General features: G+C 34.0%; 46 protein-coding genes and 1 tRNA gene (1 of these 47 running past the window's edge). 28 read left to right on the top strand and 19 right to left on the bottom strand.

The features are described 5' to 3' along the window. Positions 1-139: 139 nt before the first annotated feature. Positions 140-595 (bottom strand): phospholipase D-like domain-containing protein, encoded by a 456-nt coding sequence (locus IR213_RS06180; protein ID WP_194311430.1) that lies wholly within the window; start codon positions 593-595, stop codon positions 140-142. 179 nt (positions 596-774) lie between these two features. Between IR213_RS06180 and topA the strand changes: the two genes are divergently transcribed. The 7 genes from topA to IR213_RS06145 all read left to right on the top strand — a co-directional run bounded on the left by topA (position 775) and on the right by IR213_RS06145 (position 10,552). Next, complete coding sequence (gene topA, locus IR213_RS06175) at positions 775-3,291, top strand: type I DNA topoisomerase (protein ID WP_194311429.1); 2,517 nt, start codon at positions 775-777, stop codon at positions 3,289-3,291. A gap of 3 nt (positions 3,292-3,294) precedes the next feature. Next, on the top strand, positions 3,295-4,443 hold the full coding sequence (locus tag IR213_RS06170) for a formimidoylglutamase (RefSeq protein WP_194311428.1): 1,149 nt from the start codon (positions 3,295-3,297) through the stop codon (positions 4,441-4,443). Positions 4,444-4,691: 248 nt separating this feature from the next. Then, positions 4,692-6,104, top strand: a complete 1,413-nt coding sequence (gene porK / locus IR213_RS06165; protein ID WP_194311427.1) for a T9SS ring complex lipoprotein PorK/GldK — start codon at positions 4,692-4,694, stop codon at positions 6,102-6,104. A gap of 44 nt (positions 6,105-6,148) precedes the next feature. Then, positions 6,149-6,796 carry a type IX secretion system motor protein PorL/GldL gene (gene porL / locus IR213_RS06160; protein WP_194311426.1) on the top strand — a complete coding sequence of 216 codons (648 nt, stop codon included), beginning with the start codon at positions 6,149-6,151 and terminating at the stop codon, positions 6,794-6,796. A 47-nt stretch (positions 6,797-6,843) separates the two neighbouring features. Further along, complete coding sequence (gene porM, locus IR213_RS06155) at positions 6,844-8,394, top strand: type IX secretion system motor protein PorM/GldM (protein ID WP_194311425.1); 1,551 nt, start codon at positions 6,844-6,846, stop codon at positions 8,392-8,394. A 50-nt stretch (positions 8,395-8,444) separates the two neighbouring features. Then, positions 8,445-9,404 carry a type IX secretion system ring subunit PorN/GldN gene (porN, locus tag IR213_RS06150; RefSeq protein WP_194311437.1) on the top strand — a complete coding sequence of 320 codons (960 nt, stop codon included), beginning with the start codon at positions 8,445-8,447 and terminating at the stop codon, positions 9,402-9,404. Positions 9,405-9,505: 101 nt separating this feature from the next. Then, positions 9,506-10,552, top strand: a complete 1,047-nt coding sequence (locus IR213_RS06145; protein WP_194311424.1) for an NAD(P)/FAD-dependent oxidoreductase — start codon at positions 9,506-9,508, stop codon at positions 10,550-10,552. Between the two features lies 1 nt (position 10,553). Here the strand turns inward: IR213_RS06145 and IR213_RS06140 are convergent, their stop codons facing one another. Continuing rightward, positions 10,554-10,934 carry a DUF983 domain-containing protein gene (locus IR213_RS06140; RefSeq protein ID WP_194311423.1) on the bottom strand — a complete coding sequence of 127 codons (381 nt, stop codon included), beginning with the start codon at positions 10,932-10,934 and terminating at the stop codon, positions 10,554-10,556. Between the two features lie 65 nt (positions 10,935-10,999). Between IR213_RS06140 and IR213_RS06135 the strand changes: the two genes are divergently transcribed. Beyond that, positions 11,000-12,910: an ABC-F family ATP-binding cassette domain-containing protein gene (locus IR213_RS06135; RefSeq protein WP_194311422.1), complete on the top strand. Its 1,911-nt coding sequence runs from the start codon at positions 11,000-11,002 to the stop codon at positions 12,908-12,910. Here the strand turns inward: IR213_RS06135 and IR213_RS06130 are convergent. Next, on the bottom strand, positions 12,905-13,873 hold the full coding sequence (locus IR213_RS06130) for an App1 family protein (protein ID WP_194311421.1): 969 nt from the start codon (positions 13,871-13,873) through the stop codon (positions 12,905-12,907). The genes IR213_RS06135 and IR213_RS06130 overlap by 6 nt on opposite strands. Positions 13,874-13,936: 63 nt before the next feature. Here IR213_RS06130 and IR213_RS06125 point away from each other — a divergent pair, with 63 nt between their 5' ends. Then, positions 13,937-14,806 carry a diacylglycerol/lipid kinase family protein gene (locus IR213_RS06125; protein ID WP_194311420.1) on the top strand — a complete coding sequence of 290 codons (870 nt, stop codon included), beginning with the start codon at positions 13,937-13,939 and terminating at the stop codon, positions 14,804-14,806. Between the two features lie 144 nt (positions 14,807-14,950). Here IR213_RS06125 and eutC read toward each other — a convergent pair whose 3' ends face one another. Genes eutC through eat form a run of 3 tightly spaced genes read right to left on the bottom strand, consistent with a single transcriptional unit; the run spans position 14,951 to position 18,423 of the window. Beyond that, a complete protein-coding gene (gene eutC, locus IR213_RS06120; RefSeq protein ID WP_194311419.1) occupies positions 14,951-15,688 on the bottom strand; it encodes an ethanolamine ammonia-lyase subunit EutC in 738 nt (245 codons plus the stop codon). A 15-nt stretch (positions 15,689-15,703) separates the two neighbouring features. Then, positions 15,704-17,080 carry an ethanolamine ammonia-lyase subunit EutB gene (locus tag IR213_RS06115; RefSeq protein ID WP_194311418.1) on the bottom strand — a complete coding sequence of 459 codons (1,377 nt, stop codon included), beginning with the start codon at positions 17,078-17,080 and terminating at the stop codon, positions 15,704-15,706. 41 nt (positions 17,081-17,121) lie between these two features. After that, positions 17,122-18,423 carry an ethanolamine permease gene (gene eat / locus IR213_RS06110; protein ID WP_194311417.1) on the bottom strand — a complete coding sequence of 434 codons (1,302 nt, stop codon included), beginning with the start codon at positions 18,421-18,423 and terminating at the stop codon, positions 17,122-17,124. 510 nt (positions 18,424-18,933) lie between these two features. Between eat and IR213_RS06105 the strand changes: the two genes are divergently transcribed. Further along, entirely contained in the window at positions 18,934-19,134 is a 201-nt protein-coding gene (locus tag IR213_RS06105) for a hypothetical protein (protein ID WP_194311416.1), read from the top strand. 11 nt (positions 19,135-19,145) lie between these two features. On the opposite strand, the gene IR213_RS06100 is transcribed toward IR213_RS06105, so the two are convergent. Both IR213_RS06100 and IR213_RS06095 read right to left on the bottom strand, forming a co-directional pair. After that, positions 19,146-20,294, bottom strand: coding sequence for a peptidogalycan biosysnthesis protein (locus IR213_RS06100; RefSeq protein ID WP_194311436.1), 1,149 nt, complete (start codon positions 20,292-20,294; stop codon positions 19,146-19,148). Positions 20,295-20,349: 55 nt separating this feature from the next. Further along, positions 20,350-20,841, bottom strand: coding sequence for a DUF1761 domain-containing protein (locus IR213_RS06095; protein ID WP_194311415.1), 492 nt, complete (start codon positions 20,839-20,841; stop codon positions 20,350-20,352). Between the two features lie 213 nt (positions 20,842-21,054). Between IR213_RS06095 and IR213_RS06090 the strand changes: the two genes are divergently transcribed. From IR213_RS06090 to era, 3 genes are all read left to right on the top strand, one after another. After that, on the top strand, positions 21,055-21,909 hold the full coding sequence (locus IR213_RS06090) for a leucine-rich repeat domain-containing protein (protein WP_194311414.1): 855 nt from the start codon (positions 21,055-21,057) through the stop codon (positions 21,907-21,909). Between the two features lie 235 nt (positions 21,910-22,144). Then, positions 22,145-22,217, top strand: a tRNA-Met gene (locus IR213_RS06085). A gap of 58 nt (positions 22,218-22,275) precedes the next feature. Beyond that, positions 22,276-23,157 carry a GTPase Era gene (era, locus tag IR213_RS06080; RefSeq protein ID WP_194311413.1) on the top strand — a complete coding sequence of 294 codons (882 nt, stop codon included), beginning with the start codon at positions 22,276-22,278 and terminating at the stop codon, positions 23,155-23,157. Positions 23,158-23,337: 180 nt separating this feature from the next. Here the strand turns inward: era and IR213_RS06075 are convergent, their stop codons facing one another. Next, positions 23,338-23,835 (bottom strand): hypothetical protein, encoded by a 498-nt coding sequence (locus IR213_RS06075; RefSeq protein ID WP_194311412.1) that lies wholly within the window; start codon positions 23,833-23,835, stop codon positions 23,338-23,340. Positions 23,836-23,973: 138 nt separating this feature from the next. Between IR213_RS06075 and der the strand changes: the two genes are divergently transcribed. Next, positions 23,974-25,284, top strand: coding sequence for a ribosome biogenesis GTPase Der (gene der / locus IR213_RS06070; RefSeq protein ID WP_194311411.1), 1,311 nt, complete (start codon positions 23,974-23,976; stop codon positions 25,282-25,284). 166 nt (positions 25,285-25,450) lie between these two features. Next, on the top strand, positions 25,451-26,242 hold the full coding sequence (locus tag IR213_RS06065) for an SDR family oxidoreductase (RefSeq protein ID WP_194311410.1): 792 nt from the start codon (positions 25,451-25,453) through the stop codon (positions 26,240-26,242). Between the two features lie 92 nt (positions 26,243-26,334). Here the strand turns inward: IR213_RS06065 and IR213_RS06060 are convergent, their stop codons facing one another. Genes IR213_RS06060 through IR213_RS06035 form a run of 6 tightly spaced genes read right to left on the bottom strand, consistent with a single transcriptional unit; the run spans position 26,335 to position 30,095 of the window. After that, positions 26,335-26,748 carry an RrF2 family transcriptional regulator gene (locus IR213_RS06060; protein ID WP_194311409.1) on the bottom strand — a complete coding sequence of 138 codons (414 nt, stop codon included), beginning with the start codon at positions 26,746-26,748 and terminating at the stop codon, positions 26,335-26,337. 47 nt (positions 26,749-26,795) lie between these two features. Next, positions 26,796-27,590: a TPM domain-containing protein gene (locus tag IR213_RS06055; RefSeq protein ID WP_194311408.1), complete on the bottom strand. Its 795-nt coding sequence runs from the start codon at positions 27,588-27,590 to the stop codon at positions 26,796-26,798. Next, positions 27,590-28,027, bottom strand: coding sequence for a TPM domain-containing protein (locus tag IR213_RS06050; RefSeq protein ID WP_194311407.1), 438 nt, complete (start codon positions 28,025-28,027; stop codon positions 27,590-27,592). Before IR213_RS06050 ends, IR213_RS06055 begins: the two co-directional genes overlap by 1 nt. A 57-nt stretch (positions 28,028-28,084) precedes the next feature. Beyond that, positions 28,085-28,678: a LemA family protein gene (locus IR213_RS06045; protein WP_194311406.1), complete on the bottom strand. Its 594-nt coding sequence runs from the start codon at positions 28,676-28,678 to the stop codon at positions 28,085-28,087. 59 nt (positions 28,679-28,737) lie between these two features. Further along, positions 28,738-29,070, bottom strand: a complete 333-nt coding sequence (locus tag IR213_RS06040) for a MerR family transcriptional regulator (RefSeq protein ID WP_194311405.1) — start codon at positions 29,068-29,070, stop codon at positions 28,738-28,740. A gap of 47 nt (positions 29,071-29,117) precedes the next feature. Further along, positions 29,118-30,095: a M23 family metallopeptidase gene (locus IR213_RS06035; protein WP_194311404.1), complete on the bottom strand. Its 978-nt coding sequence runs from the start codon at positions 30,093-30,095 to the stop codon at positions 29,118-29,120. Between the two features lie 261 nt (positions 30,096-30,356). Here IR213_RS06035 and alaS point away from each other — a divergent pair, with 261 nt between their 5' ends. The 3 genes from alaS to IR213_RS06020 all read left to right on the top strand — a co-directional run bounded on the left by alaS (position 30,357) and on the right by IR213_RS06020 (position 35,021). Further along, the gene (gene alaS, locus IR213_RS06030) at positions 30,357-33,011 is read left to right on the top strand and encodes an alanine--tRNA ligase (protein ID WP_194311403.1); all 2,655 of its coding nucleotides are present in this window, start codon (positions 30,357-30,359) and stop codon (positions 33,009-33,011) included. 236 nt (positions 33,012-33,247) lie between these two features. Next, positions 33,248-34,042: a hypothetical protein gene (locus tag IR213_RS06025; RefSeq protein ID WP_194311402.1), complete on the top strand. Its 795-nt coding sequence runs from the start codon at positions 33,248-33,250 to the stop codon at positions 34,040-34,042. Between the two features lie 22 nt (positions 34,043-34,064). Further along, positions 34,065-35,021: a GSCFA domain-containing protein gene (locus IR213_RS06020; RefSeq protein ID WP_194311401.1), complete on the top strand. Its 957-nt coding sequence runs from the start codon at positions 34,065-34,067 to the stop codon at positions 35,019-35,021. A 92-nt stretch (positions 35,022-35,113) separates the two neighbouring features. Here the strand turns inward: IR213_RS06020 and IR213_RS06015 are convergent, their stop codons facing one another. From IR213_RS06015 to IR213_RS06005, 3 genes are read right to left on the bottom strand one after another with little or no spacing between them, the layout of a single operon-like run. Next, complete coding sequence (locus tag IR213_RS06015) at positions 35,114-35,659, bottom strand: DUF4136 domain-containing protein (protein ID WP_194311400.1); 546 nt, start codon at positions 35,657-35,659, stop codon at positions 35,114-35,116. 10 nt (positions 35,660-35,669) lie between these two features. Next, positions 35,670-37,652, bottom strand: a complete 1,983-nt coding sequence (locus IR213_RS06010) for a urocanate hydratase (protein ID WP_194311399.1) — start codon at positions 37,650-37,652, stop codon at positions 35,670-35,672. A gap of 27 nt (positions 37,653-37,679) precedes the next feature. Beyond that, positions 37,680-37,856 (bottom strand): DUF5522 domain-containing protein, encoded by a 177-nt coding sequence (locus tag IR213_RS06005; RefSeq protein WP_194311435.1) that lies wholly within the window; start codon positions 37,854-37,856, stop codon positions 37,680-37,682. 220 nt (positions 37,857-38,076) lie between these two features. Between IR213_RS06005 and IR213_RS06000 the strand changes: the two genes are divergently transcribed. Genes IR213_RS06000 through hemL form a run of 3 tightly spaced genes read left to right on the top strand, consistent with a single transcriptional unit; the run spans position 38,077 to position 41,139 of the window. Further along, positions 38,077-38,982, top strand: coding sequence for a 1-aminocyclopropane-1-carboxylate deaminase/D-cysteine desulfhydrase (locus tag IR213_RS06000; RefSeq protein WP_228479102.1), 906 nt, complete (start codon positions 38,077-38,079; stop codon positions 38,980-38,982). Continuing rightward, complete coding sequence (locus IR213_RS05995) at positions 38,975-39,847, top strand: glucosaminidase domain-containing protein (protein WP_194311398.1); 873 nt, start codon at positions 38,975-38,977, stop codon at positions 39,845-39,847. Before IR213_RS06000 ends, IR213_RS05995 begins: the two co-directional genes overlap by 8 nt. A 5-nt stretch (positions 39,848-39,852) precedes the next feature. Next, positions 39,853-41,139 carry a glutamate-1-semialdehyde 2,1-aminomutase gene (gene hemL, locus IR213_RS05990; RefSeq protein ID WP_194311397.1) on the top strand — a complete coding sequence of 429 codons (1,287 nt, stop codon included), beginning with the start codon at positions 39,853-39,855 and terminating at the stop codon, positions 41,137-41,139. A 55-nt stretch (positions 41,140-41,194) separates the two neighbouring features. Here hemL and IR213_RS05985 read toward each other — a convergent pair whose 3' ends face one another. After that, positions 41,195-41,638, bottom strand: coding sequence for a hypothetical protein (locus IR213_RS05985; protein WP_194311396.1), 444 nt, complete (start codon positions 41,636-41,638; stop codon positions 41,195-41,197). 189 nt (positions 41,639-41,827) lie between these two features. Between IR213_RS05985 and IR213_RS05980 the strand changes: the two genes are divergently transcribed. From IR213_RS05980 to IR213_RS05950, 7 genes are all read left to right on the top strand, one after another. After that, complete coding sequence (locus IR213_RS05980; protein ID WP_194311395.1) at positions 41,828-42,298, top strand: c-type cytochrome; 471 nt, start codon at positions 41,828-41,830, stop codon at positions 42,296-42,298. Positions 42,299-42,328: 30 nt separating this feature from the next. After that, entirely contained in the window at positions 42,329-44,305 is a 1,977-nt protein-coding gene (gene nosZ / locus IR213_RS05975) for a Sec-dependent nitrous-oxide reductase (protein ID WP_194311394.1), read from the top strand. Between the two features lie 61 nt (positions 44,306-44,366). Next, positions 44,367-45,383, top strand: a complete 1,017-nt coding sequence (locus tag IR213_RS05970; RefSeq protein ID WP_194311393.1) for a nitrous oxide reductase accessory protein NosL — start codon at positions 44,367-44,369, stop codon at positions 45,381-45,383. A gap of 47 nt (positions 45,384-45,430) precedes the next feature. Further along, positions 45,431-46,669, top strand: coding sequence for a nitrous oxide reductase family maturation protein NosD (locus IR213_RS05965; RefSeq protein ID WP_194311392.1), 1,239 nt, complete (start codon positions 45,431-45,433; stop codon positions 46,667-46,669). After that, on the top strand, positions 46,666-47,388 hold the full coding sequence (locus IR213_RS05960) for an ABC transporter ATP-binding protein (RefSeq protein WP_194311391.1): 723 nt from the start codon (positions 46,666-46,668) through the stop codon (positions 47,386-47,388). Before IR213_RS05965 ends, IR213_RS05960 begins: the two co-directional genes overlap by 4 nt. Next, positions 47,372-48,139, top strand: coding sequence for an ABC transporter permease subunit (locus IR213_RS05955; protein WP_194311390.1), 768 nt, complete (start codon positions 47,372-47,374; stop codon positions 48,137-48,139). The genes IR213_RS05960 and IR213_RS05955 overlap by 17 nt, the downstream gene beginning before the upstream one ends. A 38-nt stretch (positions 48,140-48,177) precedes the next feature. Further along, positions 48,178-48,334, top strand: the 5' portion of a protein-coding gene (locus IR213_RS05950) for a group III truncated hemoglobin (RefSeq protein ID WP_194311389.1). It continues 215 nt past the right edge of the window; only the first 157 of its 372 coding nucleotides appear in the window; its start codon is at positions 48,178-48,180; the stop codon falls past the right edge of the window.

Raw genomic sequence — 48,334 nt, 5'->3', positions numbered from 1 at the left:
GAATGTCAAACTTGTTTTTTGGAATAAAATCTATTAGTTGTTTGAAAATCGGCTGACCGACAAACTTTTTTTCAATATCTTTGGAACTCATAAATTTTGTTTTTTGTCACTCAAAATATATGAAAAAAAGGGCTTACTTTTAAAAGTAGCCCTTTCTGTTTAAAAATATTAATCGGTTAGTAGTGATAAATAAAACAATAAACTGTTCTGCAAGTTTTGAGGAGTTATAATTTATAATAATATTTTCAAATGAATTATTTGATTCCTCATTCCAGTTGTAAGAACCAGTTATTACTGTGTTATCGTCAATGATACATAACTTATTATGCATTAATTCGTTATCTCCATTGCCTATTTTATAGATTTTTCCTTTGTATTTGTTTAATTGCTCAAAATTTATCGATGAATTATTGTTGATGTCATCATTGGAAATAATGATTTGGACGGCACAGCCTTCTTTTGCTTTTTTTAGCAATTGATCAAAGATGTTTTTGTTGGTAAACCAAGCCACCGCAATATAAATGGATTTTTGTGCTTTATTAACTTCCTCTTGTATTCGAGAGGCAATATTTTCGAAAATGGCTTCTGTCTGCATGCAATCAATTTTTTTCTAAAAGTAAGAAATAAAAGAAAGTTATTGTTTTTTATTTCATCAAAATCATGAGATTTCAAATCGTTCAAAACCTAACGGTAATCAATAAAAATCATTTTTAAAATTTCCAAAAGTGCAATATTTAAAAATTTCTTCTACTTTTGTCCCAGAAAAACAAACCAATGGCAAAGAATTTAGTTATCGTTGAGTCACCTGCAAAGGCTAAAACTATCGAAAAATTTCTAGGAAGTGATTACCAAGTTGAGTCAAGTTATGGGCATATTGCCGACTTGCCTTCAAAAGAAATTGGTGTAGATGTCGAGAATGGTTTTAAACCAAAATACGAAGTTTCGTCCGATAAAAAAGCATTGGTAAGCAAATTGAAATCTTTAGCTAAAAACGCTGAAATGGTTTGGTTAGCAAGTGATGAGGATCGCGAGGGGGAAGCTATTTCTTGGCATCTTTCCGAAGAATTAAAGTTGGACAAAAAGAAAACTAAGCGAATTGTTTTTCACGAGATCACCAAAACTGCGATTCTAAAAGCAATTGAAAATCCTCGCGAAATCGACTATAATTTGGTTAATGCGCAACAAGCGCGTCGTGTTTTAGACAGATTAGTGGGTTACGAATTGTCGCCGGTACTTTGGAGAAAAATAAAAGGAGGTCTTTCTGCTGGACGCGTACAATCAGTTTCAGTTCGTTTGATTGTAGAAAGAGAAAGAGAAATTCAGAATTTTAATGCAGTTGCCACTTATTCGATTGTTGCCGAATTTACGAACGAAGCCGGAAAAACATTCAAAGCAAAACTCCCGAAGAATTTCAATACAAAAAAAGAAGCCGAAGATTTCTTGAATAAGAATGTCGGTTCTACTTATAAAGTTTCAGATTTAGAAACAAAACCAACAAAAAAATCACCAACCGGACCTTTTACAACTTCGACTTTGCAACAAGAAGCGGCGAGAAAATTGTACTTGCCTGTTGGAATCACAATGCAATTAGCACAACGTTTATACGAGGCGGGACTCATTACTTATATGAGAACTGACAGTGTAAATTTGTCAAAAGATGCGATGGATGCGGCTCAAGCTGAAATCATCAAGTCTTATGGAAAGGAATTTTCTAATCCAAGAACTTTTGTCAATAAAAGCAAAGGAGCACAAGAAGCCCACGAGGCAATTCGTCCAACAGATATGTCGCGACATACAGTAAATATTGATAGAGACCAAGCTCGTTTGTATGATTTGATTTGGAAAAGAACATTGGCTTCGCAAATGAGTGATGCTGAATTAGAACGCACAAATCTTAAAATTCAAGCCAATAATCATAGTGAATTGTTCACGGCTTCTGGTGAAGTTTTGCTTTTTGAAGGTTTCTTGAAAGTATATTTGGAAGGAAGTGATGACGATGACGATGAACAAGAAGGCATGCTTCCTGCAATGAAAGTCAATGAAAAATTAGAAAATAATTATATCACTGCTACCGAAAGATATTCTCGTCCACCTGCAAGATACACCGAAGCTTCTTTGGTAAAAAAATTAGAGGAATTAGGAATTGGGCGCCCGTCAACTTATGCACCAACAATTTCTACCATTATCAACAGAAATTATGTGGAGAAAGGAAATCTTGACGGCCAGGAACGCAATTATACCCAACTTACTTTGCAATCAGGTAAAGTAGGTGAGAAGTTGCTCAAAGAAAATACAGGTTCGGATAAAGGGAAATTAGTTCCTACAGATATTGGAACAATTGTTACGGATTTCTTGGTTAAAAATTTCGAAAACATTTTGGATTATAATTTCACTGCCAAAGTGGAACAAGATTTTGATGAAATTGCCGAAGGAAACGTCAATTGGACAAAAATGATGCAGGAATTCTACGATAAGTTTCATCCAAATGTGAAGGATGTAGAAGCTAATGCAGATAGAGAAAGTGGTGAAAGAATTCTGGGAACAGATCCTAAAACAGGGAAACAGGTTTCTGTTCGTTTAGGAAAATTTGGTCCAATGGCACAAATTGGTGAAGCTGATGACGAAGAGAAAAAATTTGCCAGTTTGATGAATGACCAAAATATTGGTAACATTACTTTAGAAGAGGTATTGAATTTATTTTTATTGCCAAAAAATCTTGGGACTTATAAAGGAGAAGAAGTTGAGGTAAGCAATGGTCGTTTTGGTCCTTATGTACGTCACGGAGCGGCTTTTGTTTCTTTGCCAAAAGGAGAAAATCCTTTGGATGTCGATTTTGAAAGAGCGAAAGAATTAATTGATGAAAAAGAATTAGCTGATGCGCCGATTGCGGTTTACAAAGGTGAAGGTGTACAGAAAGGTGTTGGTCGTTTTGGACCTTTTATAAAATGGGATGGTTTATTTATTAACGTAAGTAAGAAATATAATTTTGATAATTTGTCTCAATCGGATATTGAAGCTTTGATTGAAGATAAATTGCAAAAAAACATTGATAAGGTTTTGCATAATTGGGAGGACGAAGGGATTTTGGTTGAAAAAGCGCGTTGGGGACGATCAGTAATCACCAAAGGAAAAATCAAAATTGAATTAAGTAAAGATATTGATGCTTCAAAATTGACTTTAGAAGAAGTTCAAGAAATGATTGCCAAGAAAACACCAGCCAAAAAAACTGTTGCAAAAAAGCCTGCTGCAAAGAAAGCTGTTGCTAAAAAACCAGCAGCAAAAAAGAAATAATATATGGAATTTGATTTTCTAAAACCTTTAGATAATGAAATCCTTCAGTTTATTAAGGAGGTTTCTTCCCAGCAATTGGGGAGTAAAGTGATTTTTCATACTGCCGAAGACTTTCCGGATTTGAATAAAATTAAAATTGCGATTATTGGAGTTTTAGAGAATCGTGGCGATGTTAACCAAGAACACGAAGTAGATTTGACACACATTCGAAAAGAATTGTATGCATTGTGTCCGGGAAATTGGAATGTTTCTATTGCTGATTTGGGAAATATTCTTCCCGGAAATTCGAGTGATGACACTTATTTTGCCTTAAGAAAAGTAGTTTCGAGGTTAATTAAAAAGAAAATTATTCCTATTATTATTGGAGGTTCACAAGATTTGACCTATGCACTTTACAGAGCTTTTGATAATCTGGAACAAATGGTTAATCTGGTTTCAATTGATAATAAATTTGATTTTGGGAAAGAAAGTGAAGCTGTTTCATCGTCTTCTTATTTGACCAAAATAATTATTGAAGAACCGAATAATCTTTTTAATTTCAGTAATATTGGCTATCAAACCTATTATAATTCGCAGGAAGAAATTGATTTGATTGATAAATTATTCTTTGAGGGGTATCGATTGGGGGATATTTCCAATAATTTAGCCCTTGCAGAACCGGTTTTTAGGGATGCAGATATTGTGAGTGTTGATATGACTTCCGTTAAGTCATCTGATTCAGGAAATTTCACTTCTTTTGAGCCTAATGGTTTTAATGGTAAAGAGATTTGTGCTTTGGCAAGATATGCCGGAATTAGTGATAAAGTTTCGCTTTTTGGGGTTTTTAATCATAATAGTTCCAAGCAGGAATCCGTTCTGATTTCTCAAATTATTTGGTACTTTATTGAAGGCTATCATTATCGTTCTAATGAATATCCTTTTGGAAGTAAAGAGAATTATATAAAATATATTATACCTTTGGAAGAAGAACTAATATTTTATAAAAGCAATAAAACGGATAGGTGGTGGATAGAAATACCATTTATTTCTTCAAGCAATAATAAGTTAAAGAAAAGTACGTTATTACCTTGCTCTTATGACGAGTATTTGGGGGCTTGCAATCAGGAAATTCCTGAAAGATGGTGGAAAGCCCAACGTAAAAATATAGTGTAAATTTTCGTTAAATCTTTTATTAGCACAAATAACATAATTGTATTTTGTAGGATAAATTTTATTTTATTATATTGTTTTTGGTATTTTATCGATGTTTTTGGTATTTTATCGATAAAATATTTTTTTCTTTGCGTATTTAATTTTAGTTTTGGACTATGGAATAAATAGTACTCTAAATAATTGTTTTATTAAATAATAATAAATAGGTTTACGGACTTAATAATAATGAATATATAACCCTAATTAATATGAAGAAGCTTATTGCGTTTGCTGCAATTTTAACCTTAATAATTGGATGTGGTAAAACAACCGACAAAGGTGAATTAGTAGGTGTAAAAGGTGCAAAATGGCATCCAGAAAAGCCTTACGGGATGACTTTGGTTCCAGGAGGTTCGTTTATTATGGGAAAATCCGATGAAGATGTTGCCAGTGTAGGTGATGCAACTACAAAAACTGTTACAGTTCGGTCTTTCTATATGGATGAAACAGAAATAACCAATAGAGAATACCGTCAATTTGTAGAATGGGTAAAAGATTCCACAATGAGAGTTCGATTAGCTATTCTTGCTGACGTATCCGGAATAAAACCTGGTGATGGAAAAGCAAAAGGAAAAGGTAAAAATTCAGGAAGTATTGGAGATTTTGCTTTTAATGATCAAGATCCTGAAAAAATGACTGCTTATGATAAATATATGTACGATAATTATTATAGTATTGGTACAGATGATGATCCTTATGCTGGCAGAAAACTAAATCACAAAGTAAAACTGATTAAAGACACTAAATTATATCCAGACGAATATTATACTGAAGTTATGGATTCTATGTATTTGCCATTAAATGAATCCTACAACGGTTTAAGAACAATTGACGTCAATAAACTTAAATTCCGTTATTCATGGATGGATATTCAAGCTGCTGCTAAAGCTAAAGTTGGAAAGAGAAAAGATTTCATAAGGACAGAACAAGTAAAAGTATATCCTGACACAACAACTTGGATTAAGGATTTTTCTTATTCCTATAATGAACCGATGCACAATGATTATTTTTGGCATCAAGCTTATGGGGATTATCCTGTAGTAGGAGTAAATTGGAACCAGGCAAAAGCATTCTGTGCTTGGAGAACGCTAAATAAAAACAGTTGGATTAAATCTAGAAAGAAAGGTCACGATCAAACAAATAATTTTAGATTACCTACAGAAGCCGAATGGGAATACTCTGCTAGAGGAGGTCTTGAATCAGCTACTTATCCTTGGGGAGGGCCTTACACTAAAAATGACAGAGGTTGTTTCCTTGCCAATTTCAAACCTATGAGAGGGGATTATGCTGCAGATCAATCTTTATATACTGTAGAAGCAAAATCATATGAGCCAAATGGTTACAATCTTTATAATATGGCAGGAAATGTTGCCGAATGGACTGATTCAGCTTATGATCCAAATGCATATGAATATGTGTCATCCATGAATCCAAGTAATATGGATACTTCAAACAAACGTAAAGTTGTTCGTGGAGGTTCTTGGAAGGATGTTGCTTATTTTCTTCAAGTAGGTACTCGTGATTATGAATATGCAGATTCTGCAAGAAGTTTTATTGGATTTAGAACTGTTCAAGATTATATGGGAACTCAAGCAACTGAAAAAATCAAGAAAAAAAAATAAACTAAGCTAACTAGTAATTAAATTAACCTTAAAACACAAAAATTATGGCATTGATAAGTAAACAAAAGATGAATTTTGCATACGGAATGGGAGCGGCAGTAGTAATTATAGGAGCTTTATTCAAAATAACACACCTTGAATTCGGTTTCATAACAGGAAATTTAATGCTGACTATAGGTCTTGTTGTTGAAGCTGGAATTTTTGCTCTTTCGGCATTCGAGCCGGTAGATAATGAATTGGATTGGACATTGGTTTACCCGGAACTTGCTAACGGTGAAGCTAGAAAAAAATCAGTTAAAACAGAAGTTCCTTCAGATGCAGAAGGGATGTTGTCTAAAAAATTAGACGCAATGCTTAAAGATGCTAAGATTGATGGTGAATTAATGATGAGTTTGGGAAATAGTATTAAAAACTTTGAGGGGGCCGCTAAAAGTATTATGCCTACAGCAGATTCTATTGCTTCTACTAAAAAATACAGTGAAGAGTTAACATTGGCTGCAGCCCAAATGGAATCTTTAAACAGCTTATATAAAATACAAATACAAAGTTCTTCAAGAAATGCTCAAATAAATGAAGAAGTAGTAGAAAATAATATAAAATTAAAAGAGCAAATGCAGTCTTTGACTTCTAACTTGTCTTCATTGAACAATGTTTATGGTGGAATGCTTTCTGCAATGAGTAACAAAGGATAATTAGTTTCAAACTATAGTAAAATAATAAAAACTAATTACTAGAAAATATGGCAGGAGGAAAATTAAGCCCTAGACAGAAGATGATAAACCTAATGTACCTGGTTTTTATCGCGATGTTAGCATTAAATATGTCCAAAGAAGTATTATCGGCTTTTGGAATTTTGAATTCAAAAATTATTGAATCTAATTCAATTACTGATGAGAGAAATGAAAATTCGTTTGGGCAACTTTCTCAAAAGGCTCAGGAACAACCTGGGCAGTATGGAGAAAAAAAACTCATAGTTGAGAAAATCAGAAAAATTTCCAAAGAATATTGTGACTATTTAGAAGGTATTAAAACAATTATTACAAGAAAAACCGAAAAAGATGCTCAAGGTAATTTCATGTACGAGCAAATGGATAAAGGTGATTTAGTGGATAGATTGTTTTTTAAAGGAGATAAAACATCTAAGGAGGGAAAAGAGTTTTTAGAGAAAATTAAAAATTACCCTGCACAAATTAAAGAAATTGCAGGTAGTAAACTTCCCGAAGTTGAAGTTAATAAAATTGAAAAGAGATTTGCGACAACTCCAATAAAATCTAAAGAAGCAGGCGCAACTTTACCTTGGATTGATTATCATTATAAAGGGTTTCCTTTAATTGCAACAGTTACTAAATTAACTCAATTGCAAGCAGATGTGAAAGCAACAGAGAGTGATGTAATGGCGTCAATGTTTCAATCAGATTTGATTGCAGCAGCTTCACTTACAGCTTACCAACCAATAGTGGTTCTTGAGAAATCAGTTTTCTTTCAGGGAGAAGCTGTAAAAGGAAAAATCATATTAGGAAAATTTGATCCAAAATTAATTGCTAAATCAGTAGTTGTTAACGGCTCAAGTGTTCCAGCTTTGGCAGGTCAGGCTAATTTTTCTTTTGGTTCTGGCAATATTGGAGAACATCCAATAGCTGGGTCTTTCAACTTTGACGAAAACGGAAAAGTAATTAGTTTACCAATAAATGATAAATATGTTGTTGTTGCACGACCAAAATCTGCTACAATATCTGCCGATAAAATGAACGTAGTATATCGTGGGGTTGTTAACCCAATGACTATTTCATTTGCAGGAATTTCTGCTGATAAAGTTACAGCATCCGCACCAGGATTATCTTCTGCCGGAGCTCCTGGAGCTTATAGTATGAGACCAGGAACAGGAAGTGAAGTTGTTATAAATGTTATAGGAAAACTTCCTGACAATTCGATAGTTTCAGATAAAAAAACATATAGAATTAAAGGGCTTCCAGCTCCAGCAGGTACAATTAGAGGAGAAATGGGAGTAGTAAAAGGTTCTAAATCAAGCTTGCAAATTTCTACTGTTGGTGCAAAAATGATTGACTTTGATTTTGACGTTAGTTTAGATGTAGTTGGTTTCAATTTCAAAGTTGCTGGTCAGCCCACTATAGTAGTTCCTGGAAATAAATTAAATGCACAATGCATATCAGTTTTGTCAAAATCAACAAGAGGAGATCAGGTTACCATTTCTGAAATTAAAACTAAACTAGTGGGAGCGGGTAGCTATATGTTGCAAAAAACTGCGCCTGTAATTTATGAAATACAATAAATAAGGAAGTTTGACACAAAGCTACTTCAATAACTTATAATGAAATTATGATGAATACAAGAAATTTTTTAATAATTGTTATTTACATTCTTGGGAGTGTGGCTTCTTATGCACAACCTAATTTGCTTAATGCGAAGATTCCTGAAGAAATAGGACTTAAGTCTGCAGCACAACTCATTTCAGACAATGACAAACCATTAGAATATGGTTATGTTGATGATAGGGATGTTTTGATGGGAAAAACTGTTTGGGAAATTATTGATTTAAGTGAAAGAATCAATTTCCCTTTATATTTTCCGGTAGATACTGCAAACATAGGTTCAGACAGACGTTCACTATACGATGTTTTGACTAAAGCTATTCGAAATGGAGAAATTACAGAAGTATATTCAGATAGTTATTTCAATACTAAAAAAACGTTTAAGGATATTCAAATGTCATTAAGTAAAATAACTGCAACTGAATTAGGGAAAGAGCAATTTAACAATGGGAATCCAGCTGCTAAAAACCTTGAAAACTTAGACAATTTAATTAAAGATGACAATAAAGTAGAGATTGATAAATTAATTAAAGAAGGGTATGTTGATAAACAAGACCTTACCGCCCAAGATGTTACCCAGTATAAAATTAAAGGATATTGGTATTTTGACAAACGTCAAAGTGAATTGAAATACAGATTACTTGGTATTTGTCCCGTAACTCCGGATGTTTATACCATGAACAGTGACGAAAAAGATTACATTGAATTGTTCTGGGTATTTTTTCCATCTTCAAGAGACGTGTTGCACGAAGCTAAAGCTTTTAATGATAAAAACTCAGCAATGCCAGTTTCGTTTGATCAAATTTTAAATTCGAGACATTTTAATGCTGTTATTTATCAGGAAGAAAACGTTTATGGTGACAGAACAATTGTAAGCTATATGAAAGATAATGCTCAAAATCAATTATTGGAATCAGAACGAGTAAAAGAAAAAATTCGTAATTTCGAAGAAGATATGTGGAATTATTAAATTTCATTTCAAATCTTCATAATGAACTCTTGCTTAGTGGCGAGAGTTCTTTGTTTTTAGACATTACACAGTTCTTGCACATCTAATTTTACATTTTAAAAATGATAGATTATTTAATAATTGGCTCAGGATTAGCTGGAATTTCATTTTCCGAAATTGCTTTGCAAAACAATAAGTCTATTTTGGTGTTAGACAATAATTCCCAGAATTCTTCAAAAATTGCTGGCGGTCTGTATAATCCAGTGATTTTAAAACGGTTTAGTGAAGTGGGACAAGCTAAGGAACATTTGATGATTATGAATGATTTCTTTTCAATATTGGAAAATAAAATCGGTTGCAAAGTGAATTTTAAATTGCCTATTTTAAGAAAATTTTTTTCAATCGAGGAACAAAACAACTGGTTCACGGCTTCCGATAAAGTAAATCTTGCTCCTTTTTTGTCTACAAATATAATTGCTACAAAGTATTCATCGATTGATTCTCCTTTTGGGTATGGTGAAGTCTTGCAAACAGGCTACGCCGACACCGCATTGTTACTGAATAAATACAGAGAATATCTAAAAAAAAATCAATTATTCCTTGAAGAATCTTTCGATTATTCTCTTTTGCAGGAAGAAAGTGATTGTATCCAATACAAAAATATTCAGGCAAGGCATATCATTTTTGCGGAAGGATTTGGGATGCATTCCAATCCTTATTTTAAAGATTTACCATTAGATGGAACTAAAGGAGAACTTTTTATTATAAAAGCGCCACAGCTCCAGTTAGATGTGATTATTAATACAAGTGTTTTTATTTTGCCCCTAGGCAATGATTTATACAAAATAGGAGCTACCTATAATTGGACTGACAAAACCGACATACCAACTGAAGAAGGAAAAGCGGAATTAATCGAAAAAATCAAAGAAATAATTAATTGCGATTTTGGAATTGTAGAACATTTAGCTGGCGTTCGTCCTACAGTTAAAGACAGAAGGCCATTAGTGGGAACCTATTCTAATCATAATTCGATACATATTCTCAACGGCTTGGGAACACGAGGGGTTATGCTTGGACCGGCAATGGCCAAAGCATTATTCGAAAATATTGAATTCCAAAATCCTCTAGATAAAGCAATTGACATTAGAAGATTTACCAAAAAAAGCTAAATTATTCTTTTAAATCAGGTTTGTATGATACAAACATGTTGATGTATATATTCCTGGACCACCTTAAAACATATGGAAATAAGACAACATTCGATACAATTATAGCAATAAAAGCATTTTTTATACTGGAATTAAAAATAAGATAGGAAACTATAAATGCAAAAACACCTAAAGCAACATTCAATCCGTAGCTTACATACATGGCTCCATAAAAAAAGGAAGGCTCAATTTGATATTTCAAACCACAATGGCTGCATTTTTCATTCATTTTGAGTATTTTGGAAAAATGTAGTGGATTTTTATCCAAATACATACTCTCATTCTGACATCTAGGACAAGTTCCTGTTAAAATACTATTTAGTTTGGATCCTTTTTTTAACATTTGCAAAAAATTTCTGCGAAGATACAATTTTGTACTTTCCTTAATGTAACATTAGTAAAAAAAACATGCTTAATATACACAATTTGTCCGTTTCTTTTGGAGGAACTTATTTATTTGAAGAAGTTACCTTTCGATTGGGTGCCGGAGACCGAGTAGGTCTTGTTGGAAAAAATGGTGCTGGGAAATCAACAATGCTTAAAATCTTGGCCAAAGATTTTGCTCCAGATTCTGGAGTTATTTCTCAAGAAAAAGAAGTTCGAATGGGTTTTTTGCGTCAGGATATTGATTTTGAGCAAGGAAGAACGGTGCTTGAAGAAGCATATGAAGCTTTTACGGATATTAAAATTGTAGAGAAAAAGCTGGAAGAAATTAATCATCTTCTAGTCACCCGAACAGATTACGAAAGTGAAGAATACGGACAAATCATAGAAGATTTATCTGATTACACCCATCGTTTTGAATTGTTGGGAGGATATAATTATATTGGCGATACAGAGAAAATTCTCCTTGGATTGGGTTTTAAAAGAGAAGTTTTCAATAATCAAACCGAAACTTTTTCGGGTGGATGGCGAATGCGTATCGAATTGGCAAAATTATTATTGCAGGCAAATGATGTTTTGCTTTTGGATGAGCCAACGAATCACTTGGATATTGAGAGTATTATTTGGTTAGAAAGTTTCTTGCGCAATTATGCCGGTGTTGTGGTGATTGTTTCGCACGATAAAATGTTTTTGGATAATGTAACCAATAGAACAATCGAAATTTCCCTCGGGAAAGCTTATGATTTCAATAAGCCATATTCCGAATATTTGGAATTGAGACATGAAATTCGTGAAAAACAATTGGCAACCCAGAAAAATCAGGCTAAGAAAATTGAAGAGACTGAAAAATTAATTGAGAAATTTCGTGCCAAAGCCTCCAAAGCTTCGATGGCTCAATCGCTTATTAAAAAACTAGATAAGGTCGAGCGAATCGAAGTCGATGAAGACGACAATTCTGTGATGAATATTTCATTTCCGGTTTCGAAAGTTCCAGGAAGAGTAGTAATTGAAGCTGAAGATGTAACCAAAAAATACGGTGACAAAACTATTTTAAAAAACATTTCACTTTTGGTCGAACGCGGAAGCAAGATTGCCTTTGTTGGACAAAACGGACAAGGAAAATCGACTTTTATTAAAGCCATTGTCAACGAATTCGAATATCAAGGAAGTATCAAATTAGGTCACAATGTTCAAGTAGGCTATTTTGCCCAAAATCAAGCAGAATATCTTGATGGCGAAATCACTTTATTGCAAACTATGGAAGACGCAGCTAGCGACACAAATCGTTCTAAAGTTCGAGATATGTTGGGTTCATTCCTCTTTCGTGGCGATGAAGTAGAGAAAAAGGTAAAAGTCCTTTCAGGAGGCGAAAGAAATCGTTTAGCGCTTTGTAAATTACTTTTGCAACCCATAAATGTTTTGGTAATGGATGAGCCAACAAATCACTTGGATATTAAGTCTAAGAATGTGTTGAAAGCTGCCTTGCAAAAATATGAAGGCACTCTGCTTTTGGTTTCTCACGACAGGGATTTTCTTCAGGGAATGTCTAATATTGTTTATGAATTTAGAGACCAAAAGATTAAAGAATACTTAGGAGATATCAACTACTTTTTGGAACAACGCAACCTTGAAAATATGCGTGAAGTTGAGAAAAAAGATTCTTTAAAGGTAGTTTCAAAGGAAAGTAATAAAGTTTCGTATGAAGATCAAAAAAGAGGAAAATCTTTGCAGAATCGATTGAGTAAGGTCGAAAGTCAAATTAAGCAATTGGAAAAAGATCTTCAACACGATGACAAAATGCTAGCTTCTAATTATAATAAGCATATTGAAGACGCTAAATTTTTCACGGCTTACAACAAGAAAAAAGCGGATTTAGACAAGCTTCTTTTGGATTGGGAAATCATTCAGGAAGAAATTGATGTTGCTGGTTTATAAAATAAGTCCAATCTTTTTTGAATGTAAAATGGCTTCGCTACTATGTGTGAAATAACACACGGAAACTCCTAAACTTTCAAGATTTTTTAAGGCTATTGAAACCTTTTCTTTATCTTGATTATCCGTTTTACGGATATAAACTGCTTTTACGGTGACAGGAAAAATTTTGCAAATAGCTTCATACAAAAATGGATCGTTTTGAGAATCGTCACCCAATAAAACATATTTTAAATTGGGGTAAAATTCTAAGATATGTTTTATTTTTTCGAATTTGTGGTTGTGACTGCCTTTACCTGTCCAAAGAAAATCTGTAAGACTGGACTTAATATCTTTCAGTAATAAGACCGCTTTTGGTAACTTATGGATTTCAGTGAATTTTATAATAAAACGATACAAATTCCATTCACTGCTCGAAACATAAAAAAAAGCATTTACTTCATCTTCATTATTCCTACCAGAAGAACTTAAAGCTTGATAATGAGGAACAACCTCTTCAAAAACTTTTCGGGTATTAACATTTCGAAACAGTATATGATATAGTTTTTTCAATGGATTCTCGGTATATGAAACCAAAAAAGTATCGTCTATATCCGAAATAATGCCTAAATTTTCTCTTTTTGGACGAATGAAGCTTTCTTTAGCCACAATCTTTTTGTCTTCGTGAATGATACTCACCTCATATTCAATCCAGCCATAACCAACATTTTGATCTACCGGAATGCAAAATTTAAAATAACCATCAATCAGAGTTTTGGTATGGATTGTTATGTTGTTATGTTTTAAATAAACATCTGCATTTGCTTGCGTTTTTAGCCTGAACAAACGGATAATTGAAGTCGCATTTTTGAATGTTTTCTTCTCAAAAGCATAATCTTTAGTTTTGGTTGGTTTAAAAACGTGTCCCATCACGATTAATTCTTCATCATTTGCATATCCGCGGTATAATTTTAAAATAGGCTTCATTTATTGTAGTAATTTTGTAATATGTTAAAATTAATTGTTTTTAATCAATAAAGAATTAAAACTTTGAAAAAGAATGTGTTATTGGTTGTGAATCCAGTTTCTGGTGCGGTTGATAAATCAGAGTTTATTGATGAAGCTACATTTTTTGCAATCAAAGAAAATCTAAATCTTATTCTTTATAAAACTACTGGTGGAGACGATATTTCAAAAATAAAGGCACTTTGTAAAAAATACAAACCGGATCGAATTATCATAATTGGTGGAGATGGGACTATAAAAATGGTGGCAGAAGCGACAGAAGGTAAAGACATAATTCTTGGTATTTTACCTGCCGGCTCAGCTAATGGATTAGCGGTTGATTTAGATTTGATGAGAACTCTAGAGGAAAATCTGAACATAGCTTTTCATAATCATTACATAGAATTAGACACTATTGTTATAAATGAACATAGATGTTTTCATCTGAGTGATTTAGGTTTGAATGCAGAACTTGTAAAAAACTATGAAAAAAGTAATATTCGGGGCAAATGGGGTTATTTTTTGCAGGCAATTAATACTCTTTTGGATTTTGGAGATCCATTTACAGCAACAATAGTTACAAATAATCAAACTATCGAATGTGAAGCAAGAATGATTGTTATTGCCAATTCAAAAAAATATGGAACAGGAATTGTTATCAATCCTGATGGCATTATGAATGATGGCAAGTTCGAATTGGTGATTTTGAAAAATTTGGATTTAATAATTTTTGGGGAAATTATATTGGGTAAGATGCCGCTTAATCACGGAGACATTGAAATTATTTCTACTGATAAAGCAACAATCAGCACTAATTTTCCGGTAAGTTTCCAGATTGATGGCGAATATTGTGGTGCTAAAAAACACTTAGAAATTAAAATGTTACCCCAAAAAATTAAAATAGCTGTTCCTTAATATTTTTGAAATGATTTAATATGTTGTGTTTTTTTTGATCTGTTTTAGTAATAAAAGCGTATTATGTGTAAAATCAATTATTTTTTTCGGCAGTTGTTTTTCGGTTAATTTAAAGTCAAAAATAGTCGATAATACTTGATTTTATTATGGTAGATAATAATCAGATAAGTTATCCTTTATTTGTACTCCAGAAATCTTTTTTGTTGTCATTTGATCTACTAAATAGGCTAATTTCATTGCTGCAAATTCGTAGTTTAAACCTTCAATTTGGATATTTGAAACACAATTTCTTTTTTCATCTGTATTTCCTGTTTTTGGATTGTAAGTTACATAAGCACTCATGCTGTTTGGCGAACTCAAACCAGGTCTTTCACCAATTAAAATTAATGCTATGCTAGCATTAAGCATTTCGCCTATTACATCTGAAATAGCGACTCTGCCATACTTCACGATAATTATAGTGTCAATTATTTGTATTTTAAGCTTAGGAATTAATGCTTTAATTAATTTAATAGCATGAATATTCACTGCATCAGCTGAAAGGCCATCGGAAACGATTATGCATAAGTCTCCTTTTTTATCGCTTAGATTATTAAGCAAAATCTTGCTGTCTTCATCTAAAAGTCTGCCTTTGTTGGGATTTTGAAGATATTCGGTATCGTTTTGGATTTTGCTTTTTACTAATGTTGTTCTCATACCAATTTTTTTGGACTCTTCATTGAGGTTCAAAAAATCTAATTCTGCCGTTATTGCATCTTTAGCGAGGGCATGTGCCATACGGAATTTTAAAACTTCATTAGTTGGTAATGAAGTCCCGGCTCGTCCTAATGCTATCCGTGCATTTGTGTAGTTTTTGAGTATTTTCCAATTATCTTTTTCCATGAACTTTAGTGGTAACTATTTTTTTATGAGTTCTAATAGCTTGTTTTGTTTTTGAGAATGTGTAATCTCATTGTTAATATTCATGATTCCAATATTTATTAGCCATTCTTCAAATTCTGGAGCCGGTTTAAGACCTAGAAGTTTTCTAATGTATAAAGCATCGTGGAATGAAGTGCTTTGGTAATTAAGCATAATGTCATCTGCTCCGGGTATTCCCATTATAAAATTACATCCAGCCGTCCCAAATAAGGTTAATAGGGTGTCCATGTCATCCTGATCAGCCTCGGCATGATTTGTGTAGCAAACATCACAGCCCATCGGTAATCCCATTAATTTTCCGCAGAAGTGATCTTCAAGCCCTGCTCTTATGATTTGCTTTCCGTTGAATAAATATTCAGGACCGATAAAGCCTACGACTGAGTTTACCAAAAAAGGGTCATATGCTCTTGCTACAGCATACGCTCGTGATTCTAGTGTTTGTTGATCGATGCCGTAGTTAGAATTGGAAGATAATGAACTTCCTTGACCTGTTTCAAAGTACATTACATTGTTGCCTATTGTGCCTCTTGACAATGATTGTGCTGCTTCATGTCCTTCTTTTAATAGAGATAAATTTACTCCAAAACTAGAATTTGTTTTTTGTGTTCCACCAATCGATTGAAATACCAAATCTACTGGTGCACCTTGTTCTATTGCCAATATAGTGTTAGTAATATGACTTAAAACACACATCTGGGTGGGAATCTTAAATTGAAGGCGAACATCATCTAACATTTTTAACAAATTTACTTGGCTAGTCACATTGTCAAAAGCTGGATTGATACCTATCAATGCATCACCACTGCCGTAATATAGGCCGTCAATTACTGATGCTAAAATCCCCTTAATATCGTCAGTGGGGTGATTAGGCTGGAGTCTGGTCGATAAATGTCCTTTCAAGCCTATTGTGTTTCTAAAACGGGTGATCACCTCGCATTTTGAACTGACCAGAATTAAATCTTGGATATTCATTATCTTAGAGACAGCCGCCGCTATTTCTGGTGTAATAGCTTTTTGTAGTGCGGTAAGTTCTTCTTTTTGTATTTTATTGTCAAGTAGAAAATTTCTGAAATCCCCAACAGTCAGATGTGAAATTGTTTCAAATTTTTCTTTATCATGTGTGTCGAAAATCAATCGGGTTACTTCATCCTCTTCATAGGGAATTAGTGGAACTTTCAAAAATTCACTTATGGGTAGTTCCGATAATGCCATTTGTGCCGCTACTCTTTCTTGATATGAATTAGCGGCAATTCCTGCTAATTGGTCTCCTGATCTTAATGGAGTTGCTTTTGCCATTAATTCAGCGAGTGTGCGGAAAACAAAAACATTTTGGCCAATAGTATGCTTGTACATTTTTATTTTTTTTATCGATTTTTTAAAATGTAATGTAGTTTTTATTTAGATTTATAAAACATTTTGAATGCTAAATATCCCAATGCTATGGTGCCAAAATACCAAAATGCCAAACTCTGGTTGTAATAACTCATTGCAATAATAGAAATTATGCCAATGACTAAAGCAACTATTGGAAGAATAGGATAGAATGGTACTACAAATGGACGTTTAAGATCTGGTTCTGTTTTGCGAAGTTTTATTAAAGACATCATCGAGATCACATATAAAGTAAGTGCCCCGAAAACAGCTACGGTGATTATATCTCCTGTTTTATTTGTAAAAAGGGCGATAATTCCTAATATCATATTTACAATTAGTGCATTTGCTGGAGTAAGGTGTTTTTTGTCGAGTTTTCCAAGAAACTTAGGGGCATAATTTACTTTTCCTAATTCCATAGTTGCTCTACCTCCAGCTAAAATAAGTCCATGGAAGGAGGCAATAAGTCCAAATAGTCCAACTCCAATAAGCAATCTATACATCGTACTGTTTTGCGAAACCACAAGTGACATTGCCATTGGTAATGGAGAGTCAGTCAAACTACCATCTGCTTTATAAACAATTTTTTCCCAGCCACCAACTCCAATAGCTGCTACATATACTAGGGCGCATAAGATTATTAAAGTTAACATTGCACTGCCAAAACCTTTAGTGATATCCTTTTGTGGGTTTATAGATTCTTCAGCGACATTTGCAACTCCTTCAATACCAAGGAAAAACCAAATTGCAAAAGGGATAGCCGCAAATACACCTCCCCAACCATTTATGCTGGGATTATGATTAAAGTTTTCAACAGAAAAATGGGGAATTGTAACGCCAAAAAACAATAGTAATTCTCCTATGGCAATTATTGTAATTAATAATTCGAATGTTGCTGCAAGTTTTACACCAATTATGTTGAGTGTTGTAAAAATGACATAAGCTATAATGGCAAAGTAAATTACGTCAATCTGTGGAAACGATAAATTTAAATAGGCACCTATTGCATATGCAATTGCCGGCGGGGCAAAAACAAACTCGATAACTTGTGCTAATCCTGTTATAAAACCGATGTCTTTGCCAAAAGCTCTGTTGGCATAATCAAATCCGCCACCAGCTTTAGGTATGGCACAAGCTAATTCAGAATAGGAAAAGCTAAAACAAACGTACATAATTGCAATTATTATAGTCGCAATACCCATGCCGTAGGTTCCCCCTTTTTCGAGACCATAATTCCAACCAAAATACATCCCCGAGATTACGTAACCTACTCCTAAACCCCATAATAATATTGGTGAAAGTGTTTTTTTTAAATGTGTGCTCATAAATTTCTTTTTGTTAATTTAATTTAATTTTTTAATCAAAACAATTGTGTTTTTGGATTAAAATTTTTGCAAATGTATAATTTATATAATGCACCTATATAAAAACATGGGGTCTTTCTTTTATTTTTATTAATTTTAGGTTGTATACCCTTATAATTTATGGGTATTAAATAAAAAAAGATAAAAAATAATAATTTATTAAAATTGTATACTTATAAAAAAGTATAAATAATAGTTGCTAGTGGTTTTTAATCTCTATTTTATTATAATTGGGCTAAATTAGTTTTGTTAATTTGAAAAATAACACTTCAGGACGGGGATGAAACGATTTTGGTCTTGTATGTAATTGGAATTCCTTAAAATATTGGGCTTATGACCAATAATCAAATTTAAAAATCTCAAGCTAGAATGATTGCTATCGCTATTTCGAAAAGATATGGGGCTGGAGTTAAATCATTAATCCTAAAGGTTGATGAACGAAGGAAATTTTGAATTACTGATTTTAAAAGTTTGGATTTGTTTGTTTTTGGTAATATAATCTCCGGAAATATTTCTGTAGGTAATGATGATATTGAAATTATTTCAACTGATAAAGCAACAATCAGGACTAATTTCCCGGTAATTTCCCGGATTGATGGAGAATATTGTGAAAATGAATCTGAACTTATGATTAAAACTTCATCCAAAAAGTTTAAAGTGGCAATTCCTTAATTTTTTTATAATTATTTATAAGGATTTCGCTCTTTCCATTCTACTTTTGGTTCTAGATAACAAAACACTTTTTCAAAGGCAAGATCGGCAATTGGATTACTGTGTTTTGCAAAACCATACATTTCCTGTGGTTTTGCACCAATAGAACTCTTGATTTCCAAGGCTGTTCTGGCAAAAATTATTTCCTTAAAACCCTTATTAATAGAATAGGCAACCATATCATAGAGCATATTCAAATACAACATTTTTTCACGTTGAATACTGTCATCATATCCTAAAAAATAAGTGTCCATTACTGCACCGTTTTTGATGATGGTATTGAAACCAATTAATTTTTCATCAAGAAAATATCCGTAAAATAGGAATTTGTCTTTGAGTAATTCTTTAAAAATTCTAAAATGGTTTTTTGTCAAGAAAAATGTATTAAAATGAGCATTTTTGGCTACATGAAAATATAAATCATAAATGGTTTCCTCATACTTAATAATATCTTCAAGTTCCATCTTTCTTTTTTCAACGCCTTCGGCTTTTTTTCTGGCACGTTTGTATTGGTCGCGGTATTTTTTTGTCAAAGCATCTATATAATCTTGCTCAGATTTCCATTGAATTGGAATATTAAAAAGCATATTGGGTTGGGTCGAAAATTGAAAATAATCTTGAAAACCAGCCTCAGGAAACCTGGTTGTTTCTTCTATTGGAAAGTCTTTAAAAGTAGTAATATGTACTTTTAATCCATTCTTTTTAAAAAGAGTTTTTAATTTTTCAGATGCATTTTTTAAGGCTTCCAATACTTGAACTTCATCTGTTTTATCAGAAAAAGCAAAGGCATTTTGTCCTGTTAACATATTGTTTCCAATAATAAGAATATGGGAACAAAAGTTTTTCAAAAATGTATTTCGAACAGCATTTTTTACACACTTATCGCGCTCTCCAAAAGATTCTAATTTATTTAAATCTAAAAACTGTGAAAGAGCAATTCCTGCTAATTTACCTTTTTTAAACAAACCAATAAAATGGCAAAACATATTTATTGGAGCAGATTTCTCTAAAATTTCTAAATATTCCTTACTTAGAAAAATGTTTCCAACGGCAAAGTCATCCCAGTTTTGTGGAAGTTCTGAAACAGAAGAATATATTTCTATGGATAAAGGTGTTTTCAAATAAAAAAAATCGCCCACAAATGTAGAGCGATTATATTGTAATTAAATGTTAAAATTATTTCCAACCACAAATAATTGAACCCATAATTGTCATGGTAACTATCCAATAACCGCCTTGAATAGCTATATATTTCCAAGTTTTTCGTTCAAATAATCCATTTATGGCAATGACTGGTGTAGCTAGAAATATTCCCGATATAAATCCATGAAGAGCGCCGTGCTTATAAGTACGGAAAACATCACCGTAATCTGCCATAAAGGCTAAATAGGAAGGTTTAGCATTCTCAACTAACTGTGATCCTCCAACCATACTTATGGCTCCCATTTGATGGATTACTAAAACAGGCATCATAATGAAAGCCAATATAAATGAATATGCAAACGTAAGACCATAGATTTTCAACATATTCCCTTTTTCAATTTGTTCTTTGGTTAATCCAGCTTCTTTCATCCAAATAGTTCCAAAAACTTTTGGATTATACCATATAAATCCTACCACAAATGATGATAATGCAGCAATTAATACTGCTAATAAGTTAAATTCCATTCTTTTGTATTTAAAGTTGTTATATCAAATGTATTAATTTTTTTTCTTTGACTTATAAAATATTCATGATTTGAAATTATTATTTACCTTTTTTATTTTATTGTAAGAAAAAAACTATTTTATTTTTTTAATTTGCGTATTTCATCGATTATATTTGTTAGTTAACGATTTTGCATGTACTTTAGCTTATAATTAATGTAAAAAAGGGGCGTTATGAAAAATATATACTCATTATTGTTAATAATTATGTTTTCATTTATAATGAAAGCTGATGTTTCAGTTTCTGAAAAAAGCGCACTAATAAAATTGTACAATGCTACAAATGGAGCAAATTGGACTTCAAAATGGGATTTAAAATCGCCCGTTTCTTCTTGGTATGGTATAGGAATCCAAGATGACAAGGTGGTGTCAATTCAATTGCCTAACAACAATTTAGTTGGGGTTTTACCTTCAGAAGTTTCAGACTTAATATATTTGAAAACTTTTAATTTATATAAAAACGCTATTTCAGGAAACATTCCTTCTACAATTGGGAATATGAAATCACTGGAATCACTTAATTTATCGTTTAATAAATTATCCGGATCAATTCCTGCTTCAATTGGAGAGTTATATTCATTGAAAACTTTGGCTCTGTTTATGAATAATTTTTCAGGAAATATCCCTTCTGAAATAGGAGGCTTAAGTAATTTAGAAACCTTGTCCTTATATAATAATGAAATTGAAGGTCAAATACCATCTTCTCTTTATGAGTTGAAAAATTTAAAAATATTGCTTTTAAACAGCAACCAAATATCAGGAACATTGAGTGCTTCGGTTTCAAATTTAACAGCCCTTCAACAATTAAGTTTATTTGATAATAAAATGGTTGGTCAGTTTCCTCTTGATATAGAAAAATTGAAAAACCTAAAAGAGATGAATGTTTCCTATAATCAGTTTAGTGGTTTAGTATCTAAAGATTTGGCAAAATTAGACGTGCTAAATATGACTATGATCAACAAAAAAGGTTTAGCTGTGGCATTGACTGTAAAAACGGATAGAAATTCTGCTTTAGCTTCCGAAGAATAATTTAAAATAGTTTATAGTTTAATTTGTTAAACCTGCAATGTATAAATTGCAGGTTTTTTTTTGAATATCGAGTTTTAAAAAGTATTATACTAACTACAAAAATTAAATTCCCTAAACGACATTCAATTTTTATGTTTTAAATGCCCTCCTGTCAGTTTAATAGAGAAAACTTAAACATATTTTTATAAATCGCTTGCATTTATTAAAATTCGTCGTATCTTTGCACCCGAAACAACGCGGGATAGAGCAGTAGGCAGCTCGTCGGGCTCATAACCCGAAGGTCACAGGTTCGAGTCCTGTTCCCGCTACTAAGCAAGCCATTCTGAAAAGAGTGGCTTTTTTGTTATTAGTATAAAGAACAATAATATGGCACATAAAGCAGGTTTTGTAAATATAATAGGAAATCCAAACGTAGGGAAATCAACCTTAATGAATGCCTTCGTTGGCGAAAGATTATCCATCATCACATCAAAAGCACAAACCACCCGTCATCGAATATTAGGGATTGTAAACGGCGAAGATTTTCAGTTAATCTTGTCCGATACACCAGGAATCATCAAGCCCGCTTATGAAATGCAGGAATCGATGATGAATTTCGTGAAATCCGCTTTTGAAGATGCCGATATTTTGATTTATATGGTTGAAATTGGCGAACAAGAATTGAAAGATGAAGCTTTTTTTAATAAAATTATCCATTCTACAATTCCAGTTTTGTTGTTATTGAACAAAATTGATAATTCCAATCAAGAGCAATTAGAAACTCAAGTTGCTTTTTGGACCGAGAAAGTTCCCAACGCCGAGATTTATCCAATATCAGCTTTGCAGAACTTCAATGTTCCTGAAGTTTTCCAAAGAATAATTGAATTATTGCCAGAATCTCCTGCTTATTATCCAAAAGACCAATTGACGGACAAACCGGAACGTTTCTTTGTAAACGAAACCATTCGCGAAAAAATCTTGTTGAATTACAGCAAGGAAATTCCGTATGCTGTCGAAATCGTAACCGAAGAATTCTTTGAAGACGAAAACATCATCCGAATACGCTCCCTGATTATGGTGGAACGCGAAACTCAAAAAGGAATCATAATTGGCCACAAAGGTGCCGCCCTGAAACAAGTAGGAATGGAATCTCGTGCCGATTTAGAGAAGTTTTTCGGAAAACAAATCCACATCGAATTGTACGTAAAAGTAAATAAAAACTGGAGAAGCAACGCCAATATGTTGAAGAGGTTTGGGTATAATCAATAGTTAATTAGAGGTTTTTGTCATTTTGGAGAAGGGTAAAAACACTATAAAAATCTTTCAACTTTTTAGCCCCGATTGCAACGGAAATCCTTTTTTGAGGTTTTTTTTACCGAAAAAAAGATTGAAGTGTAAAGCGGGACACGAGCGAAGCGAACTGACGAAGTAAATAGCTCCAAGGAAAAACTACGATTCCAAAATCTCCAAAAACTTCCCTTCCAATTCATTCATTTGTCCGTTGCCTTTAAACCGGATTTGTTTGGCAATGAAATAAAGCAAAAGCCAAACGATAACCATTAGCAGCATCACGATTAAATCCATTGTTGTCGGTTGTTTCAAGACATAATTGGAGTAAGCGATGGTGCTAAAAATTACAAAAATTCCCGCAACCATAAAATGCAGAAACATAAAAAGTGTCCATAAAGTGGGTTCTGGGCCAAACAATCCACGGATGTGGGTTTCGTTATTTTCTTTTGGTTCTAATTCCAAATGCAAGTGTGGCGACCAATATTCGCGTTTCGATTCGGGCATATTCATCCAAATGTGATTGTGTTTGATCTTAAGATAACAATCTTCGGTGCAATTAACTTTATAATTTTCGAATTTTTGACGAACAGCATCTATGTTTTCATGCACATCTTTGTAAAAACGCAGGCGGAGTCGTATTTCATTATTGGCATCCATAACGGTAGTTTTTTGGTTCGGTTTTATTAATAGGAGTGCAAAATAGTAAAAAAATTGATATTATGGTATTTAACACTACCTTTGCAGCCCGAGACCAGAGATGGTAGAACGGACGAAGTAAATATTAGAAATTAGATTATGAATAACATTGTAGCCATAGTAGGAAGACCTAATGTAGGGAAATCGACCCTTTTTAATAGGCTGATACAAAGAAGAGAAGCTATTGTAGATTCAGTATCTGGGGTGACCCGAGATAGAAACTATGGTAAAAGCGAGTGGAACGGAAAAGAATTTTCTGTGATTGATACGGGTGGTTACGTTCGTGGATCGGATGACGTTTTTGAAGGCGAAATCCGTAAACAAGTAGAACTTGCCATTGATGAAGCCGACGTAATTATTTTTGTTGTAGATGTTGAAGAAGGCATTACGCCAATGGACGATATTGTTGCCAGACTTTTACGTAAGGTAAAAAAACCTGTTTTACTTGCCGTAAATAAGGTTGATAATGCTATGCGTGAAAAGGATGCTCTCGAGTTTTATAACTTAGGTTTAGGCGAATTTTATACTTTTGCGAGTATCTCAGGAAGTGGAACAGGAGATTTATTGGATGCAGTGATTGATGCTTTTCCAGTGAAACCAGAACCAGTCCAAGAAGAAGTTGTTTTGCCTCGTTTTGCAGTTGTAGGTCGCCCTAATGCTGGAAAATCGAGCTTTATAAATGCCTTGATTGGCAAAGAACGTTTTATGGTTACAGACATTGCGGGAACTACACGTGATGCAATTGATACTAAATTTGACCGTTTTGGATTCGAATTCAACTTGGTAGATACTGCCGGAATTCGTCGTAAAGCAAAAGTGAAGGAAGATTTAGAGTTTTATTCGGTGATGCGTTCGGTTCGTGCAATTGAACATGCTGATATTTGTATCTTGATTATTGATGCAACTCGCGGATTTGAAGGTCAGGACCAAAGCATTTTTTGGTTGGCCGAAAAAAACCGAAAAGGAGTTGTGATTTTAGTAAATAAATGGGATTTGGTCGAAAAAGACACAATGTCAACCCGTGATTACGAAGCTAAAATTAGGGAAGAATTAATGCCATTTACAGATGTGCCCATTCTTTTTGTTTCGGCATTGACAAAACAACGTTTGTTGAAAGCACTTGAAGCAACAGTTCAGGTTTTCGAAAACAGAAAACAACGAATTGCGACTTCAAAATTCAACGAATTTATGTTGAAAGTTATCGAGGCTTATCCTCCGCCAGCAACAAAAGGGAAATACGTAAAAATTAAATATTGTATGCAATTGCCAACATTGACGCCACAGTTTGTTTTTTTTGCCAATATGCCGCAATATGTTAAAGAGCCTTACAAACGATACCTCGAAAATAAAATTCGGGAAAACTGGGATTTTTCCGGAGTTCCAATCGATATTTATATTAGAGAGAAATAGTCTTTTCTTTCTTGATTCTAAATGAAAGTTTATGGAGTTTGCAAAAGCTCGATAAACTTTTTTTATTTTTATAAAAAAATGAAACGCCCATTACAATTAACATTGACAAACAGGGATACGATTATGGGCGTTCCATCTTCCGATAAAAAACAAATATTATAAACAGATGAAATCAATAAACGGCAAAGTAGTTTGGATTACGGGCGCTTCAAGCGGAATAGGCGAGGCTTTAGCCTATGAATTGTCTCGAAAAAACTGCAAATTGATACTTTCGGCGCGAAATATTGAAGCCTTAGAACTGGTAAAATCAAAATGTGCTATTGCCGAAGTTGTGGTATTGCCTTTTGATTTGGCTGATTTTGGCAATGCCAAAAACAATGCAGAAAAAGCCGTCGCAGCCTTTGGAAAGATAGACATTCTCGTCAACAATGGAGGAGTTAGCCAGCGTTCACTTATCGCCGAAACTGATTTTGAAGTCGATAAAAAACTCATTGAAGTTGATTATCTTGGGACTGTTGCTTTGACCAAAGCTTTGCTCCCACATTTCATAAAAAACAAAAGCGGACATTTTGTAACGATTACCAGTTTGATGGGAAAATTTGGATCACCTTATCGTTCCGGTTATTGTGGCGCAAAACATGCACTTCACGGTTTCTTTGATGTTTTAAGGATGGAACATTATAAAGATTTTCTGGACGTAACACTTATTTGTCCTGGATTTATCCAAACCAATGTGGCAAAAAATGCCTTAACTGCAAATGGCTCAAGCCAAAATCAAGAAGATGAAGCCACGAAAAACGGAATGGCAGTAGCTGTTTTTGCTAAGAAATTTGTAAAAGCGGTTGAGTCTAATAAATTCGAAGCGTATATTGGAGGAAAAGAAGTTTTGGGCGTATATCTGAAACGATTTTTCCCAAAACTCTTGCATTATTTTGTGTTGAGAAGTAAAGTGAGGTAATTTTTTTAGATTTAAAAAGACATTTGGTTTTTAAATCTTGTGCTAACATATAGTCAATTCTATAAAACAAGTAGAGTTTAAAAAATATTTTTTTATTTTTGTGCCAATGAAGCAATAGTGATGCTTTTCATTGCATCCAAAGTCTTTTCTCGAACCGCTATTAATCCTAGTCTTAGCAGGCATTCAGACTCGGTTTTACAGTCTAAACAAGGTTCGTAAAAGTTTAAAGAGGCGCAAGGAAGTAAAGCTATCGCCCCGTCAAATAATCGATGAATATCTGCTAATGTTATCGTATTTTTAGATTTTATAAGATAATATCCTCCAAATTTTCCTTGTTTACTGCTTACAAAATGCCCTCTTTTTAATTCTAATAATATTTGCTCCAAAAACTTTTTGGGAATATTGGCACCTTCGGCAATATCCATAGTTTTAGCGATAAAACCTTCCTCTTGTTGAGCCAAATAAAGCAATGCTTTAAGGGCATATTTAGTTTTGTTTGAAAGCATATATTTTTTTTAACGAATTTATTTTCAATTGCAATTTGTTATCTGATTTACCAACTTCCGCTGCTTCCTCCACCAGAGAATCCTCCGCCACCGAAGCCTCCACCAAAGCCTCCTCCTCCACCTGACGAACTGCCGCCAAAACCTCCTCCACCGCTGTTTCGACCCAAACTGCTTAAGATAATTATATCAAGCAAACTTGGTCCACCACCAGAATTACCTGAATTTCCGCCGCTGTTTTTGTTTCTGGAAATTAATACAAGAATGACGATTACAATAATTATGATTGGTAAAATGGGAAAATCTTTTTCTTTGGTCTGTTTTCTTTCTCCTTTGTATTTGCCTTTGAAAACATCAAAAAGAGCATCAACTCCTTTGTCTAAACCATTGTAATAACTTCCTGCTTTAAATTCGGGAATGATGACATTCCTGATTATTTCGCCCCCAATTCCTGCTGTCAATCGATCTTCGAGTCCGTAACCTGGATTGATTGCAATTTTTCTTTCTGCTTTTGATAAAAGAATGATAACCCCATTATCATCTTTGGCTGTTCCTCCAATTCCCCAAGTTTGTCCCCATTTTGTAGCTAACTGGCTGACATCTTCGCCTTTCAAACTTTCGATGGTAATAACGACAATTTGAGTTGTGGTAGAATCAGAATATTTGATAAGTTTTTCTTCTAATTGTGATTTTTCGGATGCACTTAAAACATTGGCATAATCATAAACCGAAGTTTGGAAATCTGGTTTTGCAGGTATTGTAAACTGAGCAAAACTGATTTGTGTGAATAGGAAACAAACGAGTAGTTTCAGGAAAATTGAAGTATTTTTTTTGTGTAATAACATTATCCTTTTGATATTTCGTTTGATAATTCATTTGTATCTCCTTCTTCATACGGAAAGTATTTCTGCAATTGTGTACCAGCTTTAGCGATACCATCAATAAGTCCTTGTTTGAAATTTCCGGTTTTGAATTGAGTCGCCATCGCTTCTTTTGTTGAAACCCAAAAATCATCAGAAACCACGTCATTAATGCCTTTGTCTCCGCAAACTACGAAGGCTTTGTCTTTTACGGCCAAATAAATTAAAACTCCATTTTTGAGCTGGGTTTCATCCATTTTCAATAATTGAAAAACTTCCAAAGCCCTGTCAAAGGGAATTTTGGAAGTTGTTTTTTCTATATGAACTCTAATCTCGCCAGAAGTTTCTTTTTCAGCCATACGAATAGCCTCAACAATCTCTTGTTCTTCTTCTTTGGTTAAAAAATCTTCAACTTTTGACATTTTATTATTTTTTAAATTCCTTTTGTTAAACCTTTCCTTTGGAGGGGTTGGGGAGGATTAGAATTTTACTTCAACAGGTTTTTCAGCACCAGCCACTGATTGGAAATACGCTTTTTCCTTGAAGCCAAACATTCCTGCAAATAAGTTATTTGGAAACGTTTTGATGTGAGTGTTGTAAGGCATAACGGCTTCATTGAAACGTGTTCTGGCTGTTAGAATTTGGTTCTCGGTGCTTGCTAATTCGTCCTGTAATTTCAAGAAATTGGCATTGGCTTTTAGTTCAGGATATTTTTCTACAGTTACTAATAATCTTGATAAAGATGAGGAAACTCCCGATTGTGCCGAATTGAATTGTGCCAATTGTTCTGGTGTAATATTTTTTGGATCCACAGTTATTGAAGTGGCTTTAGCTCTCGCTTCAATTACAGCTGTCAATGTGCTTTTTTCGAAATCAGCAGCACCTTTTACTGTATTTACCAAGTTTCCGATAAGGTCATTTCTTCTTTGGTAAGACGTTTGTACATCTCCCCAGGTTTGCTCAACGGTTTGACTTAAGGTCACCGCAGTATTATTAATTCCTTTAACCCAACTGTAAATTCCAATGACAAATACAGCTACAATAATCCAAGGTAAAAATTTTTTAAAATCCATTTTTGTTTAATTTAAAGTTTAATATTTAGTTTTTGTTTTTAAAATCTGTAATCAAAAATCTATAATTCGTTCTTAATATTCGTCAACTGTACTTTTATGGTTTCCAGTTTTCTGATAATTTCAAATTTATCCAATGTTTTCTTTTGTCCTTCCTTCAAATGCGTTCTGGCACCTTCAAGCGTAAAACCTCTTTCTTTAACCAAATGATAAATCAATTGAAGGTTTTTCACATCTTCGGGCGTAAACATTCGATTGCCTTTGGCATTTTTCTTTGGCTTCAAAATGTCAAACTCACTATCCCAAAAACGAATAAGCGAAGCATTTACATCAAAGGCTTTGGCAATTTCGCCAATGCTATAATATCTTTTATCAGGCGATAATTCTACGTGCATATTGTTTTTGTTTAAATAAATTTTTTCTTAAATCTGCAACCTGAAAATTAGTCAAAGGATTGATTTTCTTGATTAGCTAATTTTGCAATGGCAACATATTCCACCGCCGAAATATTTCCGTAATAAAAATTAAGCGGATTCACCACTTTTCCGTTTTTGTGAACTTCATAATGGCAATGCGGTCCTTCAGATCTTCCTGTACTTCCCACAAATCCTATAACGTCACCGCGTTTAATGTGTTGACCGGCTCTGCATTTGTATCTGCTTAAATGTGCATATAAAGTTTCATATCCAAAACCGTGTTGAATCACAATATGATTACCATATCCAGAAGCCGTATTATCTGCTCTTTCCACAAAACCATCACCAGTTGCATAAACAGGCGTCCCTATTTTAGCAGTAAAATCCATTCCTTCGTGCATTTTTCTTGCCTTGGTAAAAGGATCCGTCCGATAACCAAAACCAGAAACCATACTTTTTAAATTCTCGTTTCTCACCGGTTGTATAGCCGGAATTGCTGCCAATAATTTATCTTTTGCTTTCGCCATTTTTAAAATATCATCCAATGATTTCGATTGAATAGCCAAAGCCTTTTGAAGCACATCAATTCGTTTTGTAGTATTTATTACCAACTGTGAATTGTCGTATCCTTCTAATTCCTTGTATCGATGAACGCCTTTGAAACCTGATTTTCTTTCCTCTTCAGGAATCGCTGATGCGTTAAAATACACTCTATATAAATTATTGTCTCGATCTTCAATAAAATCAATTACATCCTCTACTTGATCCATTTTCTTATTCAAAATAGCATAACGCAACTTCAAATTTTCGATTTCGCGAGCTTGTAATCTGTTTTTTGGAGTTTCAAAATACGGAGTGTTCAATAAAGCTATAAAACTCAAAAAACCAAACAATGCCGAAGCCACTAAAAACAACAAAACAACTCCAATTTTCTTTCTCGTTTTTGTGATTATTTTTCGATAGGCCAGATTTTCGGAATCGTAATAATATTTTACTTTCGCCATATTTTAAAATACCCTATTTTTGCACATTGTAAAAAGGTTAGTCGAACAAATTTAATAAATGTTTCATTTGTTACACCCTTTTTTCAATAATAAATATTTTAATGTGCCTTTTCCGGCTATTCGTTTCAATTTTTTTCTTTTTTGGCAGCAAAAAAGAAAAGGATTTTCACATCTATCTGGGGCAAAAAAATTAGAAGATTTAAAGATTGAAAAATTCAATTCCAGTAAATCTTTAAATTTTTAAATTTTTAAATCAAAAAAATGAAATCACAAGACGTCCGTAAACAATTTCTGGATTTTTTCGAAAGCAAAGGACATTTAATTGTTCCGTCAGCTCCAATAGTTCTTAAAGATGATCCAACCCTGATGTTTAATAACTCAGGAATGGCACAGTTCAAGGAGTATTTTCTGGGTAATGGAACACCAAAAAGCAAAAGAATTGCCGATACTCAAAAATGTCTTCGTGTTTCAGGAAAACATAACGATTTAGAAGAAGTGGGAATTGATACCTATCATCACACGATGTTCGAAATGTTGGGCAATTGGTCATTTGGGGATTATTTCAAAAAAGAAGCCATCAATTGGGCTTGGGAATTATTGACAGAAGTTTACAAAATCCCAAAAGATATTCTTTATGTTTCAGTTTTTGAAGGAAACCCTGCAGAAAACGTTCCTTTCGACCAGGAAGCCTATGATATTTGGAAAACCTTAATTTCCGAAGACCGCATCATTCTTGGAAACAAAAAAGATAATTTCTGGGAAATGGGCGATCAAGGTCCTTGTGGTCCATGTTCAGAAATTCACGTTGATATTCGTTCCGCCGAAGAAAAAGCCTTGGTTTCAGGGAAATCATTGGTAAACAATGACCATCCTCATGTGGTGGAAATTTGGAACAACGTATTCATGGAATTCAACCGCAAGGCCGATGGTTCATTAGAAAAATTGCCGGCGCAGCACGTCGATACCGGTATGGGTTTTGAAAGACTTTGCATGGTTTTACAAGGCGTTCAGTCAAATTATGACACGGATGTTTTCACGCCAATCATTCAACATATCGAGAAAATCACCGGCTCTAAGTATACGATTAAAGCAAAGGACGAAGCCGAAGAAAAAATCAATATCGCCATTCGCGTTATTGCAGATCACGTTCGTGCTGTTGCCTTCGCTATTGCCGATGGACAATTGCCTTCGAATACTGGAGCAGGGTATGTAATTCGTAGAATTTTGCGTCGTGCCATTCGTTACGGATTTACCTTTTTAAATACTAAAGAAGCTTTTATATATAAATTGGTAGAAACCTTGAGTAGCCAAATGGGAAGTTCCTTTCCGGAGATTATTTCTCAGAAAAATTTGGTTATGAACGTGATTCGCGAAGAAGAAAACTCCTTTTTGAGAACATTGGATCAAGGATTGCAATTGCTGGAAAGCGTAATAAAATCAACCGAAGGAACTACGGTTTCAGGTCAAAAAGCATTCGAATTGTATGATACTTTTGGTTTTCCAATCGATTTAACGGCTTTGATTCTTAGAGAAAGAAATTTAGAATTAGACGAAGCCGGTTTCGATAAAGCGATGTTGGAACAAAAAACACGTTCTCGTGCTGCGTCTGAAGTTTCTACCGAAGACTGGGTTACTTTAATTCCCGGAAATGTGGAAACATTTGTAGGTTATGACCAAGCCGAAAACGAAGTGAAAATTACACGTTATAGAAAAATTGACAGCAAAAAAGACGGAATCCTATATCAAATCGTTTTGGATAAAACGCCTTTTTATCCGGAAGGTGGAGGACAAGTAGGTGATAAAGGAACATTGGTTTGCTCCGCCAGTTCGCTTTCGCTCGGGTCGGCAAATGAAACTATCGAAATTATAGATACCAAAAAAGAAAATAACTTGATTTTGCACTTTGCAAAAAATTTACCAGAAAACATAAATGATAGTTTTGTTGCCAAAGTAAATCAGGATTTAAGAAGTCTGTCTGCTAGAAATCACTCGGCCACGCACTTGATGCACCAAGCCTTGCGAAGCATTTTGGGAACTCACGTAGAACAAAAAGGATCTTTGGTCAACCCAAATTATTTGCGTTTTGACTTTTCGCATTTTGCAAAAATGACTGATACTGAATTAGAGCAAGTCGAAGATTTTGTAAATGCTCGAATTCAGGAGCAATTACCACTGGTTGAAAGAAGAAATATTCCGTTCAAACAAGCGGTTGAAGAAGGGGCTATGGCATTATTTGGAGAAAAATATGGAGATACTGTTCGAGCAATAAAGTTTGGTGAAAGTATGGAACTTTGTGGTGGAATTCACGTGAAGAACACTGCCGAAATCTGGCATTTCAAAATTGTGTCTGAAGGAGCAGTTGCAGCCGGAATTCGTCGTATAGAAGCGATTACCAGCGATGCCGTAAAAGCGTATTTTGAAACTCAGGAAGACACGTTAACTGAGGTTAAAAATGCATTGAAAAACCCACAGGATGTAATGAAAGCAGTTCATTCGCTGCAAGATGAAAACGCTAAATTGAAGTCGCAAATCGAGGCTTTGATGAAAGATAAAGTTAAGAATTTGAAAGCGGAATTAACTTCTCAATTACAAGAAATAAACGGCGTTCAATTCTTGTCGAAACAAGTAGATTTAAGCCCAGAAGGAGCAAAAGATTTGGCTTACGAATTAGGTAATTTAGAAAAAAACCTGTTCTTGGTTTTGGCCACAGCCGAAGACGAAAAACCAATGTTATCGTGCTATATTTCGAAAGAATTAGTTGCCGAAAAAAACCTGAATGCAGGAACTGTCGTTCGTGAATTAGGAAAGTTTATTCAAGGTGGTGGTGGAGGTCAACCGTTTTTTGCCACTGCCGGAGGGAAAAATGTAGCTGGAATTCAGGAGGCTTTGGCGAAAGCCGTTAATTTTGTGAAGTAAAAAGGATTTAGTTTTTATACTAAAAACCCTTTCGGTACCTACGTGCTGAAAGGGTTTTGGTTTTATTCGGAAGAAGCTATTTTAGGTACTAATATAGTTTGAAAACGAGATTTAAATAGTAGATTACCCGAAATATTGGGTTTGTAACGATAAATATTGTTGTTTTTAATTTTTTAGATTTGATTTGTAATGTAATAAAAGCCTAAAATTAAGGCTAATACGATTTATGGATCAATATGAAAAAAGCAAATATAATAATAGGATTACTATCGGTATTTTTAATAACACTTTGTTCTTGTTCAAATGAAAATGTTGATCAGGCTCAGGTTCAGTTGTTGAAAAAGATAGTTGAAGTTTCAGTTGATGGGTCTTCAAACACAACTTTGCTTACTTATAATGGAAATAAAATAGTGAATATTGATAAATTTGATAAACATTCTGAGTTTTATTATACGGGGGATTTGATTACAAAAATTGTAGTTTTAGACAAAACAAATCAACACATAAATACAGTACAATATTTATATTTAGACGGGCAATTATCAAAAATTACTTCATCTGATAATTATGTGATAAATTATATTCATAACAGCAATGGAACTGTTTCTTATGAAAAGTTAACAAAAGATTCAAATAATAATGACGTTATAATTAATCACGGAACGCTATATTTTCAAAGCGGAAATCTTATTAAAGACGACAAATTTTTAGACGATGCCGGAAAAGGAATTATAGCTGAAAACATCACAAGTTTTGAATATGATTATAAGAATAACGCATTAAGCAACATTTTGGGTTACAATAAATTGCTTGATTACTCTAAAACAATTTCCTCAAATAATGTTATAAGTAGTTCTGAAGTGTCATCGGTTAAAAACATTGTGGAAGATCAGGTTATTTCAGCTATCAAAATGAATAAGAGTAAACACCAATACGACTCGATAGGTTATCCAATAGAAATTGTTTCAGAAGACCTTGTTTTTGGAGGAAATGATTCTAAGCATTTAAGGTCAATTTTATTCTATAATTGATTATTTTTGAAAAAAATAATCAATGCAATTCAGGACACAAATTCCGATTTCTAAATCTCAAAATTCAATAGATTACAATTCTAAAATTGTTTCTTTTGGTTCTTGTTTTGCTGAAAATATAGCTGAGAAGTTGGATTATTTCAAGTTCCAAAATACGTGCAATCCATTTGGAATCATTTTCAATCCAGTCTCAATTGAAAAAATCATACGCAAAGCAGTAAACCAAGAATTATTCACGGAAAAAGACATTTTTTTTCATAATGAGTGTTGGTATTGTTTTAATGTGCATTCCGATTTGAGCAATACAAATAAAGATGATTTTTTGAATAATTTAAATCAATTACTGCAGTCTACAAAGCAGCAATTGCAAGAAGCTTCATATATCATTATCACTTATGGAACGTCTTGGGTGTATAGAAATTTAGAAAGCAATAGTATTGTTGCCAATTGCCATAAAGTGCCTCAAAGGGAATTTAAAAAAGAAATCTTATCGGTTGAGATTATTGAGAATTCGATTAAAAGCACCATCAGTTTAATTCAAAAAGTGAATCCAAAAGTCAATATTATTTTCACAGTTTCGCCAGTGCGTCATCTCAAGGATGGTTTTGTGGAAAATCAAGTAAGTAAGGCAAATTTAATCACTGCTATTTATAAACAGTTGCAAACTGATCACTGTAAACTGAACACTGAATACTTTCCTTCCTACGAAATTATGATGGATGAACTTCGGGATTATCGTTTTTATGCCGATGATATGTTGCATCCCAGCAAAGTAGCGGTAAATTATATTTGGGAACGATTTTCAGAAACTACTATTTCTGAAGAATGTCATTCGATTATGAACGAAGTCGAAACGATTCAAAAAAGATTGGCTCATAGACCTTTTAATCCAAATTCAGAAAGTCATAAAAAATTTCTTGATAATTTGAGTCAAAAAATTAATGCTTTAGCAATAAAATTCTCTCATATAGAATTTTAAAAGTAGTAATAAACTTCAACAAAAATTAAACCATAAAAAAAACCATAACATTGCTGTTACGGCTCTATTTTTATAAATTTATTGCGGCCTAGTTATTTTTTTGTCGGCGGATATTGCGCTAAAATTTTTGATACAAATTCGTTTATTAATGCTTCTTTTTTAGAGCGATCTTGTGCCAAATAGCCCACGCCTTCACCTTCCCAAACCAATTCATTTTTCTTGGCGTCAATTAAATCAATGTATAAAGTTCCTTCTGTCGAAGTACTTACATAAGGATGTCCTCCCCAATAATAGGGACTCCAGCCGAAACCCCAACCATATCCCCAGCCGTAACCCCAGCCAGCATAATATTGATTTACATCTATTTGTTGTCTTTCTTGGGTAAAAATATTTATCAGCAAATCAGGAGTGTCACTTTTAGTCATTCCTTTTTTGCTAAGTTCAACATCAATAGCATTTAAAATTCGTTTCTTGTCCATTTCTGAAATTTGGACTTTTTCAATTCCTTTTTTATGAAAAGCATATGTTTTGTATTGGCTAAAATCGATGCTTTTTTCATAATCAGAATACACATTTACTGAGCTGCAAGAACTCAATACTAAAAAAAGGAGAATTACAATGGGTTTAATCGCTTTCATTTTATTAGATTTAAATTTTAAACAAATCATCATTTACCAAATTAGGTAGTGTAACTTTCAATAAGGGCTGAACCTCCATCGCTCTTTTTATGGCAAAAATTGCTCCTTCATTTCTGGCCCAACTTCTTCTGGAAATACCATTGTTCACATCCCAGAAAAGCATTGATTCTATGCGCTTTGAGGCTTTCTTTGAACCATCAAGAACCATACCAAATCCACCATTTATTACTTCGCCCCAACCAACTCCTCCGCCGTTGTGAATGGATACCCAGGTTGCGCCACGAAAACTGTCTCCTATCACGTTTTGTATTGCCATATCGGCAGTAAAACGGGAGCCATCATAGATGTTTGAAGTTTCTCTATAAGGAGAATCCGTACCCGAAACATCGTGATGATCGCGACCTAAAACTACAGTCCCAATCTCGCCTTTGGCAATTGCCTGATTAAAAGCTTCGGCAATTTTCATTCTTCCTTCGGCATCAGCATAGAGGATTCTGGCTTGTGAACCAACGACTAATTTATTTTCTTGAGCTCCTTTTATCCAATGGATGTTATCCTGCATTTGTTGTTGAATTTCGTCTGGAGATTTTTTTTTCATTTCTTCCAAAACTTCACAAGCTATGGTGTCCGTTTTTTGTAAATCTTTCGGTTTGCCTGAGGCACAAACCCAACGGAAAGGCCCAAATCCATAATCAAAACACATTGGACCCATAATATCCTGTACATAACTTGGATATCTGAAATCGATTCCGTTTTCGGCCATAATATCAGCGCCAGCACGCGAAGCTTCCAGCAAAAATGCATTTCCGTAATCAAAGAAATAAGTTCCTTTTGCAGTATGTTTATTGATGGCATTAGTATGGCGACGAAGCGTTTCTTGTACTTTTTCCTTGAATAAATCAGGATTATTGGCCATCATTTCGTTAGCTTCTTCAAAAGAAATATCTGCAGGATAATAGCCTCCAGCCCAAGGATTGTGCAGTGAAGTTTGGTCTGAACCCAAATCAATATAAATATTTTCCTGATCGAATTTTTCCCAAACATCCACAACATTTCCCAGATAAGCGATTGAAACAATTTCTTTTTTGTCTTTCGCCAAAGCGACTCTTTTTACTAGTTCATCTATGTCTTTAATTACTTCGTTTATCCAACCCTGACTGTGTCGAATATGTGTAATTTTTGGATTTACTTCGGCACAAACCGTGATGCAACCAGCAATGTTTCCGGCTTTTGGTTGAGCTCCACTCATTCCTCCAAGCCCTGAAGTGACAAATAATCCACCTTTGGGACTGGTTTTTATTTTCCGGAAACCATTTAAAACGGTGATTGTGGTTCCGTGCACAATCCCTTGCGGGCCTATATACATATAGCTTCCAGCGGTCATTTGGCCATATTGGGAAACTCCAAGTGCATTCATTTTTTCCCAATCGTCAGGTTTAGAATAATTAGGAATAACCATTCCGTTTGTCACGACAACCCGCGGTGCTTCTTTGTGTGAAGGAAATAATCCCATAGGGTGACCCGAATAAATCGTGAGAGTTTGCTCCTCTGTCATTTGTGACAAATATTGCATCGTCAATAGATATTGAGCCCAGTTCTGGAAAACGGCTCCATTGCCACCATAAGTAATCAGCTCCTGAGGATGTTGTGCCACCGCATAATCGAGATTGTTCTGAATCATAAGCATTATCGCTTTTGCCTGCTCACATTTTCCGGGATATTCAGCAATAGGTCTGGCAAACATTTTATAATCAGGACGAAAACGGTACATATAAATGCGACCATATTTTTTTAATTCTTCGGCAAATTCCTGAATTAATTCCGCATGATGTTGTGGCTCAAAATACCGAAGCGCATTGCGAAGCGCCAGTTTTTTTTCCTCTGTCGAAAGAATTTCTTTTCGTTTTGGAGCATGATTGATGCTGGCTTCAAACGGTTTTGGATGTGGCAATATAGCTGGAATTCCTTCTTGAATTTGTTCTTTGAAAGTCATTTTAATTTTTTTTTGGTTTCAAATATTTCATTTTCTGATTTCGCCTGTTCTTTTATCGAAGCCATATGGACAATGGCGACAGCCATTTTTACAGCAATAACCTTTTTTTAGATGGTATTTTTCGGTAAAGCATTTATAGCCTTCGGGCGTAAAATAAAAATCTTCTCCCTCAATTAATTTATTTTCATTACTTTGTTCGTTCATAGCTACAAATTTATAGACTTTAAAGCGAATGTTTCTAATTGTAACCAAATATTTAATTCCAAAAGGATATCGTGGACTAGCTACATTTCCGTTTGTGAAATATTCATTAAAAAAAACTATCATAAAAAACTAAAATGCTTAACGCATACAAAACGGTAGTTAACAACAGTGAATAATACAATCATTTTGTATTGTATATTTGTGCTAAATTCTATTTGTTTTGCAAGAAATACTGACTCAAAAAATAAAATCATCCAATGATGGTTTCTCCATCTGCATAAGGCGTGAAGATCTCATTCATCCGTTTATTTCAGGAAATAAGTTTCGAAAGCTAAAATACAATCTCATTCAAGCAAAAAAAGAAAATCAGAAAACCTTGATCACTTTTGGCGGAGCATTTTCAAACCATATTGCTGCACTTGCTTATTCGGGAAAAGAGCAAGGTTTCAAAACCATCGGAATTATTCGTGGTGATGAATTGGAAAGTAAAATCAATGAAAATCCCACTTTAAAATTTGCTCAGGAATGCGGAATGCAATTCAAATTTGTCACTCGGGAAGACTATCGCCGCAAAACAGAACCAGAGTTTATTGAAAACTTAACACAGGAATTTGGCAATTTTTACCTTATTCCTGAAGGAGGAACCAATGAATTTGCTGTCAAAGGATGCGAAGAAATTCTAAGTGAGGAAGATGCTGAATTTGATTTTATATGCTGTGCCGTTGGAACTGGCGGAACAATTAGCGGAATTATAAACAGTATTTTACCACATCAAAAAGTTTTGGGATTTCCTGCCTTGAAAGGTGATTTTTTAAATGAGGAAATTCGTAAATTTGCCCGAAAGGAGAACTGGGAATTAATAACTGATTATCATTTTGGCGGATATGGGAAAGTTAATCCTGAATTAATCGCTTTTATCAATCAGTTTTATGCAGAAAACAGTATTCCTTTGGATCCAATTTATACGGCAAAGATGGTTTTTGGCCTTATGGATTTAATAAAAAAGAATTATTTTCCGGAGAACTCAAAAATATTAATCATTCACACCGGAGGAATTCAGGGAATTGCGGGAATGAATTTGAAACTGAAAGCAAAAAAATCACCAATAATAAATTTCAATGATTAGAAAAAGTGTATTCTTACTATTGGTTCTGTTTTTCGTAAGTTGTAATACGAATAAATCGGTTATTCAAACCACCAGAAAAGGTTCAAAGCCTTATGCCTCGGTGGTGAAAACCGTTAGAAAACCAGTCGTAAAAGAACCTGTTGAAAATAAATCGACTGCAAAACCAGACCAAAATTACAATCAAAATACTGTAATTCTTGAAGCTACAACTCGAGTAAAAGTCACTAACGAAATGATTTTGGCTTATATCGAAACTTATAAAGAGGTAGCACAGTCAAATATGGGAAAGTACGGCATTCCGGCAAGTATTATTTTGGGGCAGGCAATCTTGGAATCTGGTGCAGGAACCGGACCTTTAAGCGTTCAGGCCAACAACCATTTTGGCATAAAATGTCATAAAGATTGGTTGGGACAAACTATAAAATATGACGACGATTCCATTGATGAATGTTTTAGGAAATATTACAATGCTCCTGATTCCTTTCGGGATCACGCTCTTTTTTTAAGGTCAGGAGTGCGATATTCAAAACTTTTTAATCTAAATAAAACAGATTATAAGGCTTGGGCCAAAGGATTAAAAGATGCCGGTTATGCAACAGATCCACAATATCCAACCAAGTTAATTGGATTAATTGAAAAGTTTCAATTGTATAAATATGATATTGGAAACTTAGGTAAAATTCAAGAAACAGAAACAGAAATAACCAAAATCCCTACAGAAACGGAGCGGTATGTCGTTGTAAAAGGAGATACTTTATACTCTATTTCTAAAAAATATAATATTCCTATCGAAGATTTAAAGAAGCAAAACAATCTTTTTGACAATGCAATTTCGATAGGTCAACCAATACTAATAATAAAATAAAAAATATGTTGTATCAACGAAGCAGTCAGCTTTTTGCTGAAGCAGAAAAAGTAATTCCCGGAGGCGTAAATTCACCAGTTCGTGCTTTCAAAGCCGTTGGTGGAACTCCAATTTTCGTTAAAAGTGCCAAAGGAGCTTATCTATTTGACGAAGACGGAAATAAATTAATAGATTATATCAATTCTTGGGGTCCCATGATTTTGGGTCACGCTTTTCAACCCGTAGTTGATGCCGTAATCGAGAAAGCCAAACTAGGAACCTCTTTCGGAATGCCAACCGAATTAGAAACTCAAATCGCAGCTTTGGCAGTTTCTATGGTTCCAAATATTGATAAAATCAGATTCGTAAACTCAGGAACCGAAGCTTGTATGAGTGCAATTCGTTTGGCTCGCGGTTTTACCCAAAAAGACAAAATAATCAAATTTGCCGGTTGTTATCACGGTCATTCTGATTCCTTTTTGATTCAAGCAGGAAGTGGAGCCGTTACCTTTGGAACCCCCAATAGTCCCGGAGTCACTGCGGGAACAGCGAAGGATACTTTGTTGGCAAGATATAATGATTTGGAAAATGTGGCAACATTAATCGAAGCCAATAAAAACGAAATTGCCGCCATAATTGTAGAACCTGTTGCAGGAAATATGGGTTGTATTCCTCCAAATAAAGGTTTTCTGGAAGGCTTGCGCCAATTGTGTACAGACAACAATATTCTCCTGATTTTTGATGAAGTTATGACAGGATTTAGACTCACAAGAGGTGGAGTTCAGGAATTATTCAACATCAAAGCAGATATTGTTTGTTTCGGAAAAGTAATTGGTGGTGGTTTGCCTGTAGGTGCATTTGCAGCAAGAAACGAAATAATGAATTATTTAGCACCACTTGGACCTGTTTATCAAGCAGGAACTTTATCAGGAAATCCATTAGCAATGGCGGCTGGATTAGCAATGTTGCAGGCATTGGATAATGACAGAGCTATTTTCAAAAGATTGGAAGAAAAAACAGCTTACTTGGCTGCTGGAATCGACAAAGTTTTAAAAGCAAATAATGTAGATTTTACAATCAATCGTATTGGATCTATGGTTTCGGTGCATTTTGGAGTCGAGCCGGTTGTAGATTTTCAAAGTGCCGCAAAGGGTGATAATGACACCTTTAAAAAATTCTTCCACGGATTATTGAAGGAAGGAATTTACATCGCACCATCGGCTTATGAAACCTGGTTTATCACCGATGCCCTTTCATACGAAGACCTGGATTTCACGATTCGTGCCATCGATAAGGTTACAAAAACAGTTTAAAAATATAATTTTATTCTATAAAAAAACTTCCGGTATTAACCGGAAGTTTTTATTTTTACTCTCTTTTTCTTTCTTCTCTTTTTTCATGATTTCGTTCATGAAATTTATCTCTCATGCTTTTCCAATCTTTAAATTGTTCTGGCGACAATATGCTTTTCATTTTATTTTGTATTGCAATTTGATTATCTAGCATTTTATTTTTCATTGCAAATTGTTCGTCTGCAGTTGGTTTTTCATTGTCTTGTTTCATTGCCATATGTTCCGCTTTCACAGCGTCTCGTTTAGCACTTTGTTCGGCAATGATTTGTTTAACTTGTTCTTGTTGTTTCGCATTCAGGTCAAGTTCTAATGTCATTTTTTTTAACATTAACTGGTTTCGTTGTTCTGGAGACATTTTTTCCATTCCATCTCTGTCTGCTCTGTTTCCTATTTCTTTTCCATCTTGAGCAAAAGCAGTAAATCCAATAACAAGTAAGGCGGCAATAATTAATTTTTTCATCTTTATAATTTTTTAGTTATGGCAATAGGACTAAAATCAATTTCAAAGGTTTAATTGACAATGAAAATTCACTGTTAATTTTTAAATAAATTCAATGCTATTAAAAAAACTTTTATGCATATGATTTCAATCATAATTAAACGGTTAAACTATTCAGAAATTTGTGAAAGAAATTTAAAAACTAATTTTATGTATAAATTATCATTATTTATTGTTGCGCTGGCAATGTTTACTTCCTGTGGAAAAAAGGAAAAGGCCACTGAAGACTTTTCAACTGGAGCAGGAACTGAAAAAACTACAGACGTGTCTTCTTATGATCCAAACAGGGGTATCGGAAAATTTACGACCGTAGAGTTAGGAGATAAGTTAGATGTTACTATGGCAGCTGAAGGAGAGAAAATACAGGCTGTTAAATGTTCTGCTTGTCACAAGTTGACAGATGAAAAATTAGTAGGTCCAGGTTGGAAAGGCGTTACGTCTAAACATAAACCAGAATGGATTATGAACTTCATTACAAATCCAGACCCAATGATTGACAAAGACCCTAAGGTTCAGGCAATGTTGGAAATTTGTTTGGTTCGTATGCCAAATCAATCACTTAATGATGCTGACGCAAGAAATCTTCTTGAGTTTATGCGTAAAAATGACGGAGTAAAATAAAATCACAGACAAATTATTAACTGAAATAGTATGAAAAATCAATTTTTGAAAGTGTTTTTTGCCATTATTATGGCAGTCGCATTTTTTAGTTCATGTAAGCCTAAAAACTCAGGAGATTTAGTTAGTGGGGATGCAGCAAAAAAGGTGTATGTAGCTCCAGGAAAATATGATGAGTTTTATAACTTCGTATCTGGAGGTTTTAGCGGTCAACTGAGTATTTATGGTTTGCCAAGTGGCAGATTATTTAAAGTAATTCCTGTTTTTTCTCAAGATCCAGAAAATGGATGGGGTTATAGCGAAGAAACCAAACCGATGTTGAATACTTCCCACGGGTTTGTGCCTTGGGATGATGCGCATCATCCTGAACTTTCACAAACTAACGGAGAAGTTGATGGTAGATGGTGTTTTATTAATGGAAACAACACACCCCGTGTAGCACGTATAAATTTAAAAACTTTTAAAACCACCGAAATTCTTGAATTACCCAACAGTGCTGGTAATCACTCTTCACCTTATGTTACTGAAAATTCAGAATATCTAGTGGCCGGGACTCGTTTTAGCGTTCCGGGCGATTATGAAAATGGTGATATCCCTATCAATACCTATAAACAAAATTTCAAAACTCACATAAGTTTTGTAAAAGCAGATAAAGAAGGTGAAATGGATATTGCTTTCCAATTACGTTTGCCAGGTGTAGATTTTGACAAAGCTCATGGCGGAAAAGGACCATCAAATGGTTGGTTTTTCTTTTCATGTTATAATACGGAACAAGCCAACACTTTACTTGAGGTAAATGCTTCTCAAAAAGACAAAGATTTCATTATGGCGGTAAACTGGAAAAAAGCCGAAGAATATATCAAAGCTGGAAAAGGTAAAAAAGAAAAAGTTAGATATGCTCACAACATCTGGGATGAAAAAACGCATACGGGAAAATCTGAAATCAAAACAGAAGTTTTGGTTCTTGATGTCAAAAATTTAAAAGACATTTGTTATATGATGCCTTGTCCAAAATCTCCTCATGGTTGTGATGTTGATCCAACAGGAGAATATATTGTCGGTTCTGGAAAATTAGCGGCTGTAATCCCAGTATTTAGTTTTGGAAAATTGCAAAAAGCGATCGCTGCAAAACAATTTGATGGAGAGTATGAAGGCATTCCTGTACTTAAATATGAAGCAGTGCTTCATGGTGAGGTTAAAAAACCAGGTCTTGGGCCATTGCACACAGAATTTGACGGAAAAGGGAATGCTTATACAAGTATGTTTGTTTCCTCCGAAGTAGTGAAATGGGATATCAAAACGTTAGCAATATTAGATAGGGTTCCAACTTATTACTCTGTGGGTCACTTAATGATTCCTGGCGGCGACACAAGAAAACCTTTCGGAAAATATATGGTGGCTTATAATAAAATCACCAAAGACAGATATTTACCAACAGGTCCAGAATTAACCCAAAGTGCACAACTTTACGATATTACTGGAGATAAAATGCAATTAATTCTTGATTTCCCAACCATTGGAGAACCGCATTATGCCCAGGCTGCTCCAGCTGATTTGATTCGAAATAATGGTCAGTTGAAATTCTATAAAATAGAAGACAATCAACATCCTTTTGTTACCAAAGGGGAAAAAGAATCAAAAGTGGTTCGTAAAGGAAATAGAGTTGATGTTTATATGACTTGCGTTCGTTCACACTTTTCTCCTGATAATATTGAAGGAATTAAAGTAGGTGACGAAGTATATTTCCACGTTACAAATCTTGAACAAGACTGGGATGTTCCTCACGGATTTGCCATAAAAGGGGCCAATAATTCAGAACTATTAATTATGCCTGGAGAAACAGCTACCTTAAAATGGTTACCAACAGAAGTGAGAATCTCACCTTTCTATTGCACTGACTTTTGTAGTGCATTGCACCAGGAAATGCAAGGATATTTGAGAGTGTCACCAGCAGGAAGCAGTGTTCCGTTGACTTTCAGTTTGGGTACAAATATGCCGACTGTTAAATAAATAGTTTCTTTTATAAAAGGGGAACAAAGTATCTTTGTTCCCCTTTTTTATACTTAACATTATGAATACTTCAAAAATAGCCGTATTTTCAAAAGTGCTTCTTCTGATTGTAAGTGCCTTATTATTGTACTCTCTATTGTTTCCAATGTGGAGAATAGAATTGACAGCACCTCAATATCCAGAAGGATTGGTGTTGCAATTGCACGCTAATAAAATTGGCGGAGATGTCGATATTATTAATGGTTTGAATCATTACATAGGGATGAAAACATTGCATACCGAAGATTTTATGGAATTTAAATTCTTACCCTGTATACTTGGTTTCTTCGGATTGTTTGCTTTGGCAATGGTTTTCGTAGCTAAAAGAAAAGGAGTCATTATACTTTTCACTTCTTTTGTGCTTTTCGGGGTTTTAGCAGGGGTAGATTTTTATAGATGGAATTATGAATATGGGCACAATCTCAATCCAAATGCGGCCATTGTAGTGCCTGGAATGGCTTATCAACCACCGTTGATTGGATACAAACAACTGCTCAATTTTGGGGCCTATTCAATTCCAGATATTGGTGGATGGATGATGATTACGGCAGGGGTTCTGCTTTTTGTTATTATAGTTAAAGAAACTCGTTTTTCACGAATATTTAGAAAACAAAATATTCAACCGACATTGTTTTTACTGTTGTCATTTTTTATTTTTTCATGTTCAAATAAAGAAGTAGTTCCCCTTAAATTAAACGTGGATAATTGCGATTTTTGTAAGATGAGCATCGCCGAGGGAAAGTATGGAGCTGAAGTAATTACAAAGAAGGGAAGGGTTTATAAGTTTGACGACATTATGTGTATGGTCAATTATTGCAAAGAAAATGCTGATACAAAAATAGAGGTCTATTATGTAAATGATTTTGCACAAGAGAATAATTTAATTCCAGCCGAAACCGCATTTTTCCTTTCAGGCGGAGCTATTCAAAGTCCGATGCATGGTGGAGTTGTTGCCTTTTCATCTGAAAAAGGATCCAAAGAATTTGAATCTAAATTAAACGCAAAACCAATCACTTGGAATGCAATTATATCAAGATAATCTTTGACAAAGTTTTAAACTTTACCAAAGATATATTTAAACAAAAAATGAAAAAAAACCTCTTTCTCTTTTTTCTCTTTCTGCTTTTTTCTTCATTTCTTCACGCTAAAGTGATTGAAGTTGGAGCGAATAAACCCATGAAATCAATCAAAAAAGCAATCGCTCTTGCTAAAATTGATGATACAGTTTTAGTTTATAATGGAGTTTACAAAGAGGGAAATATCGTTATTGATAAAAAAATTATTTTCATCGGTAAAGATTACCCTGTTTTAGACGGACAAAAAAAATATGAAGTATTATCAGTTAAGGCAGATGGCGTTATTGTTAAGAGTTTTAAAGTTATAAATTCAGGATACGGTACGCTTGATGATCCTTGTGGAATTAAAGTGTATAATAGGAAGAATGTTATTATTCAAGACAATATTCTCGATAATAATTTCTTCGGGATTTATATTCAAAACGGGACAAAATGCATTGTAAAAAATAATAAGATTAAGGCTTATGGCAAGCAGGAACAGCTAATAGGCAACGGAATTCATTGCTGGAAAAGTGACAGTATTCAAATTTTGGCTAATACCATTTCAGGGCATCGTGATGGAATTTATTTCGAATTTGTAACTAATTCAATGGTCAGGAGAAATATATCTATACATAATAGTCGTTACGGATTGCATTTTATGTTTTCAAATGACGATGCTTATATATCAAATGTTTTTAAAAACAATGGTGCCGGAGTTGCTGTAATGTATACACATCGGGTAAAAATGTATAATAACTATTTTTTAGAAAACTGGGGCGATTCGGCCTATGGACTTTTGTTAAAAGAAATTACGGATAGTAACATTATTGGAAATCATTTTAACGAAAACACTTCAGGAATTCATATGGAAGGAATAACGAGAACACGCATTGAAAAAAATGTTTTTAAGGCTAACGGTTGGGGGATGAATATTCAGGCGAGTTGTATGGACAACGTTATCAAAAACAATAACTTCGTGGGTAATACTTTCGACATCAGCACAAACGGAAGTCTGGTGCTAAACACTTTCAACAGTAATTATTGGGACAAATATGAAGGATATGATTTAAACAAAGACGGAGTGGGTGATGTCCCTTATCGTCCTTTGAGTTTGTTTGCCGTTCTCACCGAAAGGAATCCTTCGACAATGTTGCTTTTCAGAAGTTTCATGATCACGCTATTAGACAAGTCCGAGAAAATTTTGCCAAGCATTACCCCAGATAATTTTATTGACAAAACCCCATTAATGCATTCAATGTCTCTATGATAGAAATAAAAAACATATACAAGAAATTCGGAAAATTAGAAGTGCTGAAGGATATAAATCTTTCCTTTAAAAATGGAGAATGTATTGCGCTAATAGGTCCTAATGGTTGCGGAAAAACGACTTTGATAAAAAGTGTTTTGGGGATGGTAATTCCTAGCAAAGGCGATATTTTAGTTGACCAAAAATCGATACTTAAAAAATATAAATATCGTGAACAAATAGGATATATGCCGCAAATAGGGCGTTATCCAGATTATATGACTGTGGGTCAAATCATAGAAATGATTAAAAAGATTCGAAATTCAGATCAGGAATTAGATGAAGATTTAATTAATGCTTTCGAACTCGAAAAAATATTTGACAAACAAATGCGAACACTTTCTGGCGGAACAACCCAGAAAGTAAGTGCCATATTAGCATTCCTTTTCAATCCTGATGTGTTGATTTTAGACGAGCCAACAGCAGGTTTAGATCCATTGGCATCTGAAATATTAAAAGAAAAAATAATCAAAGAGCGGGAAAAAGGAAAACTAATTTTGATTACTTCCCATCTTTTGAGTGAACTGGACGATATGATTAGCCAGATTATTTTTATGCAAGACGGCAAAGTCCATTTTCATAAAACAATTGCCGACTTATTGGAATCAACAAACGAACAAAAAATATCTAAGGCAATTGCCAAAATTTTAAAAAGTGAAAGCAATGAACAGAATCATTAAAATCATATTCCTCGATATTTTAAAAAACAAAATTGTATTGGCTTACACCTTAATTTTAGCCCTACTTTCCTGGAGTTCTTTTGGATTGGAAGACAATAGTGCCAAAGGATTGCTCACAATATTGAACGTGATTTTATTCACAGTTCCGTTAGTTTCAATTCTTTTTGCTACGATTTATTTATACAATTCTTCGGAATTTATTGAGCTATTGTTAAGCCAGCCCATAAAAAGAAAGAAGATTTGGTTGAGTTTATTCCTCGGATTATCGCTATCCATGGTTGCTGCTTTTTTTATTGGTACAGGAATTCCGTTATTAATCAATGCTCCGGATAGCGTTGGAATAATGATGATAGTTGTGGGTTGTCTTATTTCGGTGATTTTTGTGGCTTTGGCGTTTTTGGGCTCCATTCTTACCAGAGATAAAGCAAAAGGAATCGGGATTGCCATAATGATTTGGCTGTATTTCGCCCTGCTTTTTGATGGAATGGTTTTGTTTTTATTGTTTCAATTATCAGATTACCCTATAGAAAAAGCGATGGTTGCCGTTACGGCCTTAAGTCCAATGGATTTAGCCCGAATCCAAATTTTGCTACAGCTTGATGTTTCGGCAATGATGGGTTACACAGGTGCAATTTTTAAAGATTTTTTTGGAACTTCATTAGGATTAATTATGTCATTTATGTTATTGTGTTTGTGGGTAGTTATTCCGTTTTATATTTCGCTTAAAAAATTTAAAAACAAAGATTTATAATAAACTTTCTAAACATCTAAACATCTAAACTCTTGGATATGAAAACAGACATTAAAAACAGGGTAGATATAGAAAAATTGGCAAATGTTTTTTATGGCAAAATAAAAACCGATGCAGAAATCAGTTATTTTTTTAACGATGTAGCCAAAGTGAAATGGGAAGATCATTTACCCAAAATGCACGATTTTTTTGAAA

This window comes from Flavobacterium soyangense (genome assembly GCF_015277675.1).
Lineage (GTDB): Bacteria > Bacteroidota > Bacteroidia > Flavobacteriales > Flavobacteriaceae > Flavobacterium > Flavobacterium soyangense.
This window is presented reverse-complemented; position numbering and strand designations above follow the sequence as displayed.

Bases quoted from the DNA above. Each gene is read 5' to 3' on its own strand.
- nosZ (WP_194311394.1), top strand. From the start codon at position 42,329: ATGAAAAATCAATTTTTGAAAGTGTTTTTTGCCATTATTATGGCAGTC.
- IR213_RS06145 (WP_194311424.1), top strand. From the start codon at position 9,506: ATGATAGATTATTTAATAATTGGCTCAGGATTAGCTGGAATTTCATTT.
- IR213_RS06090 (WP_194311414.1), top strand. From the start codon at position 21,055: ATGAAAAATATATACTCATTATTGTTAATAATTATGTTTTCATTTATA.
- porK (WP_194311427.1), top strand. From the start codon at position 4,692: ATGAAGAAGCTTATTGCGTTTGCTGCAATTTTAACCTTAATAATTGGA.
- era (WP_194311413.1), top strand. From the start codon at position 22,276: ATGGCACATAAAGCAGGTTTTGTAAATATAATAGGAAATCCAAACGTA.
- IR213_RS06135 (WP_194311422.1), top strand. From the start codon at position 11,000: ATGCTTAATATACACAATTTGTCCGTTTCTTTTGGAGGAACTTATTTA.
- IR213_RS06170 (WP_194311428.1), top strand. From the start codon at position 3,295: ATGGAATTTGATTTTCTAAAACCTTTAGATAATGAAATCCTTCAGTTT.
- IR213_RS05985 (WP_194311396.1), bottom strand. From the start codon at position 41,638: ATGAAAAAATTAATTATTGCCGCCTTACTTGTTATTGGATTTACTGCT.
- eutC (WP_194311419.1), bottom strand. From the start codon at position 15,688: ATGGAAAAAGATAATTGGAAAATACTCAAAAACTACACAAATGCACGG.
- IR213_RS06045 (WP_194311406.1), bottom strand. From the start codon at position 28,678: ATGGATTTTAAAAAATTTTTACCTTGGATTATTGTAGCTGTATTTGTC.
- hemL (WP_194311397.1), top strand. From the start codon at position 39,853: ATGTTGTATCAACGAAGCAGTCAGCTTTTTGCTGAAGCAGAAAAAGTA.
- porL (WP_194311426.1), top strand. From the start codon at position 6,149: ATGGCATTGATAAGTAAACAAAAGATGAATTTTGCATACGGAATGGGA.
- der (WP_194311411.1), top strand. From the start codon at position 23,974: ATGAATAACATTGTAGCCATAGTAGGAAGACCTAATGTAGGGAAATCG.
- IR213_RS06020 (WP_194311401.1), top strand. From the start codon at position 34,065: ATGCAATTCAGGACACAAATTCCGATTTCTAAATCTCAAAATTCAATA.
- IR213_RS05960 (WP_194311391.1), top strand. From the start codon at position 46,666: ATGATAGAAATAAAAAACATATACAAGAAATTCGGAAAATTAGAAGTG.
- IR213_RS06055 (WP_194311408.1), bottom strand. From the start codon at position 27,590: ATGTTATTACACAAAAAAAATACTTCAATTTTCCTGAAACTACTCGTT.
- topA (WP_194311429.1), top strand. From the start codon at position 775: ATGGCAAAGAATTTAGTTATCGTTGAGTCACCTGCAAAGGCTAAAACT.
- IR213_RS06015 (WP_194311400.1), bottom strand. From the start codon at position 35,659: ATGAAAGCGATTAAACCCATTGTAATTCTCCTTTTTTTAGTATTGAGT.
- IR213_RS05995 (WP_194311398.1), top strand. From the start codon at position 38,975: ATGATTAGAAAAAGTGTATTCTTACTATTGGTTCTGTTTTTCGTAAGT.
- eat (WP_194311417.1), bottom strand. From the start codon at position 18,423: ATGAGCACACATTTAAAAAAAACACTTTCACCAATATTATTATGGGGT.
- IR213_RS06035 (WP_194311404.1), bottom strand. From the start codon at position 30,095: ATGGCGAAAGTAAAATATTATTACGATTCCGAAAATCTGGCCTATCGA.
- IR213_RS06130 (WP_194311421.1), bottom strand. From the start codon at position 13,873: ATGAAGCCTATTTTAAAATTATACCGCGGATATGCAAATGATGAAGAA.
- IR213_RS06140 (WP_194311423.1), bottom strand. From the start codon at position 10,934: ATGTTAAAAAAAGGATCCAAACTAAATAGTATTTTAACAGGAACTTGT.
- IR213_RS06065 (WP_194311410.1), top strand. From the start codon at position 25,451: ATGAAATCAATAAACGGCAAAGTAGTTTGGATTACGGGCGCTTCAAGC.
- IR213_RS05980 (WP_194311395.1), top strand. From the start codon at position 41,828: ATGTATAAATTATCATTATTTATTGTTGCGCTGGCAATGTTTACTTCC.
- IR213_RS05955 (WP_194311390.1), top strand. From the start codon at position 47,372: ATGAACAGAATCATTAAAATCATATTCCTCGATATTTTAAAAAACAAA.
- IR213_RS06115 (WP_194311418.1), bottom strand. From the start codon at position 17,080: ATGTACAAGCATACTATTGGCCAAAATGTTTTTGTTTTCCGCACACTC.
- porM (WP_194311425.1), top strand. From the start codon at position 6,844: ATGGCAGGAGGAAAATTAAGCCCTAGACAGAAGATGATAAACCTAATG.
- IR213_RS06050 (WP_194311407.1), bottom strand. From the start codon at position 28,027: ATGTCAAAAGTTGAAGATTTTTTAACCAAAGAAGAAGAACAAGAGATT.
- IR213_RS06010 (WP_194311399.1), bottom strand. From the start codon at position 37,652: ATGACTTTCAAAGAACAAATTCAAGAAGGAATTCCAGCTATATTGCCA.
- IR213_RS06095 (WP_194311415.1), bottom strand. From the start codon at position 20,841: ATGGAATTTAACTTATTAGCAGTATTAATTGCTGCATTATCATCATTT.
- IR213_RS05970 (WP_194311393.1), top strand. From the start codon at position 44,367: ATGAATACTTCAAAAATAGCCGTATTTTCAAAAGTGCTTCTTCTGATT.
- IR213_RS05965 (WP_194311392.1), top strand. From the start codon at position 45,431: ATGAAAAAAAACCTCTTTCTCTTTTTTCTCTTTCTGCTTTTTTCTTCA.
- IR213_RS06005 (WP_194311435.1), bottom strand. From the start codon at position 37,856: ATGAACGAACAAAGTAATGAAAATAAATTAATTGAGGGAGAAGATTTT.
- IR213_RS06025 (WP_194311402.1), top strand. From the start codon at position 33,248: ATGAAAAAAGCAAATATAATAATAGGATTACTATCGGTATTTTTAATA.
- porN (WP_194311437.1), top strand. From the start codon at position 8,445: ATGAATACAAGAAATTTTTTAATAATTGTTATTTACATTCTTGGGAGT.
- alaS (WP_194311403.1), top strand. From the start codon at position 30,357: ATGAAATCACAAGACGTCCGTAAACAATTTCTGGATTTTTTCGAAAGC.
- IR213_RS06060 (WP_194311409.1), bottom strand. From the start codon at position 26,748: ATGCTTTCAAACAAAACTAAATATGCCCTTAAAGCATTGCTTTATTTG.
- IR213_RS06040 (WP_194311405.1), bottom strand. From the start codon at position 29,070: ATGCACGTAGAATTATCGCCTGATAAAAGATATTATAGCATTGGCGAA.
- IR213_RS06075 (WP_194311412.1), bottom strand. From the start codon at position 23,835: ATGGATGCCAATAATGAAATACGACTCCGCCTGCGTTTTTACAAAGAT.
- IR213_RS06180 (WP_194311430.1), bottom strand. From the start codon at position 595: ATGCAGACAGAAGCCATTTTCGAAAATATTGCCTCTCGAATACAAGAG.